The organism is Brevibacillus gelatini (assembly GCF_003710935.1).
Lineage (GTDB): Bacteria > Bacillota > Bacilli > Brevibacillales > Brevibacillaceae > Brevibacillus > Brevibacillus gelatini.
The window spans coordinates 1-45,645 of the sequence record NZ_RHHS01000014.1 but is presented as its reverse complement, the minus strand read 5'-3'; the positions used below and the strand labels follow the sequence as shown (position 1 = coordinate 45,645).

At 52.4% G+C, this 45,645-nt stretch carries 50 protein-coding genes, 1 other RNA gene and 1 riboswitch; of the genes, 6 read left to right on the top strand and 45 right to left on the bottom strand.

Annotated elements, in window-relative coordinates; genetic code table 11:
• The 4 genes from EDM57_RS23665 to EDM57_RS05425 form a co-directional block, all read right to left on the bottom strand.
• The coding region (locus tag EDM57_RS23665; RefSeq protein ID WP_246005743.1) for a collagen-like triple helix repeat-containing protein at positions 1–394 on the bottom strand (394 nt) is incomplete at its 3' end.
• Between the two features lie 79 nt (positions 395–473).
• A complete protein-coding gene (locus EDM57_RS05435) occupies positions 474–1,352 on the bottom strand; it encodes a hypothetical protein (RefSeq protein WP_148039096.1) in 879 nt (292 codons plus the stop codon).
• Positions 1,342–1,668 carry an alpha-helical endospore appendage domain-containing protein gene (locus EDM57_RS05430; RefSeq protein ID WP_122903756.1) on the bottom strand — a complete coding sequence of 109 codons (327 nt, stop codon included), beginning with the start codon at positions 1,666–1,668 and terminating at the stop codon, positions 1,342–1,344. Before EDM57_RS05430 ends, EDM57_RS05435 begins: the two co-directional genes overlap by 11 nt.
• Positions 1,669–1,706: 38 nt before the next feature.
• Positions 1,707–2,795, bottom strand: a complete 1,089-nt coding sequence (locus tag EDM57_RS05425; protein WP_122903755.1) for a glycosyltransferase family 2 protein — start codon at positions 2,793–2,795, stop codon at positions 1,707–1,709.
• 147 nt (positions 2,796–2,942) lie between these two features.
• On the opposite strand from EDM57_RS05425, the gene EDM57_RS05420 reads away from it, so the two are divergent.
• The gene (locus EDM57_RS05420) at positions 2,943–4,049 is read left to right on the top strand and encodes a glycosyltransferase (protein WP_122903754.1); all 1,107 of its coding nucleotides are present in this window, start codon (positions 2,943–2,945) and stop codon (positions 4,047–4,049) included.
• A 5-nt stretch (positions 4,050–4,054) separates the two neighbouring features.
• The gene (locus EDM57_RS05415; RefSeq protein ID WP_122903753.1) at positions 4,055–5,617 is read left to right on the top strand and encodes a glycosyltransferase; all 1,563 of its coding nucleotides are present in this window, start codon (positions 4,055–4,057) and stop codon (positions 5,615–5,617) included.
• A gap of 13 nt (positions 5,618–5,630) precedes the next feature.
• Here EDM57_RS05415 and EDM57_RS05410 read toward each other — a convergent pair whose 3' ends face one another.
• The 32 genes from EDM57_RS05410 to EDM57_RS05260 all read right to left on the bottom strand — a co-directional run bounded on the left by EDM57_RS05410 (position 5,631) and on the right by EDM57_RS05260 (position 28,362).
• Complete coding sequence (locus EDM57_RS05410; RefSeq protein ID WP_122903752.1) at positions 5,631–6,479, bottom strand: N-acetylmuramoyl-L-alanine amidase; 849 nt, start codon at positions 6,477–6,479, stop codon at positions 5,631–5,633.
• On the bottom strand, positions 6,479–6,766 hold the full coding sequence (locus EDM57_RS05405; RefSeq protein WP_122903751.1) for a phage holin family protein: 288 nt from the start codon (positions 6,764–6,766) through the stop codon (positions 6,479–6,481). The genes EDM57_RS05410 and EDM57_RS05405 overlap by 1 nt, the downstream gene beginning before the upstream one ends.
• Entirely contained in the window at positions 6,763–7,080 is a 318-nt protein-coding gene (locus tag EDM57_RS05400) for a DUF932 domain-containing protein (RefSeq protein WP_122903750.1), read from the bottom strand. Before EDM57_RS05400 ends, EDM57_RS05405 begins: the two co-directional genes overlap by 4 nt.
• A 113-nt stretch (positions 7,081–7,193) precedes the next feature.
• Positions 7,194–7,328 (bottom strand): CD1375 family protein, encoded by a 135-nt coding sequence (locus EDM57_RS23875; RefSeq protein WP_281274216.1) that lies wholly within the window; start codon positions 7,326–7,328, stop codon positions 7,194–7,196.
• Positions 7,329–7,386: 58 nt separating this feature from the next.
• A complete protein-coding gene (locus tag EDM57_RS05395; RefSeq protein ID WP_148039095.1) occupies positions 7,387–7,572 on the bottom strand; it encodes a hypothetical protein in 186 nt (61 codons plus the stop codon).
• Complete coding sequence (locus EDM57_RS05390) at positions 7,569–8,618, bottom strand: Ig-like domain-containing protein (protein ID WP_122903748.1); 1,050 nt, start codon at positions 8,616–8,618, stop codon at positions 7,569–7,571. Before EDM57_RS05390 ends, EDM57_RS05395 begins: the two co-directional genes overlap by 4 nt.
• Before the next feature lie 537 nt (positions 8,619–9,155).
• Positions 9,156–9,428 carry a hypothetical protein gene (locus tag EDM57_RS05385; RefSeq protein WP_122903747.1) on the bottom strand — a complete coding sequence of 91 codons (273 nt, stop codon included), beginning with the start codon at positions 9,426–9,428 and terminating at the stop codon, positions 9,156–9,158.
• Between the two features lies 1 nt (position 9,429).
• Positions 9,430–9,747 (bottom strand): hypothetical protein, encoded by a 318-nt coding sequence (locus EDM57_RS05380; protein ID WP_122903746.1) that lies wholly within the window; start codon positions 9,745–9,747, stop codon positions 9,430–9,432.
• The gene (locus EDM57_RS05375; RefSeq protein ID WP_122903745.1) at positions 9,744–10,316 is read right to left on the bottom strand and encodes a DUF2313 domain-containing protein; all 573 of its coding nucleotides are present in this window, start codon (positions 10,314–10,316) and stop codon (positions 9,744–9,746) included. The genes EDM57_RS05380 and EDM57_RS05375 overlap by 4 nt, the downstream gene beginning before the upstream one ends.
• Entirely contained in the window at positions 10,313–11,128 is an 816-nt protein-coding gene (locus EDM57_RS05370) for a baseplate J/gp47 family protein (protein ID WP_122903744.1), read from the bottom strand. The genes EDM57_RS05375 and EDM57_RS05370 overlap by 4 nt, the downstream gene beginning before the upstream one ends.
• A complete protein-coding gene (locus EDM57_RS05365) occupies positions 11,116–11,553 on the bottom strand; it encodes a DUF2634 domain-containing protein (protein ID WP_122903743.1) in 438 nt (145 codons plus the stop codon). The genes EDM57_RS05370 and EDM57_RS05365 overlap by 13 nt, the downstream gene beginning before the upstream one ends.
• Positions 11,553–11,801, bottom strand: coding sequence for a hypothetical protein (locus EDM57_RS05360; RefSeq protein WP_122903742.1), 249 nt, complete (start codon positions 11,799–11,801; stop codon positions 11,553–11,555). The genes EDM57_RS05365 and EDM57_RS05360 overlap by 1 nt, the downstream gene beginning before the upstream one ends.
• Before the next feature lie 2 nt (positions 11,802–11,803).
• Positions 11,804–12,757: an XkdQ/YqbQ family protein gene (locus tag EDM57_RS05355; protein ID WP_122903741.1), complete on the bottom strand. Its 954-nt coding sequence runs from the start codon at positions 12,755–12,757 to the stop codon at positions 11,804–11,806.
• A gap of 13 nt (positions 12,758–12,770) precedes the next feature.
• Complete coding sequence (locus EDM57_RS05350) at positions 12,771–13,364, bottom strand: hypothetical protein (protein WP_122903740.1); 594 nt, start codon at positions 13,362–13,364, stop codon at positions 12,771–12,773.
• Positions 13,361–15,694, bottom strand: coding sequence for a hypothetical protein (locus tag EDM57_RS05345; protein ID WP_122903739.1), 2,334 nt, complete (start codon positions 15,692–15,694; stop codon positions 13,361–13,363). Before EDM57_RS05345 ends, EDM57_RS05350 begins: the two co-directional genes overlap by 4 nt.
• Positions 15,695–15,921: 227 nt before the next feature.
• Entirely contained in the window at positions 15,922–16,302 is a 381-nt protein-coding gene (locus tag EDM57_RS05340) for a phage tail assembly chaperone (RefSeq protein ID WP_122903738.1), read from the bottom strand.
• 12 nt (positions 16,303–16,314) lie between these two features.
• Positions 16,315–16,767 (bottom strand): hypothetical protein, encoded by a 453-nt coding sequence (locus EDM57_RS05335; protein ID WP_122903737.1) that lies wholly within the window; start codon positions 16,765–16,767, stop codon positions 16,315–16,317.
• Positions 16,768–18,105: a phage tail sheath subtilisin-like domain-containing protein gene (locus EDM57_RS05330; RefSeq protein ID WP_122903736.1), complete on the bottom strand. Its 1,338-nt coding sequence runs from the start codon at positions 18,103–18,105 to the stop codon at positions 16,768–16,770.
• 2 nt (positions 18,106–18,107) lie between these two features.
• Positions 18,108–18,290 (bottom strand): hypothetical protein, encoded by a 183-nt coding sequence (locus EDM57_RS05325; RefSeq protein ID WP_122903735.1) that lies wholly within the window; start codon positions 18,288–18,290, stop codon positions 18,108–18,110.
• Positions 18,290–18,742, bottom strand: coding sequence for a hypothetical protein (locus EDM57_RS05320; RefSeq protein WP_122903734.1), 453 nt, complete (start codon positions 18,740–18,742; stop codon positions 18,290–18,292). The genes EDM57_RS05325 and EDM57_RS05320 overlap by 1 nt, the downstream gene beginning before the upstream one ends.
• Positions 18,743–18,960: 218 nt before the next feature.
• Positions 18,961–19,884, bottom strand: coding sequence for a hypothetical protein (locus EDM57_RS05315; RefSeq protein WP_122903733.1), 924 nt, complete (start codon positions 19,882–19,884; stop codon positions 18,961–18,963).
• The gene (locus tag EDM57_RS05310; protein WP_122903732.1) at positions 19,841–20,437 is read right to left on the bottom strand and encodes an RNA polymerase sigma factor; all 597 of its coding nucleotides are present in this window, start codon (positions 20,435–20,437) and stop codon (positions 19,841–19,843) included. The genes EDM57_RS05315 and EDM57_RS05310 overlap by 44 nt, the downstream gene beginning before the upstream one ends.
• Before the next feature lie 271 nt (positions 20,438–20,708).
• Entirely contained in the window at positions 20,709–21,371 is a 663-nt protein-coding gene (locus EDM57_RS05305) for a hypothetical protein (RefSeq protein WP_122903759.1), read from the bottom strand.
• Between the two features lie 83 nt (positions 21,372–21,454).
• Complete coding sequence (locus tag EDM57_RS23870) at positions 21,455–21,580, bottom strand: hypothetical protein (protein ID WP_268871431.1); 126 nt, start codon at positions 21,578–21,580, stop codon at positions 21,455–21,457.
• Positions 21,581–21,615: 35 nt separating this feature from the next.
• Positions 21,616–21,957, bottom strand: a complete 342-nt coding sequence (locus tag EDM57_RS05300) for a sigma-70 family RNA polymerase sigma factor (protein ID WP_122903731.1) — start codon at positions 21,955–21,957, stop codon at positions 21,616–21,618.
• Positions 21,958–22,114: 157 nt separating this feature from the next.
• Positions 22,115–22,315 carry a hypothetical protein gene (locus tag EDM57_RS05295; RefSeq protein WP_122903730.1) on the bottom strand — a complete coding sequence of 67 codons (201 nt, stop codon included), beginning with the start codon at positions 22,313–22,315 and terminating at the stop codon, positions 22,115–22,117.
• Positions 22,312–22,536: a hypothetical protein gene (locus EDM57_RS05290; protein ID WP_122903729.1), complete on the bottom strand. Its 225-nt coding sequence runs from the start codon at positions 22,534–22,536 to the stop codon at positions 22,312–22,314. The genes EDM57_RS05295 and EDM57_RS05290 overlap by 4 nt, the downstream gene beginning before the upstream one ends.
• Before the next feature lie 546 nt (positions 22,537–23,082).
• Positions 23,083–23,640, bottom strand: a complete 558-nt coding sequence (locus tag EDM57_RS05280) for a DNA-3-methyladenine glycosylase I (RefSeq protein WP_122903727.1) — start codon at positions 23,638–23,640, stop codon at positions 23,083–23,085.
• Between the two features lie 209 nt (positions 23,641–23,849).
• Complete coding sequence (map, locus tag EDM57_RS05275; RefSeq protein WP_122903726.1) at positions 23,850–24,593, bottom strand: type I methionyl aminopeptidase; 744 nt, start codon at positions 24,591–24,593, stop codon at positions 23,850–23,852.
• Between the two features lie 179 nt (positions 24,594–24,772).
• Positions 24,773–25,771: an ABC transporter permease gene (locus EDM57_RS05270; RefSeq protein ID WP_122903725.1), complete on the bottom strand. Its 999-nt coding sequence runs from the start codon at positions 25,769–25,771 to the stop codon at positions 24,773–24,775.
• 1 nt (position 25,772) lies between these two features.
• Positions 25,773–27,263 carry a sugar ABC transporter ATP-binding protein gene (locus EDM57_RS05265; protein WP_122903724.1) on the bottom strand — a complete coding sequence of 497 codons (1,491 nt, stop codon included), beginning with the start codon at positions 27,261–27,263 and terminating at the stop codon, positions 25,773–25,775.
• A gap of 76 nt (positions 27,264–27,339) precedes the next feature.
• Positions 27,340–28,362 (bottom strand): sugar ABC transporter substrate-binding protein, encoded by a 1,023-nt coding sequence (locus EDM57_RS05260; RefSeq protein ID WP_122903723.1) that lies wholly within the window; start codon positions 28,360–28,362, stop codon positions 27,340–27,342.
• Positions 28,363–28,483: 121 nt separating this feature from the next.
• A riboswitch (SAM riboswitch) is annotated at positions 28,484–28,605 on the bottom strand.
• Between the two features lie 201 nt (positions 28,606–28,806).
• Between EDM57_RS05260 and EDM57_RS05255 the strand changes: the two genes are divergently transcribed.
• Positions 28,807–30,045: an ATP-binding protein gene (locus tag EDM57_RS05255; protein WP_170163395.1), complete on the top strand. Its 1,239-nt coding sequence runs from the start codon at positions 28,807–28,809 to the stop codon at positions 30,043–30,045.
• Between the two features lie 191 nt (positions 30,046–30,236).
• On the opposite strand, the gene EDM57_RS05250 is transcribed toward EDM57_RS05255, so the two are convergent.
• Positions 30,237–30,959 carry a DUF421 domain-containing protein gene (locus EDM57_RS05250; RefSeq protein ID WP_122903758.1) on the bottom strand — a complete coding sequence of 241 codons (723 nt, stop codon included), beginning with the start codon at positions 30,957–30,959 and terminating at the stop codon, positions 30,237–30,239.
• Between the two features lie 189 nt (positions 30,960–31,148).
• Complete coding sequence (locus EDM57_RS05245; protein ID WP_122903721.1) at positions 31,149–31,889, bottom strand: GNAT family N-acetyltransferase; 741 nt, start codon at positions 31,887–31,889, stop codon at positions 31,149–31,151.
• A gap of 441 nt (positions 31,890–32,330) precedes the next feature.
• Between EDM57_RS05245 and EDM57_RS05240 the strand changes: the two genes are divergently transcribed.
• Positions 32,331–32,897 carry a DoxX family membrane protein gene (locus tag EDM57_RS05240; RefSeq protein WP_122903720.1) on the top strand — a complete coding sequence of 189 codons (567 nt, stop codon included), beginning with the start codon at positions 32,331–32,333 and terminating at the stop codon, positions 32,895–32,897.
• Between the two features lie 264 nt (positions 32,898–33,161).
• On the opposite strand, the gene EDM57_RS05235 is transcribed toward EDM57_RS05240, so the two are convergent.
• The 3 genes from EDM57_RS05235 to EDM57_RS23865 form a co-directional block, all read right to left on the bottom strand.
• Positions 33,162–33,479 carry a winged helix-turn-helix transcriptional regulator gene (locus tag EDM57_RS05235; protein WP_122903719.1) on the bottom strand — a complete coding sequence of 106 codons (318 nt, stop codon included), beginning with the start codon at positions 33,477–33,479 and terminating at the stop codon, positions 33,162–33,164.
• Positions 33,480–33,677: 198 nt separating this feature from the next.
• Entirely contained in the window at positions 33,678–34,151 is a 474-nt protein-coding gene (locus EDM57_RS05230; protein ID WP_122903718.1) for a DUF5680 domain-containing protein, read from the bottom strand.
• Positions 34,152–34,373: 222 nt separating this feature from the next.
• Positions 34,374–36,938, bottom strand: a complete 2,565-nt coding sequence (locus EDM57_RS23865) for a winged helix-turn-helix domain-containing protein (protein WP_122903717.1) — start codon at positions 36,936–36,938, stop codon at positions 34,374–34,376.
• A gap of 302 nt (positions 36,939–37,240) precedes the next feature.
• Between EDM57_RS23865 and EDM57_RS05220 the strand changes: the two genes are divergently transcribed.
• Together EDM57_RS05220 and EDM57_RS05215 are read left to right on the top strand one after the other, a co-directional pair.
• Positions 37,241–38,575, top strand: coding sequence for an RDD family protein (locus tag EDM57_RS05220; protein WP_342771464.1), 1,335 nt, complete (start codon positions 37,241–37,243; stop codon positions 38,573–38,575).
• Positions 38,576–39,784: 1,209 nt separating this feature from the next.
• On the top strand, positions 39,785–41,128 hold the full coding sequence (locus EDM57_RS05215; protein ID WP_122903716.1) for a hypothetical protein: 1,344 nt from the start codon (positions 39,785–39,787) through the stop codon (positions 41,126–41,128).
• Positions 41,129–41,436: 308 nt separating this feature from the next.
• Here EDM57_RS05215 and ssrA read toward each other — a convergent pair.
• The 4 genes from ssrA to secG form a co-directional block, all read right to left on the bottom strand.
• Positions 41,437–41,792, bottom strand: a transfer-messenger RNA (tmRNA) gene (gene ssrA / locus EDM57_RS05210).
• Between the two features lie 172 nt (positions 41,793–41,964).
• Entirely contained in the window at positions 41,965–42,438 is a 474-nt protein-coding gene (gene smpB, locus EDM57_RS05205) for an SsrA-binding protein SmpB (protein WP_122903715.1), read from the bottom strand.
• 212 nt (positions 42,439–42,650) lie between these two features.
• Complete coding sequence (rnr, locus tag EDM57_RS05200; RefSeq protein WP_122903714.1) at positions 42,651–45,143, bottom strand: ribonuclease R; 2,493 nt, start codon at positions 45,141–45,143, stop codon at positions 42,651–42,653.
• 143 nt (positions 45,144–45,286) lie between these two features.
• Positions 45,287–45,529, bottom strand: coding sequence for a preprotein translocase subunit SecG (gene secG, locus EDM57_RS05195; protein ID WP_003843341.1), 243 nt, complete (start codon positions 45,527–45,529; stop codon positions 45,287–45,289).
• Positions 45,530–45,645 lie beyond the last annotated feature (116 nt).

The window sequence follows — 45,645 nt, the reverse complement described above, 5'->3', positions numbered from 1 at the left end:
CTCCAGTTGCTCCCGTCTCTCCGGTGGCTCCCGTAACTCCAGTTGCCCCCCTCCCCGCCCCCGTAGCCCCAGTCGGACCTGTAGGCCCTTGCACGGTAGAAGCGTTTAACACAGCCTGCAGCTTGGCCTGCAGCAGCATCTCCTGCTTGATCGTCACATCGACCATTTCCCTTACACTTTGGTCGATCGCCAGCAAATCATGAATGGTAGCTCCCGACACTCCGCTCACACCGGGCAGCGTGCCGAGCACGTACTGAATTTTTTCACCTTCCGCGTTCAGTATATGGCTTAGTCCCAACTCCTCCATCGCGATGGAAGTCAAAAGCAGGTTGATCGCGTCCTCGCGCGTGATCGTCATAGTCGGACTGATATTTGGGATTTTCGGAAACGACATAACTCCCCTCCTTCCCGTGAAAAACGTAACCTTCCCTTCACCCGTAGTCCAGCCAGCGCCAGACCGCCCGCCCCACACTTTACGGTTCCTTCTTCCGCATTTTCGCTGGCTCCACGGCCTTGTGGCTCTTTGTCTTCCCTGGAAAAACCCCCCGATTCAGCCAAGGAGCTGGATAACTGGCGGGGGTCTGAACAACGTGACGCACAGACTCCTTGGGTTTGCCGTACTTTTTCAAGGGGAGTACCGAGTCTTTCAGTCTTTGTTGAAACGAAGCAGAAAGCGTCACGGAAGGGGAGTAGTAAACTTCCAGATTTTTCAAAGATGCATGAAGCGCGCTGCGTAACTCCTGCACAGATGTTTCCACCTCAAATTCCTGTTCGGCAAAAAGCGTCTGCAAAAAATCCGATTTTCGCAAAAGAATGCGGAAAAAGTCTTCCAACTGTTCGAGCATTTGGACGATTCGTTGTTCGGCCAGACGCTGTTCGTGCGGTGGGTGGCGGGGATTTGCCAGTTCTGGCATGATCTGCTCCGCCAAGCCAAGGAAAGCGAGCGCCAACGAGTACGTCGCCGTCCAGGAAAGTCGACATGCCTCGACGGCCAGAACAGCCTGCTCCGACTTTTCTGCCAGGGAATTTTCCCATTCAAAAAAAGAAGCCATCCCCTTTATCCGGCTAAAAGTTATCCAGTGTAACATCATCATCGCTTCCAGCCAAAGATTCGAAGATTGCAGCGCATGAAATAAAAGCGGGATCGCTTCTTCTTTTGGACGCATTTTGGCGGCAAGCAAAAAGGCTTTGGTGTGGCAAGACTGGCCTGCGACGAGGGTAGCTATTTCTTTTTCCATGGCAACAGCAGCAGCCAACAAACGCATTGGCCCATCTGCTCTCGCGATGTCTCCCTGACGATTTTTCCAATCCACCACACCTTCCACTACCCGGTCAAGCAATCTATTCTTCATGACAATCCCCGCTATTCTCGCCCGGATCGCACGTCTTTCTCTCCATTTCCAATATGTTGTCGAGCTTGAATTGCAGTAAGATTTGCTTGCTGATGATGCTGCGCAGCATTCTTTCCACGCTCCTGTTAATGCGAAGCATATCCTCCAGACAAACGTTTTCTTTTTGCAGCAGACGCTGAATTTTTTCCCCTTCCGCATTCATAATATGAGACAGGCTGATTTCTTCCATGGCGACAGAGGTAAGCAGCAGATGAAACACTTCCTCGCGCGTCAACGTAATGCGCGGGGTGATGTCAGGCACATTCGGCATTGACATGTCTCACAACCTCCGTTTCCAGGTATGTAAAGCCACTTTTACCCTCCGAGGGACTGCGCTTCTTCCCGGCTGGCAAAGTACCTCTCGTTGTGCAGCACGCTCGGATGTGTCGGATGATACAGCTTTGACATCTCATGGTGAATTTTGGCCCGCCTGTACTCCCCAATCTGGTCGTAGCAGTAGCACAGCTGCAGATGCGGCAGCCACGACCAGGCCGCTTCATCTACCAACCCCATCATGTTTTGCGGGCGCTCCAGCAAGGTCGCCTGCCGAAACCAGTAAATGGCCTTGGGAAAATCTTTTTTCTCCAGGAAAAAGGCCCCCAGCTTGCAGCAAAACTCCGCCCGCGGCGCGTCAAAGGCCAATGTTCTCACCAGCGCCTGAATTTGCTTTTCAGGCTGCTTTAGCCGGGCGTAACAATCTGCCTGCTTGTAGCAAGCCATGATCTGGTCCTCCACCCAGCCCAGCCCGCCATCCAGAAAGAGCTGATACTGCTCCGCTGCCTCCTCCAACCGACCGTGGTCGTACAGTTCGTTGGCAAAATAATACTGATCCCTCGGCGAAAACGGCTCCTGTCTCTCCTTGCGCTTCAGGTAAATTTGCAGGTTGCGATCCGTGTACGGCTTTTCTTTGCGGTGCGTCACTGCAATGTCGCTGTGCAAAGCTTTTCCCGCGACCTCCATATATTCGTGGACGACGCCGTGCCAGACGAACTGCCGCTGTCTTTTGACCAGGCGGTTTCTACGCAAATATTTGACGGGCATTCCTCTATCGTCAAACGCCAGGTGATACGGCATGGACACGTAGTCGTAGTCGAACGGCTCCATGCTGCGCAAGGTCTGAAAACGCTCCCGGTCCGCCTCTTCGAGCACATCGTCGGCGTCGAGCCAAAAAATGTAGTCCTTGCTCGCTTTGCTGAAAGAAAAATTGCGCGCTGCCGCAAAGTCGTCGATCCAGGGAAAATCAAACAGCTTGGCCCCGAATGACCGGGCGATTTCTTTTGTCCGATCGTCTGAGCCGGTGTCGACGACGATGATCTCATCCACCAGGTCGTGCACAGTCGACAAGCATCGACCCAGCGTCTGCTCTTCATTGCGAACGATCATGCACAAGCTGACCGTGAACATGCAGATGGCCCTCCTTTGGCAAAATCTCTCTACCATCGTATTTCCAGGCCAAGCTGAATATGTATGGCGCCTCACATAACCGCAAGAGCGCGAGAATATGGTGTATCAAAAGGTTCCGAGCACAACGCAAGGAAGGTGATAGCGCCGATGACACCTCCGCTCCTGTCACTTTGCATGATTGTCAAGGACGAGGCCGACCAGATCGAAGCGTGTCTGGAAAGCGTGCAATCTGTCGTAGATGAGATGATCGTCGTCGACACAGGCTCAACGGACGGCACCCAAGAGCTTTGTCGCAAATACGGGGCAACAGTTATCGAAGTGCCGTGGGAAGACAGCTTTTCCAAAGCGCGCAACATCGGCCTGAACAATGCCCAGGGCCAGTGGATTTTATGGCTGGACGCGGATGAACAGCTGGAAAAAGAGGATCGGGAAGCTCTGCGCCAGGCAGCGGTCTCAAGCGAGGCCGACGCGCTGTTTCTCAAGCTCATTCATTATCAGGGCCAACAAAAAGCAACCGCCTCCCTGCATCTGGCCAGCCGCTGCAGGCAAATCCGCCTTTTTCGCAACAAAAAGGGCTTCCGCTTTGTCCGGGATATTCACGAAGTGCTGCAGTGGCCCGCTTCGCTCCCGCAAAACCGCCCGATCCCGCTGTTGCCCGTGCGCATTTACCATTTTGGCTACATCGAGGAAGCCGTCACGCGAAAAAACAAGGCGCTGCGCAACCTGAAACTGCTGCTGCGGGAAAGGGAAAATCCAGAACGCGACCCGTGGTGCGACTACCATCTGGCCAGTGAATTTTACCGCATGCAAAAATGGGAGCACGCCTTCACGCTCGTCAATCAGGCTTTGGAGGGCTTTCTCGCCAAACAGCAGCTACCGCCCTCGCTTTTTTACAAATTGAAGTACGAAATCTTGTTCAGGCACGGCAGCATGCGGGGCGCATGGCCAGGCATGGAATGCGCCATCCGGCTCTATCCGGACTATGCGGACCTGCACTTTTACAAAGGCGTTTTCCTGATGGAGCACGGGCTGTACGCCGAAGCAATCAAGTCGTTCGAGCGCTGCCTGGAGATCGGGGAAGAGCAGTGGGAGCATCTCAGCCAGTTCGGCATGGGCAGCTTTCACGCCCTGCACTATCTCGGACGCTGCATGGAGCGCCTTGGCAAAAAGCAGGAGGCGCGCGTATACGGCCAGACCTCTGCCAATTTGCTGCGTACATACGCATCCGCCAACACGCCAACGACCAGGGGGTGATTGAAATGACGACAAAACCGCGCATTCTCATTGGCAGCCCGGTTTGCCAAAAACCAGATGTGCTGAGCATGTTTTTGTTTTCTCTGGAAAAGCTCTCGACCTCGGCGCTTGCCATTCAGTATTTGTTTATCGACGACAACACCGACCCTACTTCCAGCAAGCTGCTCCGCTACTTTGCCGAAAAGCATCCTGGCCAGGTAGAGATCATCCGCAGCCAGGAGCCTCCGTCTACTTACACCTGCAACGAATCGACCCATGTCTGGACAGATGAGCTTGTCTGGCGGGTGGCCGGATTCAAAAACGAGCTAATCGCCCGCGCCAAAGAGGGCGACTACGACGGGCTGTTTCTGCTGGATTCGGATTTGCTGCTTCAACCTGCCACCCTGGAAACGTTGCTCGCCGCAGAAAAAGACATCGTCTCTGAAATTTTCTGGACGAGTTGGACGCCAGGCAGCCTCCCTGAGCCGCAGGTGTGGCTCACGGACCAGTACACGCAATACGAGCTGAAACCGCGGGAAACACTCACCGCCAAGGAACAGTACCTGCGCACATACGCTTTTTACGAAAAACTGCGCGTCCCCGGCTTATATGAGGTAGGCGGCCTCGGTGCCTGCACCTTGATCCGCCGGAAAGCGCTTGTGGCCGGCGTCCATTATTCACGCATCCACAATGTCACGTTTTGGGGAGAGGATCGCCATTTTTGCATCCGGGCGGTCGCGCTCGGCTTTTCCTTGTTCGTCGATACGCACTATCCCGCTTTTCATCTGTACCGGGAAAGCGACTTTCCGGAAGCGACCGTCTGGATGAAGCAAATCTACGGCTCTGCGCCTGTCCGCGTCAAAACAACTCACGCGATCAGCGCACCCATCTCCCGCCCCAAAATTACGTTGTCCATGGTCATCCACAACGAAGCAGACAAACACCTCGCCCATGTGCTCAAGAAGCACCGGGAATACATTGACGAAGCCGTCATCATCGACGATGGCAGTACAGATGACAGCGTCGAGATTTGCCATGAGCTGCTAAAAGGGATTCCGCTTCATCTCGTCTCCAACCCGACTCCGCGCTTCACCAATGAGGTCGCCTTGCGCAAGCAGCAGTGGATGGAAACCGTCTCGCGCAATCCCGAATGGATCGTCAACATGGATGCCGACGAAGTTTTTGAAGACCGCTTCGCACTCGGCGTCCATGCGCTGCTCTCCCGAAAGCACGGCGATGTTTGCTGCTTCCGTCTGTATGACATGTGGTCCGACTCGCACTATCGCGAGGACCCGTACTGGCGGGCCCATCATGTATACCGTCCGTTCATCATCCGCTACCGCCCGAACCACCGCTATCAGTGGAAAGAGCAGCCACTGCATTGCGGACGCTTTCCCAGCAATATTTTCGAGCTGCCGTCGTTTCTCAGCCATTACCGCGTCAAGCATTTGGGCTGGTCCTCGGAAAAAATCCGCATGGAAAAGTACGCACGCTACAAACGTTTGGACCCGTCCGCCTTGTACGGATGGAAAGAACAGTACGAGTCGATTCTCGATGAAAAGCCAAACCTGGTGCCGTGGAAAGAGTGAGCGGCGAGAGCGCTCAAATCTCTCGCCGAAGCCCAACCGCTTTTCGCGTTCCATCCCACTCTACTTTCAATCCCAGCAAAGCAGCCAGCTCTCTTGCAGGGGCAAAAGCTGTGCCGTTGTCGAACAGGCAGGCCAGCTTTTGCCCATTCACTGTAACAGTCCTGGTGTGCGGCTCCCACTCGACCTTTCCCCCGGCCGCCTCGGCGAGCGCCCGCACTGGGACATAGGAAACGCCAGCGATCAGCTTGCCTGTCGTCGCAAGCGTCAGCTCGACTGCGATTGCAGAGTTACCAACAGCTACCTGTGGTTTTTGTGGAAAACCTGTTAGCAACTTGTGGACATCCTGTTTAAAAAGATTCCATGCCGCCAGCGCCGTTTTGCCCAAATAAGCTTGGGCCGTGCGGTCATCAACGAAAAAGGCGGGACAGTTTTTCCCTGTGATGTCGTAATGACGCCAGAGTTTATCCACAGTCCACCCGTAACGTTTTAAAATATCTGCTGCCAATTGGACCGTTAGCTGATACGTTTTGGCGAAGCTGCCGTCCGCATTGACGCACATCTCGATGCCGATTGTGCAGTCGTTCGGGTATTTGCTCAGCATGGCGACAGCTTCCGGCTTGTACGATTTCGCCCCGACGTGGTAGCCCATTTCGTTTTCCGGCAAACAACGGATAATCTGCCTGTCGTCGACAATGTAATGGGCGCTGGCCTCCGTCGTCGGCTTGTTGAAGTAGTTCCGGTTGGCGACAGCGTCGGCGCCTTTTTTCTCGTTGGCGGTCCAGTGGATGACCAGCCCTTTCGGAGTGATCGGGATGCCTGGCCTGGCTGTTTTGTTGGTGATAAGCATTTCGGTGATCTGCACTACTGCTCACTCTCCCTTTTCTCGGTCGTCTGTTTCCATAGCTGATGGGTAAGGCTGGCCACACCCGCAGCCAAAATGCCTTGCACAACGCTCTCGACCGTGACCGCCTGCAAAATGCCGCATGCCAGCGCGATACCCGCCAGCATGAGCAGCCACGGAATGATCCAGTCCTGCACACGCGGCGTCCGCTTCAAGAAGTACCCCAGCACCAGAAGCACGACGACCACGATCAACGCCTTGTCTGCCATGTATTGCTGCGCTAACGCGAGAAGCTCTGACTGGTTCATTTTTCTATCCCCCCTTTAATCAGATTCCAGATGAGGGCAACGGCACCAAACAGCGTGCCGACGATCCACTTCTTGTCGTCTTTGGTTTGTCGTTTGTCTTCGTCCCATTTTTTCGCCAGCTCAGCCAACTGTTCGCTCAGTTCGTCCAGCCGCTTATGCGCCGCCTTCGTGCTCTGCAGCGCTTCAATTGCCAGCTTCTCCGTCTGCTCCAGCTTGCCGGACATGCTGGACAGTTGTTTGATCTCGGTTTCGATTTTGCCGATGGCGACTAGTATTTCGGTAATTCCTTTTTGCAAGTCTTTGATTTCGTCCACAGTCCGATCGCCTCCTCACCCCCTTGGGGTAAAAAAAGCAGCCCCGCTTGGCGCGAGGCTTGCTTTCTGTATTGGTGTCATGAAAAAACGCCCTCTCCGCTTTGGAAAAGGCGCTATGCCAACGGTGCTCCGTCGGTGCTCAGACCTAGAGCTTCCAGTTCTTCTTTTACTGCTGGTTTCAGGGTTGTTGGCACGCTGTCGAATGTGCGGCGGCCGGCGACGATTAGGGCTACATAGATTGCTACCACGGGTTTCTCACCTCCCCCAAAGAAAAGATAGCGAGGAAGTGTAGGAAATCGATGTTCCTCACTTGATTCGCTCTTTCAGCAAAAGCAACTCCTCATACAGTTGAGCAGTTGCGTCCATGATCCTAAGCTTGTCTTCTTTTTCAGCTGCCAATTCCGCTTCCAGCCTGACGATCTTCTGCTCCGGCGTTTCCTGCTGCTTTTTCCGGATTTCTGTGATGGACTCTTGCTTGCTGAACTTCATCAATCGAACGCACCTCCGTATCCGTAGACATGTACCCGCTGATCGGCAGAGCCTTTGGCAATTGTCACCCATACGCAAACAGCCCAGTTGTCAGCCGTCTTGGTCGTGTTGGTGAACAAATAACCACGTCCGCCGATGACAGCCCCGGTAGCATCCTCCCACGTTGGCTGTGCATCGAGATAATTGTTTGTGACCTGTACGCTCTCAATCGAGGAGCCAGGCGGCATGTATCGCTCCAGCGTGACGAGGATTCGATTTGGCATGCCGTCTACAGTGAAAAAGGCTTGTACATCTGGATTGTCGTAGTCCAGCATGAACTCGATGTGCGTTTCGGTACGCGTAAAGGTGTACACGCGCTCTGACGACATGCCCGCGCTATCCGTAGCGACGATTTTCGCCTGGTGCGGCACGTCCAGGTCGAGCCTGATCCATGCATCGTGTGTCAATTGGAAGGTGTATTCCTGGCCTGCTTCGCCTGTGAAAGACCTGACTTGCTGGCCGTTGAGGTACTCTGTAAAGGTGAAGGTGTTGCCTTCTGGATCGACGGCTGAGTAGGTGATTGTCGGTCGATCCGTGATCGTTCCAAGACTGTCATTTTGGCCACTGATCGTAGGCGGGCGGTTCCAGATCACTTGGAAATTGCGGGTGACTTCCGCGCTCTTGCCGCCCTGGTCGTCCTCAACCCATACTGTTAGTGTGTGGTCGGTGTTCTCCGCCAGGTCGACGCCCGTAACGTCCGTGGAGCCGTCCCACAGACGCTTGTTGCTGTAAGTAAGGCTCTTGGCAAAAGAAATAGGCGTGCTTCCGTTGGATACTCCGGATTGCAACGCCCTTGCTGTGCCGTTGTTGATCTTGTACTTTATCGCGAGGACATTTCCGCTGTCTACATCTTTGGCCGTACCCTCAATCGCAATCGTGCTGCCTTCTGAAAAGACTTGACTATCAGAAGGCGCGGTCAGTGTTACTGTCGGTACCGCGTTGTCTTCATAATTTACCGTCACAGTGTACTGGTAGTAGTTTTGATAGGTTCTTGTATCAGGCCTTGACACGACTCCAGAATAGGTAAAGTCTCCACTAGCTGATCCATTAGCAAATTGCCCTATCGTACCTGTACCGCTTGGGGGATTTTTGGTTTCGTTCGTCGGTCCTGTTCTGTTTGATAATGTACCGTAGTATCCGCCAGAATTATAGTAGTATGTCGTTGGGACCGAATCAATCAGACTTTGAACTGGCCACCATTGGGTAGTGGGTCCAACCGTATGCCAAATCCATTCAATTAGATATGTTTGCCTTTGCGTAACCGATACACTTTTTGAGTCTCCAGGGCTTCCTCCTGTCTGAACACGTCGAGAGTAAACCCCGCCTGAAAGAGTGAAAGTAATTGTGTCCCCCTCGACTTTGTAACTTACCGATCCTGTATTTACCGTAACACTTGTAACACTTTTCAAGTTCGGGATCGTTAATTTTTGTGTCTGTGTACTGGCTGTACTTTCAGGAAACGTATTAGATTTTGTAGCCATTTTCCTCCTCCTTCTTCCACGTAGTCGCTCAAATGAACAACCATTTGCAGCTACCGGATTTCGATGCTACACCTCCAACCGACTCTGCGCCTCATTGTAATATCCGCGAATCACCTTAATTCCATCAATCGTAGACAAATCATCCTTGAAATGGTTATACAAAAAATTCTCCGGCAACGTGCTCTCCATCACGTTCACGCGCGTTTTCAGGTTCGAGACGTCGGCTGCGAGAACTGCAATCTGTGCATGTGCGTCTGCAATCCCTTTCTCCCACCGATTAATATCCACTTCCGTTACCGGATCATCCTGCTTCCAGTCCGTCTTTGCAATGTACGTCACCCTATGCCCCTCCTTTCACTTCAAAAACAAACGTCAGATCCACAAACTGCGCCCCGTCCATTTCGATGGCGGCCGTCTTTTCCGCAACGACCGCACCCGTGCTGGTCCGCAACTTAGCGCTCGTAATCACCGGAACACTGGCAACGTACTGCGCGGAAACCTGCAGCGCAATCGCATCCTGCATGCCAGCAACCGGATGCGACGAGATCGCTACAGCCCGAACAGGAACAGAAACGGTATCGTTCAGCAAAATATCCCCGCCTGTCACCCGCGCCAGCAGATCGTCGCGTACAGTCTGCAAGTAGCTTTGTGCAATCATCTGACGACCTCCTCGTATCTTTTAATCGGGGTCATCCCCACGCGAAATTCCCTTACCTTGTGATACTCCTTCACTCCAACGACCAGCACGTCCCGCAGCTCGATGCGCTCCGCTGACACAGGCTCAAAAGCAACCCCATTGCAATGAACAGGCCGGATTTTCTCGACAGCCTGTACAGCGTTTTTGGTATCGAAAAGATCCTCCACCAGGTAAACATACCGGATTACTTTCCTATCAAAATCCTCGATCATCCGTACTCGTTTAGTATCCGACGAACTGTAGCCAATCGCCCGCAGCACGCTCGGCGTAAACCCAAGGTACGCCCAATGCTTCTGCTGGATGTTCTTGCGCCGCTCCTCTACACTCAAAAGCTGCTTTTTCCCGAAGTAAATCCAGTCCCAAATATCCAATCCCCACGTAGCCGACAACGGACTGAACTGCCGCAGCAGGTCTTCCCGCTGCGCGTTAAACGCGTCTACCGCCGACGCCGCGCCCTCAAAATGATACTCCGCAACCTCATTCTCATACCAGTAAGGCGGCAGCATCTGTCTGTACCGTTCAGGGATCATGCCGTCACCACCAGTTGCAGAGTGGCGACACAATCAGCTGGCACGGTCAGGTTGGCTTCGCCGCCGTTCAGCGTGTAATCGGTAAAATCCTCTACGCCGTCCACGAAAAAAAGCGCCCCGATCTGCTGATACACGATCTGGGAGCGCCCTTTCAGGTACGTTTTCACTTGCGAGACGATTTGTTCTTCGACCTGGGCCAGTTCGGCTTCCGGTCGCAAAATGACCTTCACGGCGACTGTTACCGGGAAAATATTCGCCGGAAGCACCTGCAGGTCGTGCAGCGCACGCCGCTTGTCTTCCAGCTTGCTGCGAACCTGCGCGGCCAATTCAGAAGTGGCGGGCTGTCCTTCCAGGTCCGTGATAAACACGTCGATGGAAAGGTCGTGCCGCGCCTTTTCAATCGCAACGGCTCCGCCTACGCCGTCCACGTTCCGCGCCCAACGCTCGTAGTCCTGGCGGCGTCCGTCGCCTTCATCGCTGCGCGCCCGGTCGATGAGTCGCTGGCGATAGGCGTCGTCTGTCTCTTCCTCATTGCGAGTCAGACCGAAAAAGACGCCTGCCGCATCCAAAAACTCGCCGTCCGCCCAGGGAAGAAAGCCTTGCAAAAAGCCGTATTCCAAAAGCTGCTGCTGCTCGCTCAGCTCTTCTGCAATCGGGTAAGCCAAATCGTAATGGATTTCCCCCTCGTCTGTAGCCGGCGGCGTCTCCCCGCGCTTCTGGGCGAGCGCCGCCATCCGGTTTGCCATCCGCTGGTAGATTTGCTCCGGCGTTTCGCGGAGAATCGGCATCTCCGGCTTTATTAACGTTTCCATGCGTCCACCTCCATTCGGGTTGTGCCGCGAACTCCTTCAATCTCCAAATGCATGACGACCCTGTCTCCCTCAAAGCGAATGTCCTGCACCTGCGCCCGCTCAATTTCGCTGTGGGCTTCCAGCGCTTCCTCGGCTTGCGCTTTGATGACAGACAGCGACACGCCCGAGCGCATTCTGCCTTTTTCGGCCAAAAAATCGACGCCGTACCGCTCCGAGTAGATCGCGTAGCGGAAACGGCGGGTGCGGAGAATTTTTTGCACCGCTTCCTGCAAGTATTCCTCGTATGTCTTCGTGCGCACATACCTGCCATCCGGGCCTTGCATCAACTGCTTGGTTTCCCAATCGAACCGATACGTCCAGGGAATCGGCACATCCGCCTTGGACGGGAGCAGGCTCTCTTCCGTGCCTTGCAACTGTGGAAACATCACTCCACCACCCCGAGCAGAAGATACTGATCGTTTGTGCAATGAAGCACGGCGACCTTTTTGCCTACATCCTCCTGGCGCAATTGGGCAGAGCACAGGACGACAATCTCGTCTGGCTCCAATGGCGTCGGGTCTTCATCGAGCTTGACAGACAGCGGGGACAGCGACAAAAGCCGTCCCAGCTCGCCCTGCGTGTTATTCAGGCCGTCGCGGGTGTATCCTTTCAGCTTTGCAATAACTGATTGCATCGTTACGTCCTCCTTTCCAACTGGAGATCCATCGTGTATTGGCCGCCTTTCCAGTGCGCCTGGCAGCTGGTGACGATCCAGTCGGTAATCGTTTGGTTGTTCTTTTCCATGATCTTGACCAGCCAGCCCGCGCGAAGCCGCGCCGCTTGCTCGTCCTCATGCCGAACGGTAATCGAGCGCGTCCGGGGGATTTTGGACAGCTCGGCAAGCTGTTTTGCGGCCAGAGCGGCTACATTTTTGTCCTCGCCCGCGTCGATGACCTTTTGCATGCGGCCAATCTGTTTGACGAGGCTCTCGTTTGCCTTCGTCGCGCTGCTCACCACCTGATCGCCCCGATAGCGTTCTACGGTGACAACCGTGTAGACATCCTCGATGCTCTCTCCCGTCGAGCTGCTTGCAAGCATGCTTGCCTTGAACATGGGCACGATGCTGTTTTTTCCCTCCGGCAAAACGGTCAGCTTGTCGCGCTGGTATTGCACGAAATAGCGGATGCCTGTCTTCTCGTAGGCTTGCTCGGTCAGCGAGGTGAACAACGATGTATACGATTGCGGGAAAACGCGCTCTTTGACCGCAAAGCCAAAAGGCGGGCAACTGAAGTTGACTCCCGCCGCCTTGATGATGCGCGAAAGTTCGGTTCCGGCATCGCCGTTCAGCCTGGTCCGCGAGATTTCGTTTTTTTGCAGGTACCAGCCCAGCTCGTATGCGGTTGCGGACAAGTCTCCCGTCCGGTCGTCGCGCTCCAGGCGGACAAGCGGGCCGTGGAAAAATTGCTGCGCTTCCTTTAGCTGCTCGCCTGAAAAAAGCATGAGAAAGCCCGCCGTTTGCAGCGGCGGGGCCTCCTTGATTTTCAACTCTGCCTGTTGGGCAATCTGGCCGCGGGACGAAGACCAGGACAGCTCCGTGACAGCCAAGGAAAGGTCGTAGCGGGTCTGCTCCTTGCCGTATATGACTTTCATCTCATCATCTCCGTTAAAAGCCGCGTGCGTCTTCCAGCTTTTTTTGGATGCGCATGCGCATGTCCTCCGATTTTTTGCTGTCAGTTGTTTGCGCCAGCGCTCTTTGCTTCTGCGTTTTTTTCGCTACCTTGCCGCTTGTATTCGGGCGGGCGGGCTGCTGCCGCGAGATGACGGCACCCGGCGAGAGCAATTGCGTCTGGTTGCTCCAGGTGATGAACTCGTCCTTGACAAACAGCGGCAGCTCAATTGAGCCGTGAAAGTCGACGTTTTTTCCCTGAAACTTGCCGTCGCACGGCCCGATGAGCACATTCCACGCAAGGTCCAGCTCGTCGATGGTCAAAAGCACCTCTGAGCCCGTCAGACGGTCCAGTCCGGCAAGCCACGCCCTTGGCCCCTGATAACCTTTTACCTCGATGTACGGAGCTGAAATGTCACCGGGCAAAAAGAAATCGAAGCTGATCGCTTTTGGCCGTCTGGCCGAGATGCGGTTTCCGGCCAGCAGCGTGATGGACGTGGTCGCTTCTACATCGTTGCCGTATCCGCGAAACTGGATTTCAGCAGGCGTGACCGGGAATGTCAATGTATATTTGCCTTGCATCCGGATCATGTGGTCACTCCTCCTCTCGTCTCCAATGCATCCAGCAGCGCTTTCTCGATAATGGCGCGGATTCGCTGGCCGACAGATGGATCGTTGAGCATTTTCAGCATCGTCGGGATGTCTTGCAGCACGCCTGCTGCATGCAAGGAAACCGTCACTTGCGGCAGCGTCAGGGAGACGCTCTGCGGCCCGGACTGGGCGTTTGCCGCTGGAGAATAATGAGGGGCAGGCTGTTTCGGCAATGCAGCCGATGGCGGGGATGGGGATGGCCGTTCGCTGCCCTGCCACCACTCCTTGGCCTTGTCGAAGACCATGCTGCCTAGCATAGAGCCGCCGAAACCGCCAACAATGCCGCCAATCGCTCCCCCAATTGCGGTTCCAATTCCTGGGATAACAGAACCGACTGTAGCGCCCAGCGCGGCTCCGGCGGCAGCGCCACCCCAGCCGCCAAGCGCTTCTGTACCTACTTTTGCTGCTGTCTCCACCTTGTTTTCCGATCCGGCAATCGTCGTCAGACTGAGCAGCCCTCCAACGAGCGGCAACTTCCTCAGACCCGCTTTGGCAATATTTTTCCAGGAGCCTTTTGTACCTGCTTTTTCCGCTCCAGCCGGGCCGCCGCTGTCTGGCTCAAGCCTGTTTTGGGCAGGGGCAGCAGGTGGGGCTGCGTTTTTTCCGGCAGCGTCATGGGGAGCCTTATTTCCGGCGGATGGAGCTGCGTTCTTTCCGGCAGTATCTGCAGCAGGCTTGTTTCCGGCAGACGGCGCTGCATGTTTCGACTGTTCTTTCTTCGGCCCGGAAGCACCGTTCGGTTTCTTGCCCATGTCGGGCCCTGCACCAGAGCCTGCGCAGCAGCAACAGCAATCGCCTTTTCCGCCTGCCGTCATTTCCGCTGCTCCTTTTTTTCCTCTGCTGCCCCACCATTCGCGCGCCGAGGCAGCGAAGGCTTTTGCTTTTCCCCACATGCTTGCCAGCTGGATAGCCATTGTGGTTCCTACAGCCAAGGTCCCGATGATATACACGGCAGACTGTCTGACCGAGTCTGACCAACTGTTGAACCACCCGGTCAATGATGCCGCTGTATTGGAAATCAGCGAAGAAACACCTGACAGGTCCTTGGCAATTTTGCCGATGGCCTCCATGGCCTCGTTCTTCGCCGCAGTCTGCGCCTGCATGGAGGCAAAAAACGGATCTGCCTTGGTCGCTGCGGCGTAAGACTTGTCGGCTTCGTTGCCGACTTGCGGGCTTATCTCGCCCCCGGCGATTTTGACCGTTTTCTCGACAGCCGACCCGGCACTTCCTCCCAGGCTCGCCATCGCCTGTTGCTGGGCGGCCTTGTCCGTCATGGCCGCAATCGACATCAATGTTTTTCCGAGCGCGATTTGCTGCTCGTCTTTATCGGCTGAGGCCAGTCCCTGGCTGATCTTCTTCGCCTCATCCTCCGCCCGCTTCCTGGCCTCTGCGGCGCTTTGGCCTTGTGCTTCGTACCGGGACTGCAGGAGGCGAGCCAGCTCTCCGCTTCCGCTAAACTCCTGTGTCTTTTTCAGCAGGCTGCCAAACGACTTTTCCTCCCTGGACATCTTGCCGATTTCCCCCACCACGGCGGCCAGCTTCTCCGGCGTATTCAGCAGCTTGCCATTTTGCGTGTTGAATTGCGAGATGGACTCGACCAGCTTGACGCTGAGATTGCCTTCTCCCGTGTTGTTCATGTACTGGAGCGCATTCGCCAGCCGCACGGCGCTGTCCGTGTCAGTCGTGCCGCCAATGGCTGCCATCATTTTCACGCTGTCTTCCGGAGCCAACCGTGTCGTGACGCCGAGCTTGGCTGCTTCCAGCGCGAAGTTCGGGTGGTAGTTCTCGCTTTTGGCGATGAGGGCCATCGCCTGGGAAGCTTTCATGTGCGGATTGAGCGTCGTCATCTTTTTGGCCAGCTCGTCAAAACGCCGCATTTCTTCCTCGGTTTTCCCTCTGGCCGCATAAAGCGCCCGCTCCCGTGCCGCCGCCTGCGCTTCACTCTTGGCGCCATCAAGCGTCGCGCCAATCGCAAGTCCGGTCAAAAGCCCTCCGGCAGACGCCAACTCCGTTTTCAGGTCGCTGAGCTTGCTTATGACCTCCCCTAACTCCACTTTCGGCTTTACTTTCACCTGGTTCAGTTCGTTCAGGCTGTTTCGGATGTTTTGCATGTCCTCTTTCATCTGCTCCATTCCCGCAGAAAATTGCCGGGTCATGCGCTGTAGCCCGCGGCTGGTCCGGTCTACTTCCTTTGCCAGCCCGCCTGCTTCCTTCACCAGTCTGTTCATTTCCTTGCGCATTTCTTTCAGTCTCGCAACATCTGTTGCCAATCCTTTCACCTCCTGTCGCTCGATCTGAATCGAAGCGCGAACCAAATGGAAAAAGGCCGAGTGTCATCACCCAGCCTTTTCCTCATCCTCCAGCTCGATCATCTGACAAGCTATCACAAACAGCTTTTGCTTGTACGCATCCACTTCGTACTCCAGGAGATCTGACGGACGGCCCCTGCCCTTTAAAAAGGCGCGGCACATATGCCAGGCCTCGCCGTCAGATCGGATCAGTTTTTTGCTTCTTCAATGGCCGCTTCCTCCGATTGGCCCGCGTTTACTTCGCGCACCGCTTGCAGCAGCTTGCTGTAGCCTTCCGGATTGTCGCGGAAAATCTTTTCCACCAGCTCGTACTTCGTTCCGACTTTGTACGCCTTTTTCAGCTCTTCCTGGTTCCATGGAAAATCGTGCTCGGTCGCCTTCACAATCCGGGCATCGTTGTACAGGAACCAGTCAGTTCGCTCTCCCTTGTCCGCCATGCGTTCGCATTCGCGCAGCTCAGTCAGGTTCAGTTGGCGCACTTTCCATTCGTCGCCGTCAATGACGACGGTCACTTCTTTGCGTGGGGCCTGTTCATTCGCTTTTGCCAAATATTTTTGCAGCTTGTTCATTCTTTTATCCTCCTATTCCACGTAGGTTGGCAATTCATCCAGGTAGTCCGGCTTGTCGATGGACATGCCTTTCAGATCGTAGGTAGCGTGGTCGTTGCCGTCTGCCTTCGCTTCCCACAGCGTGATCTCTTCCGGATTGAGCACAATGTTGGAAATACGGACGCGCTCGGAATTGCCCGCTTCCTTGTCCAGCGTCTCGCCGATCAAAAACGGCAGAACAGGTGTCTTGCCCTGCGTCAGTTGCTCGACGACATAGTATTTCAGGGCAGCGTTGGTGGCGGTTATTTTCAGCGTCACCTCGACATGCCAGTCGTTGACCGTCTGGATTTTTCCTTTTTGCAGACGGTTCGTGTCGCCGTACTCGACCTTGAGGACCATTTTGCCTTCCAGTGTCCCGTAGATCGGATCTCCATTCTCATCGTAAACCTGGCAATTTTTCAGTTTAATATCGCGTGCAATAGCCAATTACAGCACCTCCCAGTCAATGTCAAAGTATTCGATGGCATCGAGCGGCTTGGCCGACAGTTGGAAGCCGCGGCGATCTCCGTTGCCGTTCTTTTTGTCGGTAAACGTCCAGCCTGGTTCAATCGCGCCCTGCTGCTCGCGAACGGTCATATAGGCGTTGACCGCAGAGACGAACACCGCGCCGCCAAGGTCGTTGTTGCCGAGCTTGCCTTTGTACTTTTTGCCCACGGCATTGATGTCGTTGACGATCTGATCGAGCGTCATGCTGACACGGATTTTGCCGTAGTCTTCGCGTTCATGGTTGCCCAGCACAGACAGCGTGTTGACTGCACTCTCGATGATGTACACATCGCCGTCGCGCGTCGCCACCAGCGTACCGGAGCCGAGCGCCCGCAAAATATCGCTGTGGCCCCAATCCTTCTGTGCCTTTTTCAGCGGTACGACAACCGCCGTCAAAGACTCATGGGCAGGCGTCGCCGCGATCATGCCCGCTACCCACGCAGCCCACTCCAAGCTTCCGTAGGTGTTTCCGTTGTTGTGCTGGCCTGCAATGGCGCAGTTGACGACAAAGCGCGCGTTTTGTGCGACAGAGCGCTCCACGTGCTTCTCCATGTTCTCGTCTTCCACTGCTTTTCCGCCGATGACCAGTGTGCTCAGCTTTTTGCCAAGCGTCCGGCGATCGCTCATAAACTGCTTGGCTGCGGCCTGTACAGCCGGATCATCGAACGGCAAATACATCGCGTCAAAATCAGCGCCCGAAACAGCCATAAACAGCTTGGTCGCATCAGCCGCAGCAAGCGCGACCGTCCCGCTTGTCCCGCCTGTCAGATTTGTCTCGGCTGCTGTCGCAATCGCCGCATCTCCCAGCTTTTGCACACGCACGTAAACGGATTGGCCAATCTTTTCCACCAGCTCGTCCGCATTGGCAAAGGAAAACTTCTCCGTTTGCAGCGGCCCTTTTACTTGCAGTTCCTTTTTGCCTGGCTCCGAGGTGGATGCGCTGATGACGATTCGCAAATCGTTGCCCAAGAGGCCCGGATAAAGCGCCTCGATTCGGATTGCATCGGCCTGTTCATACACGGCTTTGCTGGCGTTGCCGTTCGTCATGCGGTAGGCCAAAATCGTCGCGCCCCCCTCCGCCGCCAGTTCCACTGTATCGACCTTGCCGAATGTTTCCGTCATGCGCTCCTCGTAGCTGCCCAGCTTCACCAGCTCGTCCGGCGCCCCCCACTCTGCCTGGTACGGAACCAACACGACGCCGCTCTTTGGCACGACGCGTTCTTTTGCTTTTGCGATCAGTTCGACCGTTACCCCCGGCCGTTCACGTTGAATGGTCATGATTACACCCCGCCTTTGTATTTGTTCAATCGATTTTTCACTTGGCTTTCCGGCAACCGTTCATGATCTTTTGCCATAAAAAGAGCGCCTGCTACCTCGAACCTTTCGGCTTCCAGGTAAGCGGCGCTCTCAATCCACTCCTGCTTGGTTCTCACAACATCAGGCTGCTGTTCTTTTTTGGCCACTAGGAATGTCCCTCCTCAATCTCAAATTCGTTGATTTTTACGGCATCCTCTCGCGGTACGGTCACAATGTACGTGAACCGAAACGCAATTTCGGTGCGGTCCCGTCGATCCCGCCAGATGCGCAGCGTGGAGCTGTCGATTTCGATGGACAGCCCGGACGCTTTGCCCCGATAGCTGTACTGCGACTGGCGCAAAAGCTGGCGCAGCGGCTCTGCCGACAGTCTCTGATACACGCCTTCTACTTTGGGATAATGGAGCACAATGACCGCCTCTGCCTCCACCTGATAGGAAGCGTGGCTCCGGCCTGTTTCGCCGATTCCCCGTGTCATCAGAAACGCCGCTGGCAGGGAAAAGCGCTGGGTCATCCAGTCATCGACATTCACGACTGTTTCCAGCTGCGGATAAGCTTCCGCAATCAGCTCAGTCAAAACGGCCAGCTCGCGATCCTCCATCTTCCCACCTCCCTTTGTTCTCGTCCTTCGCCACGTGCCAACTCCCTTCCGTCAGATTAGCGAACAGAAAAAGCCACCCGGTTTCGTCACCAGATGGCTCGTTTGGTTCTTGCCTGATTCGCTTGAATCCATTATAACGCGAAGCGCGAGCAGAAGTGGCTTTTTTACGGTAGTGTCAGGGAGTGTCAAGTTGTGTCAGCCGTGGGTCTGTCGCCCAATCACAGGAAAGATTCCATCACTTTGATGAGGCTGTCCTTGCTCAAATTTTCTGCTCTCGTCTGAACGATGAACAAGAATGGGGTACGATTTACCTTTTGCACCCAACGTAATTCCTTTTCTGTCCCATCCTGATTTGGGTGTTCAGAAAAAAGGGCTTCCGTTTGCTTGACGATAATTTTTTCTTTCTTTGTTTGATCCAGGTCAGCTTGGTACACCGTATTGTCCACCGCGTCCTCAAATGGCGTCACTTTCAGAATCAACGCATCGTTCCCATTCTTGTACGTGATCTCTATCGACGAGATGGTATCTGTAAAAGATAGCGGCTTTAACACGTACTCTTCATCCGTCATGTTTGCCAGCGCATACAACTCATCCTTTTTGTAATCCCGGTTCACCAAGTAATCAACGGAGGCTGTACTAAATTTGTATCCCCCCGGCAATTCAGGCTGTACCTTGACTAATGTCCCCAATTTTTGTTGGAGAGCTGCGTGATCCTGAAAAACAAAGGGCTTTGAAAGAGTGACAACCCGTTTTTTCGGATTGTGATCTTTTATATAGAGAGCAGCCGCAGTACCGGCTGGTAAACTATCTTCGATTTCCGCCATCTTGCCCATAAATGCCTGCATTTCTTCATCCGGGTTTTTTATGGGTGCTTGTGATTCCGCAATATCTTTTTCCTGATAAATGACCTTGCCTTCCTCGTTATACAATTGGTAGGCGTTCATTGCGGCAAGCCCAGTTGTTCCCATCAAAACAATCCCTAAACCAATCGCGATACTGACTTTATATTTCATAAAAAATCCTTCTTTTCTGTTTTTATCCAAATAAATTCTATCCATTACGCTTTTTACAAGGTCTACTTCCGGAATTCGCTCGTCCTCAAATAGTTCTTTCAAACTTCGGTCTGCATTTTTCCTTAGCATCCTTCTCTTCCCTCCCTTCCACTTTGGCGTAATTCAGCCGAAATTTTGCCACGGTACGTTCGTACTTTTTTCGTAAGCTCGCTGATTTTTTATTGACGATGATGCTGATTTCTTCAAACGTCTTCTCTTCCACCCCACGTAATATGAGCAGTGTTCGTTCTTCCAGTGAAAGCCTGCTCAAGGCAAGGTATACAGACTCACTGAAGTAGACGTCTTCTATATGCTGCTCGACATTGGATGCTTGCTTCTCATTTTGGAAAAGAAATGGCAGCAGTTTGGATCTCTTTCTTTTCCGCAGGACATCAAGGCAGCTGTGGTAAGCAATCTTATAAAGCCATGCCGTAAAAGGCACTTCCTGCTTGTATTTGGAGAGATGACAATAGGCTTTCCAAAATACTTCCTGGGAAGTGTCTTCGGCTTCTTCCCGGTGGCCAAGCATGTGATAACAATAACGAAAGATGGGAGTCTGAAATCTCCTCACAAGAAGTTCAAATTTTTCAATCTCCCCATCCAGAATTGATCGGACAATATGCTCTGGAGTTTCATGTTCCATTGAATTCCCCCCTCTCACTATGAATAACGAAGCATGAGCTGTAAAACGTGACATCAAAAAAATTTTTCTATGGGAGAGCCCCTCCTTGCCAGCAGCAATCCGTTTAATCGCCCTTAGATTCCCGCTTCTGTCTGAGTAACTAACCAAATATTCCCGTCTCTTACAAAGCTTCAACTACAGACAACGGCAAAAGACTCGACCCTGGCGCTGTTTCTCACCAAAGTCGAGCCTTTTTCTGAATGGCAATACGCATGATCTTTTCATGATGAACTCATCCCGTCTGCTGCATCTCATCCCCGTACATCGCCCAGGCCATTTTCATGACGGCGCTCCGCTTGATCTCGTAATAGCGTTGACGCGATACGCCGAGCGTCTTGGCAATGCCGTTGTTTTTCTCGCCATCCAACAGCGCTTCGACGATCAACCGCTCCTGCTCGCTGCGGATCGTCTCTACCGCCCGGTTGATGCGCTCAATTTTGTCCTGCAGGCTTTTGAGCCGTTTTTGCTTCCGCTCCCGGCGGACGGCCTCGGCGTGTGTTTTGTCACTGTGGACGCCTTGGCCTTTTGGCAGCGCGGAGTCCAATCCGTACTGGCTGACCATGCCTTCGCCCGCTTCCCGCAAATAGCGCTGGATGCGCGCGATCTCGATTTGCATGTAGCTGTAATCGCGAATTTCTTCCTCTGTCTTTTGCACAATAGAGAGGGCTGGCGCCAGCTCATTCCAGTCGGAGAGACTTTCCCGTTTCTTGCCTGGCTCTTTTTGGACTGACAGCCGTGGTTTGTTTTCCTGCTGGAGCAAATATCTGTCCCATTCCGGGCACGCTTCTACTTTGCCAATGTGCAGGTCGTGAACCTGGCAGTGCGTCCGCTTGCCCCAGCACGTCGCCGGGCACCCCTCGCAAACCGCTTCCATCAACATGGATTTATCAATCATCGTCGTTGCCGTCATTTTCTCTCCCCCTGGTTTCTTTATATAAAGTGAGAAGATCACCCTCAGCAAGTTCTGGCGCATCCGGCCTAGTTTTTGCGAATCAGTTCGATCAGTTGACTTTTGATTTCCTGAATCGATTCCTCACGCGGCATTTTGATAAAGCAGGCCATACGCTCCATCTCTGGCTGAAGCAAGTCCAGAACCTGCAGCATGGCCCCATTATCACCAGACCTCGCCCGCTCAAAAATCACATCGAAAGATTCATGTTGGCTGCAATGATGCGCAGGTACTTTCGCTTGCATTTTGACACCCCTTGTCGCGACATGTTCAACTGATTGGCTACCTCTTGTTCTGTCCTGCCTTCGATAACTACCTTGCGAATAATGTACTCCGGTTGCGCAGGCAATTGCTGGAGAAGCTGTTCCACATGCAAATCAGAAATGATCGCGGAAAAGGGGTCTTTCCCCACCACTTCCTCATGCAGCAAGCCTTCATGTTTCCACTTCTTTTTCTCTCTATACTGCAATCGCCAGGCAATTCTTCTTACTTGTTGCAGCCATTGATTCAGCAAGTTCTCGCTCTTTTCCATCCCCGAACACCTCAAAAAGATTTGTATCTACTCACCACTTGCGCAGTTTATCCGATAAAATGATCTGCCCGATAATAACCCCGATCAACAGGGCTGCGGCTCCAATCAATGCTACGTTTATCATTTGCGAAAAAATCCCCTTCCCCCATGCTTTCTCTTATTCGCACGCCTTTTCGTCAGCGGCAGGCGGATCGCTTTTTTTCTCAATCGACTCTGCCTCTTTTTCCTTGTTCGCCTTCAGTTGCAGATCCAATATGTTGTTGATGCGAATTTGCAAATCGACGTGCTTGAAGGCGACGACCAAAACGAGAAAACAGACAACGGCAGCGAGTACCTGTACATAGTCCATCGACATCATCGGTTGCTCGCCCCATGCTGAGTTTTTTTCGGCACTGCTTTCTTGCCTCGAATGCTTTTCGCTCCAGGTCTGCTGCCAACAAAGGCGAGACTCTCCTTGGCGGGGAGCCAAAAGCCAAGGACAGTGAGTGCAGCCTGGCGTCTTCCGCGCAGCGCCTTTGGCAGCGCGATGCCAGTCGGTTTGTTTTTGCGGCCTGTAAACCGGGCTGGTTGCTTTTGCATATCCTCACTCCTTCTCTGATTCCGTGATTCACTCAGGATTGCTTCGCTTCCCCAACAAGTTAGACAGGAACGTTTGTTCTCTTTCTAGTACAAGTATCTCATACTTCGCCTGGAAGTTCAAGTTATTTCCATTCTTTTTTCCAGCGTTTTTTCCAACGGATTGATCCCGCCAAAACAGATAGGTTCGCAGCAGAAAACCAGGCTGTGCCAAACGGTCAGCGCAGTCTTTCCAGCCAAATGACACAAGGCTTTGTGACTGCTTCGCCCGACGTCTCGCTATGCTGAACAGAAAAAAAAAGCGCGATCTGTTTGCACAGAATCACGCTTGCCGATAGCCCTGCCAGGTTCAGAAAAATTGTCCCTGCCGTTTCAACAAGTACACCAATCTCATACTTTTCTAACTTTTTATCTGCCATCCGCCCAAGCAAAATGCACGGGCATAAAACAGCAAGAGCCAGCCCTCTCCAATCTGGTCAAAGGTCTGGCTCTTCGTGAATTTCTTACATGGATGCATCAGTCCCAAATATTGGGCCGCTTGACGCCTGCCTAGTCTTTTTGATACAGGTCGCACGTCGCCACGTGGTCGTTCACCATGCCTACTGCCTGCATGAACGCGTAGCAGATCGTCGAACCGACAAACGTGAAGCCGCGCTTTTTCAAATCCTTGCTCATCTTGTCGCTGATTTCCGTTGAGGCAGGTACGTCCTTCAACTCCTGAAAATGGTTATGGATCGGCTTGCCGCCGACAAACGACCAGATGTAGCTGGAAAAGGAGCCGAATTCCTCCACGACTTTGAGATAGGCGTGAGCGTTTTTGACGACGCCCCTGATTTTCAGCTTGTTCCGCACGATGCCCTCGTCCTGCAAAAGCTGCTGAATCTTTTCTTCGTCGTACTGCACGATTTTTTCCGCTTCGAAGTTGTCAAACGCCCGGCGGTAGTTCTCCCGCTTTTTCAGGATCGTATACCAGCTCAATCCCGCCTGCGCGCCCTCCAGATTCAAATATTCAAAGAGCAGCCGGTCATCGTAGACAGGCACGCCCCACTCCTTGTCGTGATAATTCTGATACAACGGGTCCTGATTCACCCAGCCACATCGATTCATCGGAAAAGACCTCCCGGAAAATACGAACATATATTCCTATTCAAATCATATATAATCTTTGCCTGTTTTTCAAGAAATTCTTGCTCCATCCAAGCGATTTTTTCCCAACAAAAAAACCCCATCAGCTCTGGTGCGATAGGGCCTCCTTACTTTTTCCGATGAAAAAATCACTGCGCGGGAAGCTCCCCGCTCATGGTGCGAAAAAACGATCAGGCTGTCAAAATAATCGGCTTGCCGCGCGTGATGACGACGGTATGCTCGTACTGGGCGACGTAGCTTCTGTCCGGAGTCACCAAAGCCCAGCCGTCCTTGCCATCCTTTACATACTCGGCTCCTGTGGAAATAAACGTTTCGACAGCGAGCACAAGCCCGTCTGTCAGCAGCCGTTTGTCCCATTTGTCATAGTAATTCAGGATGTGCGCCGGCTCCTCGTGCAAGCTTTTGCCGATGCCGTGGCCTGTCAAATTTTTGACGACCGTAAAGCCTTTTGCCTTCGCTTCGTTATGGACGATGCGCCCAATCTGGCTCATCCTGGAGCCAGCCTTTGCCGCATCAAGCGCCTTGTACAGCGATTCCTCTGCGCATTTGCACAGTGCCTGCTTCACTGGCTCTCCCTGTCCCACGACAACCGAAGCGCCTGTATCGGCAAAATAACCGTCCAGCTCTGCGGAGACATCAATGTTGACAATATCTCCTTCCTTCAACACGGTTCCATCGGGAATCCCGTGCGCCACAACGTGATTCACACTGATGCACGTCTGGCCGGGAAAGTCGTACGTCACCTGGGGAGCTGATCGCGCCCCGTACTTCGCCAAAATATCGCCGCCGATACGATCCAGCTCTTTTGTCGTGATCCCCGGCCGAACGGCTTTCAGCATCGCTTCCCTGGCTTCGGCGACAACTTTCCCAATCCGCTGCAAAGCGAGCAAATCTTGTTCATTTTGAATCGACATGCCGTATCCTCCTTCATTGAAAATGCTGTCCCCTTTTATTGGAGCATTTTCCCGCAAAAATCACAAATACAAAGCCTGCACGCGCATTCGGCAAGACAGGCAGATTCCGCTTGCAAAAAAAGCAGGCCGCCAGTTTCTCCCTGACGCCCTGCTTTTTACGCTCCCGGCTGCAAGCCTCTTTATGCTTTTCTTTTCCGGCGAAGCTGATAGTACGTCACAGCCAACGCCAGCGCCAATACTGTCCCTTTAATAATATCGTAAGCGAAGTACGGCAGGTTGAGCATCGTCATACCGTTGAGCAGCACCCCGATCAGGATTGCGCCGACGAACGTTCCGAACACATTCGGCTTGCCCGCGCCGAATACGGAAAAACCGACAAAAGCCGCCGCCACTGCATCCATCAGCATCGAGCTGCCGCTGCTCACCTGGCCTGTTCCGATCCGCGCCGCCAAGAGCATCCCGCCCAATCCGGCAAACAGCGCGGACAGCACGTAGGCAAGCGTCCGGTAGCGATTGACCGGAATCCCGGACAAGCGTGCCGCTTCCAGATTGCCGCCCGTCATGTACAGCATCCGCCCTTGGCGGGTGTAGGTCAAATAGACGTGGGTAATCGCGACCAGCAAAAAGGTCAGGATAACTGGCACGGGCAGTGAGAAAATTTTGCCTTGTCCCAGCCACAAAAACCACTCCTGGAATTTCCCCGGAGCCATCGAGCCGTCTTCCATCGGCATGTTGGCGTAGATCGAGTAGCCTTTCGAATACGTCATGTGCAGCCCGTTGACGATATAGAGCATCGCCAGCGTCGCCAACAGGTCGGGAATCCGGATTTTGACGACCAGAAACGCGTTGACCAGCCCGACGATCAGGCTGAGCACAATCGGGACGACCAGTGTGGCGAACACGCCCTGCTCGTACCAGACCATCATCGAAGCCGAAACGACGGTGGTCAGCGATACCGTCGAGCCGACAGACAGGTCAAAGCCCCCGACAATCAAGGAAAACGTAACGCCGATGGCGACAAACGTCACGATCGAGATCGAACGCAAAATGTCCGTGATATTGTCATACGTAAAGAAATACGGGTTGGTCAGACTGAATAACAGCATGACGATCACAATGACTGCCACAGTACCGTATTTGTAAATAAAATCAAACAAGCTGAATTTTTTGCCCTCCACGTTACTCACCTCCGCTTGCATAATACATAATCCGCTCCTGGGTTGCTTCCGCCCGGCTCAGCTCGCGGACGATTTTCCCTTCGAACATGACGAGAATCCGGTCCGCGATGCCCAGCACCTCCGCAAATTCGCAGGAAAAGTACAAAACGCCCTTGCGCTGCTCCGCCAGCTTTCCGATCAGGCGATAAATATCGCTTTTTGCGCCAATATCGACACCTTTGGTCGGTTCGTCAAACATGAAAACTTGCGCGTCCGTGTCGAGCCATTTTCCAATCGCCACCTTCTGCTGGTTTCCCCCGCTCAGATAGCCGACCAACTGCCCGATGTCCGCCGTCTTCACGCCCAGTCGCTGCACCAGCTCTCGCGCTTGCCCAGCCTCGGCTCCCCTGCGGATAAACCCGAGATGCGACCCTTTCCACAAGGTGGAGACAGACAGGTTGTTTTTCACCGATTCCTCGACAAAAATGCCCTCTTTTCGCCGCTCCTCCGGGACGAGGCCGATTCCTGCATCAACGGCGTCCTTTGGCGAGCGCAGACGTACCTCCTTGCCTTTCAGCCTGACCCGGCCAGCCTCGGCCGCATCGGCTCCAAACAACAAACGGGCCAGTTCCGTCTTCCCTGCTCCGACCAGTCCTACGACACCTACGATTTCGCCCTCGCGAACGCTCAGATCAACACCGCGAACCTTGCCGCCAGCCACCCCGTCCGCTTCCAGGATCACCTCGCCAATCGGTACCTCCACCTTCGGAAACTCTTCATCGAAGCTTTTGCCCAGCATGTTCCCGATGACTTCATCCATCGTGGTAGCGGCTGTCTCGCTTGTTGCAATCAACTGGCCGTCGCGCATGACGGTGATCCGGTCGCAGATTCCAAAGATTTCCGGCAGCCGATGGGAAATATAGATGATCCCGACTCCGGCTTTTTTCAATTGGTCGATGATGAGAAACAGCCGCTCGCTCTCCTTCGTGCTCAAAGGAGCTGTCGGTTCGTCAAAAATGACGTATTTCGCTTTTTGCACGGTCGCGCGGGCAATCAGGATCAACTGCTTTTCCGACAGCGAACATTCCTCGACGAGCATGCGCACCGGGATGGAAAAGCCGAAGCCTTGCAAAATGCTTTCCGCTTCCTTGTGCAGCCTCTGCCAGTTCATGAGTCCCTTGCTGCTTTTGGACACGATCTGGTCAAGCAAAATGTTTTCCGTCACGCTCAAATACGGGATCAGCGCCGTGTCGACTTCCTGGTAGACACACTGGATGCCCAGCGCTTTCGCATCCTGCGGCGACTGGATGGAGACTTCCTTGCCGTCAATCACGATGCTTCCGCCATCCGCCTGATACGCACCCGTGAGAATTTTCATCAAGGTGCTTTTTCCCGCTCCGTTCGCCCCGAGCAGCGCGTGCACCTCGCCGGCCTTGACTTCAAAATCGACGGAGCGCAGCGCGGGTACGCCGGAAAACTGCTTCACAATCCCTTTCATCTGCAAGCTGGACACTTTTCGCACCCCCAAATAAACAAGATTCCCGTTGACAGAAGCAACGGGAATAGCCAAATTAACCAGCTCTATTTGCTTACTTGCCCCACTCTGGCACGTATTGGGACAGGTCGCCCATCGTTACTTTTTTATCCTTTGGCAAGTCTTCCTGTTTGACCAGCACCGGATTCAGCTTCACGCTGTCTGGCACCTGCTCACCTTTGATTTTTTGGAAAACGGTTTGCGCATGAATGCGACCGATGTTCGACGGATCTACCGCTGCCGTCGCGGCCCAAGGAGAGTTCGGCTCCTGGATCAGCTGCAAGTCTTCATCGCTCAGGTCGATGCCGTATACCTTGATCTCGGTGCGGCCTGCTTGCTGGATCGCACGGGTTGCCCCTTTGGCAAATTCATCCCACGATGCCCATACGGCTGTAATATCGCCTTTGTTCGGATACTTTTTCAAAATCGCTTCCATCTGTGCTTGCGTATCGAGCGCGGTGTTGTTCGTTGCCGAGCCAAATGCGGCGATTTCCTTAATATCCGGGTATTTTTTCAGGAAGGCTTCATACGTTACCTGGCGTTTTTCCATCGGTGCGAAGCCTGCTACCCAAATTTTCACGATGTTGCCTTTTCCGCCCGTATCGGCAGCCAGCTTCTCCAGGCTCAGCTCGGCCAGCTTGTTGTCATCCTGCTCAACGACAGGTACGCCTGGCAGTTTAATATCGGTGTCGAACAGCACGACCGGAATCTTTTTGTCGACTGCTTTTTGCGTGCCCTGCTGCAGCGCTTCTGCCGTACCGTGGTCAATCAGGATGCCGTCAAAATTTTGGTTCACCGCAGCGTCGAGGTTGGAAGCCATTTTCGACAAATCGGTATCCGCGTTGAATACGGTCAGCTCGCCGCCGTTTTTCTCGACTTCCTGCTTCACGCCGTTAATGTACTGGGCAGAAAACGTGCCGACGTTTTGGCGCATAATCAGGGCGATGCGCTTCGGTTTCTCGCCGCCGGAAGCGCCGCTTCCCGCCTGATTTTGGGTGTCCGCTCCTCCGCCGCAAGCGGTCAAGGCCAGCGACGCAGCCAGTACAATTGATGTGACAAGACCCAGTTTCTTTTTCATGCAAATTCCCCCTTTTTCTTTCCTGCTGAGCTTCAAGCTGGGGAGGCGACGACCTTCCAACCTTCCAATAGGAAAAGCCTCTTTCAACAGATGAAAGAGGCTTGATCGACAAGATTCGCGCCTCTTATCTGTCAGGTATCGCTACCTGTTGGAGTTAGCACCTTGGCTCGCAAGTCAGATCATCCTGCCAGCTAGGTTGCCGGGCATCATAGGGCCATTCCCTCAGCCTTCTCTGGATAAGAGTAGTTTTTATTTTCACAACGTTTTCGGAATATATACAGACTATAATCCTTGTTTTACCCATCTGTCAACTAGGTTTTTCAAACTTTTGTCCTCCAAGTAGTCCCAACTTTATGTCTAAATTTTGGAGGAATTTTTGTAAAGTCTTGTCGACATATGGTAGATTAAAGCCAAAGCCATGCAAATTTGCGATGGAGATGTCCGATGAGTCTATTAAAAGAAGTAATCTTGCAAATGTTTTTTGCCCTGACGCCGTTTGTTTTGTTTAATATCTATTACCGCGACCGAATGTGTAACTACAGTCGTTCCTTTATTCTCGTCACCAGTTCTGTCTGCGTGTTTCTGGCGATGACCTTCGCGTCGAGCGCCGTTGAGGGATTTATTTTTGTATTCTTCGCCTTGATCTACGGCGGGGTACGAATCGCCTCGGTCGTGCTGATCGAATCAGTGCTGTACCGCTACTATCTGGGCGGCGAAGACACGTGGGTCGCCATGCTCATGATAGCCACCGCATTCGCGATCTCCCTCCTGATCTATCAACGCTACAAAGCCAGTTATCGAAAAACACTGTATACTCTTTTGACGGGTGCTCTCTTTTCCCTGATAGAATTGGGATTGACCTATCTTAACTTTCCCACCCATGTATCCCATCAGCTTGCCTATCATGTGTTCGTGATCCCCGTTCAAAATATCGTCGGCATCTGGCTGTTGATGTCGTTATTTAGCAAATGCGTATCAGACAAGGAATTGTTCATTCGCCACGCACAAAACGAAAAGATCGAGACGATGAGCCACGTCGCGGCTTCACTGGCGCACGAGGTGAGAAACCCGCTCACGGCCGTCAAAGGCTTTTTGCGCTTGATGCAGGAAGACGCGGGAAACATTGCGAAAGCCGAGCAGTACATCCGCATCAGCCTGGACGAGATCCAGCGCACGGAAGCGATTTTGACGGAGTACCTCGCGCTGTCCAAGCCGCTCAAGGAGCGCAACGAGCTTATCAACGTGTGCGAGCAGCTCTATGTCGTCCGCGAGGTCATGCTGCCTTTTGCCAACATGCACAACGTCGAGCTGGAGTTGCAAGCATATGAAAAGCCCGTCACGATCATGGCCAATCCCGACGAGTTCAAGCAGGTGCTGGTAAACTTTGTAAAAAATGCCATCGAAGCATGCGCGGAGACGGCCAACGGGAAAGTCGTGCTGTCGCTGTTAATTGAAAAAAACAACGCGCTCCTCATCATCAAGGACAACGGCATCGGCATGGACGAGGGACAGATCAAGCGACTGGGCACGATTTATTTTTCGACCAAAACCAGCGGCACCGGACTCGGCCTGACTTATTCCTATCACGTCATTCGCGCGTTTGGCGGCTCGGTGAGCGTGTCGAGCAAGCCAAAGGTCGGTACGAAGTTCACGATTACGTTTCCGTATCATCAGCCGCAGTAGCGGCCAGGTGAAAAAGCCTGGCCATGAAAACATGCTCAGCCCTCGTGGAAAGGTACGCCCCCTGAGAGCGGGATCATTTCGCTTGCGACGGACAAATGGACGGGGAGGTGATGAAGCACAAGCGCTCCTGACCATCGCCTCCCAGACTGCCCGTCCCGGTCTTGCTTCACCCGAAAACAGTTGCCTTCCCTTCAATGCTGAACGGGCGGAATCTGCTGCAGATTGTTCGGCTGCTTTTCAAATAGCAGCAACTCGTTTTGTCGATTCAGCGTGGCGAGAAATACGTCCTCGACCGCGACGCCTCTCTTTTTCAGCTCCTGCAACAGCCACTCTTCGTCACGTTCGCGGTACTTCAGCGCATCCGGATATATTTTCCCCTCGACAATGACAGGCAGGGAGATGCCCGTCGAAGCAGTCTGGACTTGCAAGTCCTGTCTCGTCACTGGCTGCTGCGCCGATTTTTTCAATACGGTCAAACGGCCATTGGCCTCGATGATGGCCATTTCAATTTCTGCCAGATCAAAAATGTCTTTTTCCCGCAGCATTTGCAGCACATTATCGAGCGAATAGCGCATCTTTTTCAACTGATGGACGAGAAACTTGCCGTTGTAAAAAACGACCGTCGGTTCAAACGTGACCATTTTCCCAAAGCGCCTGGACACAATCGACCACTGCGACACGAGGCGCTGCAGCACGCAGAGGGCCACAATCGCCACCGCGATGGGAATATGGTGGACATTCGGCTCGGCAATATCGGCCCCGGTCACAGAACCTAACGTAAGGATAATCATAAAATCAAAGACAGGCAGCTCGCCAATCGAGCGCTTTCCCATGAACAGCGTCACGATCAATAGCAGCGGCAGAATCGTAAATACGCGCCCGACTACAACCAAGCTCTCATTGAACAAATCCACAAAAACTCCCCCTGCCCGCAAGTCTTTCCTCCTTTTACTATGAAAACTTTTGGCAACAATTATGCGAGCTGGTTTCCCGGCGAAGCGCGTGTAGCTTCGGTCAGACATTTCGCAAATGAAAAAAAGAGCCGCACAAATGACGGCCCTTCTCATCCGGGAAAGCAAAAGCTCCCCGCTGCACATATTTTTTTATAATACATGCTGCATCCAAACATTCGGTTCCACGTATACGGCCTCGTCCTTTTCCGCTTCGACGCGCACCGGAACGAGCGCCCCCGGAATTATGTACATGCCGGACCCTGGGAATTTCATCCCTGTCCACTCTTCCCATTTGGCCAGGCTGCCTCTGATGAGCATGGATTCCGCAGCCACTTTCATGATTTTCCCGCCCATCTTCCAGTGCGTGCGCACCCACGGGTCAAAAGGAGCACCGTCCGCTGTTTTCCATTCGAGGTAGTTTTCCATCGGGATCAGCGGATATTTGTGCTTGAGAGATGGGCGCACAGGCACCACCATGTATTCCAGCCCGTTTTGCTTCGCGATGTCCTTCATCGCCGTTACCATCTGGCGGCTGAGGCCGAGTCCGCGATGCTTCGGGTCAATCGAAATCGAGAGAGCCGACAGTGTATTTGGCTTCTGCCCTTGCGCATAGCCTTCAATTCCGCGCAGGAAGACGTCATCCCAGCCTTTTGGCATGCCTTCCAGGGTACCGTCCCAGTAAAAAGGAATGGAGTTGCCAACCGCCATTACCGTGTCATTTTCATCCGTAAGCAAATATTGAAAAGAGCCAAACCACTCTTCCAGCCGATCGTAATGCTGTTCGGCCACTTCGTCATGCAGCATGAATGTAGACCAGCTGGCGGCGAGCACATCGGCCATTTGATCGTTCAAATCAGGACGCTCTGCTTGTGTGTACACCTTGTATGCCATTCTATCTATCCTCCCAAAACCGTCTCTATCTCTATATCGGAAAAGGCCCCTGCTCGCATGAGAGGAAAACCCGCCCCTCAACTCTTTCATTCTACCAAAACTTGATGGAGACACAAACTGTTTCCACAACAGGATACTTATCGTCAAAACCCCGCTCCCGTCAAAAATTCGCCCCATCTCGCCCGCTGGCTGACGGCCCGGGAGGTCGACCGCCGTGCAGCCAGCGCGTGAACCAGTCGCGGAATGTCATGAAAAGTCGCATTCATTTAGTTGTAGAACTTTGGAACTACAGTTAGCACCGTGCCAATAGTGTCAAAGAACAACCTATGAACTTATGCCTAAAACCGCACCAGGCAGGCAGTCCTTGTGTTACAATCACTTGGAATCAATATCCATACCAGCGTTATCCAGTCTATTTTTTCCAAAGGAGGGCACATCCACATGCGTCCAGCAAGCAACAACGAAATCATTATTCCTGAAAATCCCGTATCACACTTTTTGTTCAGCAGCACCCGTTCGGCCTGGATCTGGCTATTCATCCGTTTGTATGTCGGATACGCCTGGATTACTGCTGGCTGGAAAAAAATCCATACCGATACCTGGACAGGGGACAAAGCAGGCACAGCCATTGAGGGCTTCGTCAAAGGCTCCCTCGCGAAAGCGGCGGAAGGAAAAGACGTCACTTCCTGGTACGCCTGGTTCCTGGAAAATATGGTACTGCCAAACGCAAAGGTGTTCGGCTTCCTCGTCGCCTACGGAGAACTGCTCGTCGGCCTGGGCCTCATCCTTGGTATGCTCACGGGCATTGCCGCCTTCTTCGGCGGGCTGATGAACGTCAGCTTCCTGTTCGCCGGAACAATCAGCACCAACCCTCTGCTGTTCATTTTTGCCACCTGGCTCGTACTCGCCTGGAAAGTAGCGGGCTGGTACGGTCTGGACCGCTGGGCGCTCCCGTACCTTGGTACTCCTTGGACTCGTTCCCGGTCGGAGCATTTCGGCATACGTTAGGCGGTTGCTTCAAGTTGTAGGATATGGGACGCCACTTTGCATTTCCCAAGCCGTCACGAAATCGCAAACTGCCTACGAATTACCAAAGCGCTGGTCATACCTGCATGTCGCGGGTATGACCAGCGCTTTGCTTTTAACGTGTCCATCGAACCAATTGCGAGGCATGGCAAAAAACCGCACAGACTGGACTGCTTACACCTGTGCCGCGCTGTAGGTTCACACGGCATTCTCTGGCCAAGTTTCTGCCCCAGACGTTCCTTCCTCTCAGCAGCTGCTGGCTGCCGGATCGTCTTCATTCGCCACAGGCACAGGTGTGCCAAACTGCTCTCCCCACGCAATCAAGTATTCAATAGCAGGGCGCAGGGCTTCTCCCCGCTCTGTCAGTTCGTACTCCACCTTTGGCGGAACGACCGGGTACACATGGCGCCGTACAATCCCCGCCTCCTCCAGCTCCCGCAACTGTTCCGCGAGCATTTTGTGATTCACGCCGATGATGCCTTTCTTCAGCTCGCCGTACCGTTTTTTCCCTTTCAAAAGCTGGCAAATGATCGTCGTTTTCCACCTTCCGGCAAGAATGGACATCGACAGCTCAATCGGACACTGGAGACAGAGCTGATCGACACCATCGTGGCTTTTTGTTAGCGCAATCCGCTGGCGTAGCCGCACACGAAAAACAACAGGTAGACTGCCGGCAACATGGCTCCCCAATACCGGCTCTCTTTGGCGTTTTTCGTCTTCACAATCATGGCGAAAAAGGCAGCGCAACCGCTTACACAGTTCCTACTTTTTCAACAACCCGCCATGATACAGCAATTCATACACAACCTCATCGCGGCGGTAAATAAATTCCTTCCCCTGAAAAAAGGTCACATCGCCCTCATTCGTATCCACATAGCGCAAATCGTCCTGCACATGCTCGAACGCCCCCAAAAAACGGCCCTCTTGGTACATGTTCGACAAGCTTGCCTTAATCATCCGTCCCACAGTATGCGCGTCGATTTGATCCGGCTTGGTAATGTAGCCAAAATAATTCATCGCCCACACCGGGCTTTTCTGGAAGTAAACGAGCTCTTGCCCGATAAAATCGCTGTCTCCGAAATAGCTGTCGTGATAGGCCCAATCCCCGCTCACGTATTGAATGTCCTTGGAGCCGAGCCGATACGGCAGCAGACGTTTGGCTCCCCCAACATACGAGTGCCGCTTGGCTTGTACAATAAACGCTTCCAGGTCGGCAACAGAAAAAAGCTCACCCATTCCCTTACACCTCTTTTCGTTTCATTCCCTTTTACATTTCAAGGAAAGCGGGCGATTCCCTGTAAAAATTTTCTCTATATTCCAAAAATAATTTCGACACGTCGGATGGCTTTTGAACCATCAAGCTGACGTTCCACCCCAAAACGTCTGTTAACCATCGCGTAAAAAAGAAGCCGCCTGCTCTCCAGGTGGCTTCTCATCCCTGTCGTTTTTCCCCCATCCCTACAGTTCGCTTTCTCTGAGCTTGACCACCGCCTGCGCCCGATTGCGTACTTGCAGCTTGGCGTAAATCTGGTGGACATACACCTTGACCGTCCCGATGGTCAGATGCAGCCTGCTCGCAATCTCGGCGTTCGACAGCCCTTCGCCAATCAGCGCGAGCACTTCGGCCTCCCGTTCTGTCAGCTTGTCCAGCTCGGGCGATACCCGGATTTGAATATCGAGGGTGGGAAATTCTTTTTCCATCATCTTGAGCAGCCGCGCTATATAAGCCAGCTCTTGCTTGGAGCACGTCTTGCTCTTGTAAAGTGCATAAAGCATCCGGGCGACCTCAGGCCCTTCGTCCAAAAAGATGCGCACATATCCTTCCGGAGCAGCCAGCATGACAGCCATGCGGATGCACTCGGCCGACTCGTGATGCTTTTTCAGGTTGTAATACGCCTGGCTGAGCAAAATCAACGTCTCGATCCGGCTCCCCAGCCGATCCTTCAACTCTGTCTCATGCTTCAGGCGGGTGAGCAGTTCACAAGCCTCGTTCTCTCTTTTCAAATAGAGGTAAGCACGGGCCAGCGTCAGCCGCTCAAACTCATGGCGGGAATGCGCGAAGTCCTTCCGCCTTTTTTCAAATTGCCCCAGCCATTGTTCTACTTCGTCCCGCCGATTTTCCTCGATCCAGAGGCGAACACGAAACGCTTCCAAAAAAGCAAGCCAATGCGGAGAGGCGTTCCGTTGGCGGCACAGCTCTGTAATTTCCTCAATTGGCAGCCACAGCTCCGATTCACGCCGCTCCGCCTTTCTCCAGCGCGTCAGCACCAGGTAGGCCGGGACCAATACGCCCAGGTTCATCGTATTCATCCCAAGCTGCAGCGCTCGCTGGACGAAGTAGGTCAATTGCTCGAACTCGTTCTTCTCATAATATAGCTCTGCCATCACAATCGAGCCGTACGCCAGAATCCCCAGTCCGCTGTGCTTCCAGATCATTCTGAGCTTGGGGTAAAACTCGTTCACTTTGGACAAATAGCCGCTCAACGCCACGCGGCTGCGCAGCACGAAAGCCTCATCCCAGTTCAGCTCGATCCCAACGAGAAGATAGCGGCTGAACTTCGGTTTCATTTTGACCGACTCTTCCAGGTAAGCGAGCGAAAGATCGGTATTTCGCAAAATCAACTGTATGTATCCGCGCAGCACGCAAATTTCCACCCGGCAATCGTCGAGGCTCTCGCTTTTGGCGTACATGTTGTCCTCGGCCAGATGCACAAGCCCTTCCGCCTGCTCCAGCTCGTCCGACAGCGCGTGCATCCAGGCAAAGGCAATGCATAGCTCGGGATGCTCTTTGAGCCAGGCCGTGTCAAAATGCTTCATCCATCTGCGCAATGTTACGTTTTCGTGCTGTTTCAGTATCCACGGGGCATGCTCGACGATGAGCCGAGTCGCGCCAACCAGGTCGTGCCCCAAAAGAGCATGCTCGATAGCTTCTGTCGGGCAGCCATGGGCTTCAAACCATTGACTGGCAGCAGCATGCAAGGCCGGCAACTGCTCGTTGTATTTTTGCCGCAAATGGGCATTCAGCAAATCCGCAAACAAATGATGATACCGATACCACTCATTCACCCCGTCGAGCGGCACGACAAAAGAGTTGGTGCTCGCAAGCATTTGCAAAATGACGTGCGCGTCCGGCTCTTTGGCTACCGCTGCGCACAATTCCCCAGACAGCCGCGGCAATATAGACGTTTTCAGCAAAAACTGCTGTACGGACTCCGGCAGTCGCTTCAATACTTCTTCGGTCAAATAATCTTCGACGTATTTGTCGTTTCCAGAAAAGTTGTACATCTCGACAGCAGACGCTGTCTTGCCCCGCAGCGACAAAGCGGCCAACTGCAGAGCGGCAATCCAGCCCTCCGTCCGCTCGCTTAGCAGTTGAATCACCTCGTACGACAAATCCAGCCCCATCAGTTCATTGAACAGGCGCTGACACTCCTCTTCTTTGAAGCGAAGCTGCTCGGCCCCCAGTTGTCCAAGCTGTTTGCGGACGCGCAAGCGATGAAGAGGCAGCGGCGGCTCTTCACGCGTGATGAGAATGACGTGCAAAAATGGCGACGCATATTGGAGCAAGTTTTGCATGCCTGCGTGAATCGAAGGCTCTTTAATCAGATGGTAATCATCCAAAACCAGATAATAGTCGCTATGGATAGCAGCGATTTCTTCCAGCAAGACAGAGAGAAAATGCTCGGCTGACGCCGTATACGACAGATCAAGCAACGCAGAAGCTTCTCGGCCCGCCCCCTTTTGCCCCGTGCTTATCGCCTTTGCCAAATAACGCCAAAAACGGGCAGGATCATTGTCTGACTCATCCAGGGAAAGCCACCCGGCGGGCTTGCCGGTACTCGAAACCCACTGACTCACAGCCGTTGTTTTGCCAAACCCCGCCGGAGCACAAATGAGGATCACCTTGGCCATCCCGACCTCATCAATTTCCTCCACCAATTGATGCCGATGCAGCAGGTCCGAGCTGTATGTAGGTATATGAAGCTTCGTTGCAATAAGTGGACTGTACATCGCTTGATTCATGCGCATCTCCCTGCCTAAAAGAAAATGGCCTCGCAAAAGAGCAGACAATTATCTCAATCAAAACATATAGACATTGTAATTATGTTGAATATGACAGAACAATGCAAGTAAACTGGACTATTTGACCAGGAAAGATGGCATATAGACGCAAAAAAGCCCGCCAACCAGATTGTTTTGGGACAACCAGCTTTTTCCTTGCTAACATCGCTGCCTGAAAACCAACAAGAATCTCCCGGCGCTACCGCTCTGCTCGCAACAAATAGAAAAGCTTGACAGAAGGATTTTTCCAGTGATTCAATGTTATTTGTTTACATTTTTGTTGGAGGTGTGAATTTTTTGGAGAATCATCCATTGCCACAGACAGATTCCTCACTCGCTCCCCCTCTCCCGCAAGCGGACAGCCCGCTTCCGGCAGAGCCAAAACGGATGGGAGACATCACGCAAACATACGGGGCCTCGATTTTTTCCAGCGCTGGGGCGCGCACGTCATTGATTACATTCTTTTATTCAGCTTTCTGTTCGGAATGTTTGCCTTCATAGGTCGAGCCGATAAAGCTTCCTCTACTCTCTTTTTCCTTCTCGCCCTCACATTCGGCATTCTTGGCTACTACATCCTGCTGGAAGGTCTGACGGGATATACGATCGGAAAATTCGCCCTTCGCATCAAAGCCGTCAACGAACACGGGCGACCGCCAGGAATCGGGAAGTCCATTCTCCGCTCTTTGCTGCGGATCGTGGAGACCAACCCGCTGCTGTTGGGCGGACTGCCGGCAGGGATCAGTGTGCTGGCCACGAAGAAAAAGCAGCGGCTGGGCGACCTGGCGGCCAATACATTCGTTGTGAAAGTAAAAGATTTGGAAGGCGAGAGTAAAAAATCGGTCACTTTGTATGCGGTCATTTTCGCAATGCTGGCACTCTTCTCTATTCTTATCGGCATTTTCGGAATATCTCATTTCGCCAAAGTTCCGCCACAAAAGAAAACTTTTTACAGCTCGGACCAGACGCTGCAAATCTATGCCTACTCAGACTGGAAAGCCAACAGCAGCCTGCCCCCGGATGCATCCATCGCCCTTTCGAACAACATCGCAGACAAGCATCTGTTCGTGTTCCCCGATGCCAAAAACGAGTTGGAGAGTCCGTTCACTTTGCAGCAATACACAGATGCGGTAATGACCAACCTTCAGGCCAAACTGTCCGAACCATCCGTCGGCAAACTCGTCCGTCTCACCGTCGACGGTCACCTCTCCACGCAATTTTCCATGCAGGGAACATTCGAGGGGGAAAACGTTGCCTATCTCGTTACCGTCGTAGAAACACCCACGCATTTTTACCAGATCATGTGCGTGACGCAGGCAAGGAAGTTTGATGATCTTGAAGCTGAGTTGAAAGAGATTAGCTCTAGTTTTCATGTTGTGGGGGAGGATGGGGGCGTAATAGCAGGTCCAGGCAACAGTGGTATTGCCATGTTTTCGTATAGGCCGTTGTGTTTGCAACTCTCGCTGTCCCACGCTGATTGCAAATCCTGCCCTCTGCGCTTGAGCGATCTTAAGAAAGAGATTGCTGGTCTTCGTGAGCAAAGAAAGCCTTTGGAGAAACAATATCGGGCTGAAATAAAAAATCAAAAAGACATTTTCTAGCAGCACATGCTGAATCAACAGGAACTGATTGAGCAGGAAGTCTCAGCGATTCAACAGACTACGGCTTCCACCATGGCTACACACTTGATACATAAAAGAATGTCCGCAATGTGCAAAAGTCATAAAGGCCAGAGCGAAGATATGTCGATTTTGCAATTATAAGTCTGAATGATATGCATCAATTAAGTGCCGAACTTGTTGGTTCGGCTCTCAATTTTGAGAAAAAAGCAATAAGCGTTATATGAATATAGACTGACGGAGATTCGCACTGTCAGCAGAGTATGACTTCATAAAATTTCGAAGAAATCACCATTATTGGCCTTTGTTAAGTGGTACTGAACGAGATGTTCAGCGTTTTCACAAATCCACTCCCAATTCAGGTTACCAAATACGCTTCTGAGTAATATATTCTCTACTAGGTTATCCATGTAGAATTGATATTGTAACATCTTGGTAGGTATTGTAGATTATCGCGGTGAAGGACATGTGTTTCTTATGAGACGATTGACACTGACAGCATAAAATTTGAACTGCTATCTTTGGAATTTAGCGTATATGGAACACTCGCTCGTAACAAATTTCTCGTTCTGAAAGACATTTACGAGTATGACGACATAGATGGTGCATAACGCTGGAGTAATGAAGATGATGAAAGGTACAAAACATTGTGGGAGCTTCGTGTCAATACTTCCAAGTCAAAGGCTATTCCCAAGATCATTTGATGAGATTTTCACTTTGGGAAGTTGCATATGCCGCCACTAACTTTATTAACTCATCACTTCCTAAAACCCAAGCGTACCAAGCAGAACCTGAATATCAAAAATATGCTGGTGATGGAAATCAGTAAATCCGTTTTTAGTATCTGTTACTTTTGACCACAAATGCGTTGAAGCATGGGTGGTCACCAACAGTAGCTCTACAGAACAAGCCATCGCCGGAGCGGTTGGATGTTAAACTGTGGAATAAGGAAGTATTGTTTAAACAAATGTCGAAGGTGAACGCCACGGTGACACTAAACTCCGAATCTGCCTCTCCTTTTGTTTCAGAACTTGCAAGAGATACGTATCAGACGATTGATAATGATCTGGATGTGTCTGCAACCTGCTGAAGGCCGGTGCCTGCCAAGGTTAAGGCATTTTGTTTATCTCAATCAAAACGATTTAGCAACCGTTTTTTTGTTATGAGCATCAGAAAAATAGGGGTGTTTAGGTGAAAAAAAAAGTACGATCTCTATGGAAAAACAAATCGTTGATAATTGAGTGGCTCTTTATTCTAACTATTATAGTCGGCCTGTTTTGGCTTTTTAAATCTTGTACACTTTTTAAGATTGGGCTATCTATAGACAATTGGAATCACTACTGGATAAAAAGCTGGTATTGGTTATTAGCAATCTATTGGATTGAAATCGTACTAGTTGCGTTTGTGTGGGATTTGCTTTGGTATCGCCTTCATATTCAAGTAAGAACTTTTTACAACAAGTTCTCCCATCTGTGGATCAAGAAAAAATGGCTTTTAATAAGATTGATCCGATTCAAATATGGATTTTCCAAACTTCACCATCATATGAGAATTGCTTTTTATTTCGGAGGATCAAGCAAAGATCGTACAAAGATGCTAGATTATGTTGTTATTCCTACACCGTTTGATCTGTTTAAGATTGTGTTTTCATTCATTTTAGGTAAAGCTTCAATCCTAGCGGTAATTCTGACCCTGCTCACTTACAACAACTCAATGCTCAGTACAATTCAAAATACTATTATTAACCTATGGAATCAAAAGGTCAATTTTTTCTGGAATAATTTAACAAAACTTTCAGCTCTCGTCGTCTTGGTGCTTATTATTTTCCTCTGGTATTTCATAAGTCGTAGAGGAATTGTTCGCCGTTCAGTAGCACAAGCGAATCGTAAAAAACTTGAAGAAGTTATTCTACTACATCGCAAACTTTCGCATTATGCTATTGAGATTATCCTTAAAGGGGCGGAAAATTTAGAGTATGCGATCGATTGTTACGATATGCTAGTTGACTACTGGACGTACAAAAAGTTTCCCAACGCCTCAAAAGTAGGCTATTCAGGGCATCTATGGTATAAGTGGAGTTATCTAGAATCAGAATATTTTAAGTTTAAAGATATAGATGAAATAGAACAATTCACGAAAGAAATCGAAAACATCAATTCACCTGACTATAAGGATATATATCGATGGTTCTCGAAATACAAGTACGAATTAAATGTTGCATCAGTTAAATTATTATTTTCAAGTATTGATAAATTAGATCATCTACTTTTTACTAAAATAGGCTTCGAGGAATTAGTAAAGGCTCCAGAGAAATATTCAAACGCCTTTGACACTGACTTGCCAGAACAATATAACAGTAAAACCATTCAAGAAGAGCGAGAGTTTTTTAAAAAATATGTGTTGGAGGAAAGAATTATTAACGGGTTTGAGCTTATCTTTACTTTGTATAGGTATTTAATTGTCCTCGAAAACATACTCCACATCGAATCAGATAAGATCGGACGAGGGATACGAATATTTACTGGAAAAGAGTAACCACAGCAAGGCGGGAAATACCCCCGCCTATTTCTCGTATGGTTCTAGGTTTTTGTTGTCATTAACAAGTTATCTTGTATATCTTCATCTCGATTATGACATAGTGCTTGATGTCGCAATAGAACCCTATGCGATAAAAGCTTGTTCAGTTGCGGTTGTCAATGAACATCATGAGAGACTGTCTCGCTGTTTATAATCGGTGCGTCTAAAAAGCACCGTCACACCACACTTTGATACCTCCTCGCCCCTCCACAAAACTCCCACAAAAACAAAAAAGCCACCTTTTCAGGTGACATCTCGCTATGTATTGGTGGAGGCGGGGGGATTCGAACCCCCGTCCGAAAACAGCGATACATGAGCATCTCCGAGCGCAGTCGCTTTATAATGTTTCGGCAAACGACCTGCGAAACGACACGCCAGTCGAAAGCCTAGCCTGATTGGTCTTCTTCCTTTGGCTCCAGGCGGAAGCCTCCGGCGTAGCCCGTTAAAGTTGAGCCCTATCCACGGCACACGGGCCGATGCAGTGGGAGAGCCTCACTGGTTATTAAGCAGCGAGAGAAAGTTGTTTGTTGCCAGTTAATGGCGTTTGCGTTGATGACGAGGTCCGCAACCCCCCGGCTCGCTTCTCATGCTCTACCATCCCCGTCGAATCCAGAACGCCCCCATGGTAGAAGGTGAGAAAAAGTCTAGGTGAAGAGCCATTGATCGATCCGCACCTAGACTGTTGTGTACAAAGTCGTGTATTGCTTGCTGCCTACTTAATATAGCACAGGCGGCAGGCAAAACTCAACGTTGATTGCTGCCAGACCTGCCAAGGCAAACCAGTTGGCCAGCGATCAGGCCTTTTGGCGTTCGCGCAGGGCGCGCTCGACTTCGCGGGCAGCGTCCTTTTTCTTGAGGTCTTCGCGCTTGTCGTAGTTCTTTTTTCCTTTGACAAGTGCCAGCTCGACCTTGGCCCAGCCGCCTTTCAAATAAATGCTCAGCGGGACCAGCGAGTAGCCTCTTTCGCGAACCAGGCCGTTCAGCTTGAGGATTTCCAGCCGTTTCATCAACAGCTTGCGGGTCCTCTCCGGCTCGTGGTTGAAACGGTTGCCCTGCTCGTACGGGCTGATGTGCACGTTGTACAAGAGCAGTTCGCCGTTTTGCACGCGGGCGAAGCTGTCCTTGAGCTGGACGCGCGCGGCACGCACTGACTTGATCTCCGTACCGGTCAGAGCAATCCCTGCTTCGAATACTTGCTCGATATGGTAATCGTGGCGCGCTTTTCGGTTTTGGGCGACTGTCTTGGTTCCGGCTTTGCCTTTTGACATGGAGATCACCTCACTTGTACGTACTGCGTTTCGTAACAGTTAGTCTAGCAAATTTTGCCCACTGTGGCAAGACATTTGCCGGGTAACTGCCGCGTTTGCTGCGCTTGCTTTCCCGGAAAAACCGGGAAAAACGAGGGCATCTCCCGCTTCCAGCTCGTCCCCGCCTGCTTTCCGGGGCCTCCCCTGTACCAAAAAGCCCCTTACACAACCGTTTAACGCCGCTTCCGTTTCGCCTGGCGGACTACATTTTTCCGGTTCTTTTTCTTGGAGCGGACAAAATCTTCCCAGAAGCCCTTCTGACGCTCCCCTTGCGCTTCTTCTCCGCCAGTTCCAAGCGGCAGGACGTCCTCGCCTTGCGCGAGCGGACGGGCAGAAGCTTTCTTCCCTTCCCCTTTGCGGCGGTCCTTGTACAGCTGGCGGATCTCCGCCGGGTGTTTTTTGTCCTTTTGACGATTTGGACGCTCTGGGCGACCGCCACGCGAGCGGTCTTGCTTGCCGCGAGTCGGCTTGCGACCTGTGCCCCGGCCGTCGATGACGCGCGGTGTACGCTGGCTGCTGCCGCGGAATCCGGCAGCCTTGGTCATGCCGACAATCTCGAAGTCGATTGTGCGCTCGTCCACATTGACGTTCGCCACGCGGACCTGCACAACATCCCCGATCCGGTACTGCTTGCCCGTCCGCTCGCCGACCAGCGCGTACATTTTTTCGTGGTAATGATAGTAGTCGTCGGTCAGGAAGCTGATGTGCACCAGGCCCTCAATCGTGTTGGGCAGCTCGACAAACAGCCCGAACGAGGTCACGCTGGAAATGACGCCCTCGAATTCCTCTCCGACGCGCTCCTTCATGAACTCCGCTTTTTTCAGATCGTCCGTCTCACGCTCGGCATCTACCGCCAGCCGCTCGCGCTGGGAGGCGTGCTCGGCGATAATCGGCATATGCTCGGCCCAGTACGCCAGACGCTTTTCCGACAGGTTGTTGCCCTGCTCGATCCACTCCCGGATGCGGCGGTGGACGATCAGGTCGGGGTAGCGGCGGATTGGCGACGTAAAGTGCGTGTAAAACTCGGTGGACAAGCCGTAGTGCCCGAGACTTTCCGCGTCGTAGCGCGCTTGCTTCATGGAACGCAGCATGACGGTGCTGATGATGATTTCCTCCGGCGTGCCTTTTACCTCTTCCAGAAGCTGCTGCAGGGCGCGCGGATGGACAGAATTGCCCTTGCCGCGGATGGAGTAGCCAAAGTTGGTGATAAACTCCATGAAGGCCATCAGCTTTTCGGCGTTCGGGTCTTCGTGAACCCGGTACATAAACGGCTGTTTCATCCAGTGAAAATGCTCAGCCACTGTTTCGTTGGCAGCCAGCATAAATTCTTCAATGATCTGCTCCGCGATGGAGCGGGTGCGGAACCCGATTTCTGTCGGGGTGCCCTCTTCGTTGACATAAATTTTCGCTTCACGGAAATCGAAGTCGATTGCGCCGCGCTGCATCCGTTTGGCACGCAGCTTCCGCGCCAGCTTCTCCATCTCCTGGAACATCGGGACGAGCTCGCTGTACTTCTCAATCAGGGCTTCATCCTTGTCTTCCAGAATGCTGCGCACATCGGCGTAGGTCATGCGTTCGTTCGTGCGAATGACGCTGAGGTAAATATCGTACGTCACGACCCGTGCGTTCTGGTCCATCTCCATGTCGCAGGTGATCGTCAGGCGGTCTACCTTTGGATTCAGACTGCATATCCCGTTGGACAAACGGTGCGGCAGCATCGGGATGACGCGGTCGACCAAATAAACGCTCGTGCCCCGGCGATACGCTTCGTTATCCAGCGCCGACTTTTCGCGAACGTAATAGCTGACATCGGCAATATGCACACCAAGCCTGACGTTGCCGTTTTCCAGCACTTCAAGCGAAACGGCGTCGTCCAGGTCCTTGGCGTCTGCTCCGTCGATAGTTACCATCATCCGGTCGCGCAGATCGCGGCGTCCCTTGATTTCCTCTTCCGATATTTCATCCGGCACCGCTTCTGCTTCAGCCAATACATCCTCCGGGAACGCTTCCGGCAGGTTGAACTTGCGGATGATGGACAAAATGTCCACTCCCGGATCGTTTTTATGCCCGAGAATCTCAATGACTTCGCCCTCGGGATTGACGCGTCCTTCCGGGTAGCGGACGATGTTGACGACTACCTTGTGGCCGTCCACCGCTCCGTTGTACGCATTTTTGGGGATAAAAATATCCTTGCCGATCCGCTTCTCATCCGGGATTACAAACGCGTAGTACGTCTCGTCCTTGAACGTGCCCACTACCTGGGTCATGCCCCGTTCGACGACGCGCACAATCCGCCCTTCCAACCGATTGCCGCCCGCTTCCTTCTCGACACGAACCAGCACTGTATCCCCGTGGAGTGCTCCGTTCATGTCGTTGGCGTGGACGTATATATCTTCCATGTCAGGCGTTTCCGGGATAACAAACCCGAAGCCTTTTGGATGGCTTTGCAGACGCCCGCGCACCAGATTCATTTTTTCCGGTACGCCGTATCTGTTCGCACGCGTGCGAATTACCTCGCCGCTTGCTTCCAGTGCGTTCAGCGTTTTCACCAGCTCCTTGAAGGAAGCCGAATCCTTGATTTCAAACGCTTCCTCCAGCTCCCTCACCGTCATCGGGTGATAAGCTTGCTCCCGCATGAACGCGAGTATCTTTTCGTGATCTGTCATTCACAAACCTCCTTTTTTCGCGTGGCTCTACCGCGCTCCTCCATTTATCCATTACTATGTAGTATTCACCGTTCAATCAGATCGCAATCGGAATAGCGAAAAAGACAGCAAGTCGAACTCGCTGTCTTTCGGCTATACGTCTATTACGCTCCTGTTTTCAGGAAATATCCGAGCAAAATCGCAAAAATCATGAAAGCAACCGCAAATACAACGGTCAGTTTCCCCAAAAGTGCGTCAATCCCACGGGCTTTTTGCTTGCCCATCAGTTGCTCTGCACCGCCACCAATCGCTCCCGAAAGGCCGGCACTTTTTCCAGATTGCAGCAACACGACGATAATTAAGCCAATACTTGCGATCACAAGTAAAATTTTCGCAGCCAATGCCATCTTCATTCACCTCAAAACGGATTTCCAAGGCGGTAAAAAACCAATACAAACACTTTATCATACTTGTCAGGTAACAGCAACCCGCTATCCCTTCCAGTGTGAGTCAAGCCATAGTG

Coding starts and splice junctions, on each gene's coding strand:
- EDM57_RS05315 (WP_122903733.1), bottom strand. CDS start 19,884: ATGCTAAGGAAAAATGCAGACCGAAGTTTGAAAGAACTATTTGAGGAC.
- EDM57_RS05330 (WP_122903736.1), bottom strand. CDS start 18,105: ATGACCATTCAACGTGAACGGCCGGGGGTAACGGTCGAACTGATCGCA.
- EDM57_RS05340 (WP_122903738.1), bottom strand. CDS start 16,302: ATGAACAAGCTGCAAAAATATTTGGCAAAAGCGAATGAACAGGCCCCA.
- EDM57_RS05435 (WP_148039096.1), bottom strand. CDS start 1,352: ATGAAGAATAGATTGCTTGACCGGGTAGTGGAAGGTGTGGTGGATTGG.
- EDM57_RS05415 (WP_122903753.1), top strand. CDS start 4,055: ATGACGACAAAACCGCGCATTCTCATTGGCAGCCCGGTTTGCCAAAAA.
- EDM57_RS05300 (WP_122903731.1), bottom strand. CDS start 21,957: ATGGAAAAGAGCGAGAACTTGCTGAATCAATGGCTGCAACAAGTAAGA.
- EDM57_RS05260 (WP_122903723.1), bottom strand. CDS start 28,362: ATGAAAAAGAAACTGGGTCTTGTCACATCAATTGTACTGGCTGCGTCG.
- rnr (WP_122903714.1), bottom strand. CDS start 45,143: ATGACAGATCACGAAAAGATACTCGCGTTCATGCGGGAGCAAGCTTAT.
- EDM57_RS05240 (WP_122903720.1), top strand. CDS start 32,331: ATGCGTCCAGCAAGCAACAACGAAATCATTATTCCTGAAAATCCCGTA.
- EDM57_RS05295 (WP_122903730.1), bottom strand. CDS start 22,315: ATGATGTCGATGGACTATGTACAGGTACTCGCTGCCGTTGTCTGTTTT.
- EDM57_RS05405 (WP_122903751.1), bottom strand. CDS start 6,766: ATGAACCAGTCAGAGCTTCTCGCGTTAGCGCAGCAATACATGGCAGAC.
- EDM57_RS05305 (WP_122903759.1), bottom strand. CDS start 21,371: ATGATTGATAAATCCATGTTGATGGAAGCGGTTTGCGAGGGGTGCCCG.
- EDM57_RS05230 (WP_122903718.1), bottom strand. CDS start 34,151: ATGGGTGAGCTTTTTTCTGTTGCCGACCTGGAAGCGTTTATTGTACAA.
- EDM57_RS05380 (WP_122903746.1), bottom strand. CDS start 9,747: ATGATTGCACAAAGCTACTTGCAGACTGTACGCGACGATCTGCTGGCG.
- EDM57_RS05360 (WP_122903742.1), bottom strand. CDS start 11,801: ATGCAATCAGTTATTGCAAAGCTGAAAGGATACACCCGCGACGGCCTG.
- EDM57_RS05280 (WP_122903727.1), bottom strand. CDS start 23,640: ATGAATCGATGTGGCTGGGTGAATCAGGACCCGTTGTATCAGAATTAT.
- EDM57_RS05320 (WP_122903734.1), bottom strand. CDS start 18,742: ATGGAGGATCGCGAGCTGGCCGTTTTGACTGAGCTGATTGCGGAAGCT.
- EDM57_RS05430 (WP_122903756.1), bottom strand. CDS start 1,668: ATGTCAATGCCGAATGTGCCTGACATCACCCCGCGCATTACGTTGACG.
- EDM57_RS05255 (WP_170163395.1), top strand. CDS start 28,807: ATGAGTCTATTAAAAGAAGTAATCTTGCAAATGTTTTTTGCCCTGACG.
- EDM57_RS05425 (WP_122903755.1), bottom strand. CDS start 2,795: ATGTTCACGGTCAGCTTGTGCATGATCGTTCGCAATGAAGAGCAGACG.
- EDM57_RS23865 (WP_122903717.1), bottom strand. CDS start 36,938: ATGAATCAAGCGATGTACAGTCCACTTATTGCAACGAAGCTTCATATA.
- EDM57_RS23870 (WP_268871431.1), bottom strand. CDS start 21,580: ATGCTGCAGGTTCTGGACTTGCTTCAGCCAGAGATGGAGCGTATGGCC.
- secG (WP_003843341.1), bottom strand. CDS start 45,529: ATGGCATTGGCTGCGAAAATTTTACTTGTGATCGCAAGTATTGGCTTA.
- EDM57_RS05245 (WP_122903721.1), bottom strand. CDS start 31,889: ATGGCATACAAGGTGTACACACAAGCAGAGCGTCCTGATTTGAACGAT.
- smpB (WP_122903715.1), bottom strand. CDS start 42,438: ATGTCAAAAGGCAAAGCCGGAACCAAGACAGTCGCCCAAAACCGAAAA.
- EDM57_RS05370 (WP_122903744.1), bottom strand. CDS start 11,128: ATGGAAACGTTAATAAAGCCGGAGATGCCGATTCTCCGCGAAACGCCG.
- EDM57_RS05420 (WP_122903754.1), top strand. CDS start 2,943: ATGACACCTCCGCTCCTGTCACTTTGCATGATTGTCAAGGACGAGGCC.
- EDM57_RS05350 (WP_122903740.1), bottom strand. CDS start 13,364: ATGATCCGGATGCAAGGCAAATATACATTGACATTCCCGGTCACGCCT.
- map (WP_122903726.1), bottom strand. CDS start 24,593: ATGTCGATTCAAAATGAACAAGATTTGCTCGCTTTGCAGCGGATTGGG.
- EDM57_RS05310 (WP_122903732.1), bottom strand. CDS start 20,437: ATGGAACATGAAACTCCAGAGCATATTGTCCGATCAATTCTGGATGGG.
- EDM57_RS05235 (WP_122903719.1), bottom strand. CDS start 33,479: ATGTCCATTCTTGCCGGAAGGTGGAAAACGACGATCATTTGCCAGCTT.
- EDM57_RS05365 (WP_122903743.1), bottom strand. CDS start 11,553: ATGTTTCCACAGTTGCAAGGCACGGAAGAGAGCCTGCTCCCGTCCAAG.
- EDM57_RS05290 (WP_122903729.1), bottom strand. CDS start 22,536: ATGCAAAAGCAACCAGCCCGGTTTACAGGCCGCAAAAACAAACCGACT.
- EDM57_RS05355 (WP_122903741.1), bottom strand. CDS start 12,757: ATGAAAGTCATATACGGCAAGGAGCAGACCCGCTACGACCTTTCCTTG.
- EDM57_RS05375 (WP_122903745.1), bottom strand. CDS start 10,316: ATGATCCCTGAACGGTACAGACAGATGCTGCCGCCTTACTGGTATGAG.